This is a genomic window from Paraburkholderia sp. Ac-20347, assembly GCF_017104805.1.
GTDB lineage: Bacteria > Pseudomonadota > Gammaproteobacteria > Burkholderiales > Burkholderiaceae > Paraburkholderia > Paraburkholderia tropica.
On sequence record NZ_JAAGPN010000028.1, the window covers coordinates 1 to 52,565 of the forward strand.

A 52,565-nucleotide genomic window follows, 5' to 3' on the forward strand; every position below is an offset into this window, starting at 1 on the left:
CGCCGTTCGCCGTCGTGACCGACGAAAAAACCGGCCACAAATACCCGATTGCCGATTACGAACTCACGCCGAATATCGCCATCGTCGATGCGGATCTCGTCATGCACATGCCGCGCGATCTCACGGCATATGGTGGCATTGATGCAGTCACGCATGCGCTCGAAGCATATGTCTCCGTGATGGCGAACGAGTATTCGAACGCGCAGGCGTTGCAGGCGCTGAAATTGTTGAAGGTGTATTTGCCGTCCGCTTACGCGCGCGGCGCGGGCGATCCGGTTGCGCGCGAGCAGGTTCACAACGGCGCGACGCTCGCGGGTATCGCGTTTGCGAATGCGTTCCTCGGTGTGTGCCACTCGATGGCACACAAAATCGGCGCGGAATTCGGTCTTGCGCACGGCCTCGCGAATGCGTTGCTGATCGCGAACGTGATTCGCTACAACGCGAACGATGTGCCGTCGAAACAGGCTGCATTCAGTCAATACGATCGCCCCGTCGCGCGCTGCCGTTACGCGGAAATCGCGGATGCGCTTGCGCTCGGCGGTGTGTCGGTGGATGAGAAGGTCGAGGCGCTGGTGGCGTGGATCGAGGAACTCAAGCAGTGGCTCAACATTCCCGCATCGATTCAGGCGGCGGGTGTGCCCGAAGCGCGATTTCACGCGTGTCTCGACGCGCTTGCTGAAAATGCATTCGACGATCAATGCACGGGTGCGAATCCGCGCTATCCGTTGATTGCCGAAATCCGCCAAGTGTTGCTCGACAGCTATTACGGGCGGCCTTATGTCGACAGAGTCGACGATATCACTGAATTCGACGTCATTGCCGAATTCGGCGGATTGTGAGCGTTGCCGCCGGCATCTTCGTCTGCGCTGACGCGGCGCGCGGCCTATTGAGCCCCTACTCTTTCGCCCTGTTGAGATCGCCCGCGTTCGTCGCGCCAGGGCGATCCTGTCAATCTACGTATCGCTTCTGGAAGTCGTTCGTATGCTGAGAAGTCTTAAGGTCATGACCCAGTTGATCATCGGCTATTCTGTGGTCATTTCGCTGATGTTCTGCTTGAGTGGATTGGCGCTATTCACGTTGCGCAGCGCCAATCAGCATCTCACGGTATTGCGAGAAGTAAATCTCGGCGCAATTCGGAGCACCTTGCAAATGCAGACGTGGCTCGACACATTGCGCGTGGGCGAATATCGTCTGGCCACTGCATCGGATGACACCACACTGGCGGACGGCCGGCGATTGATCGATTCGGCGATACACGGGTTTCGCATCCGGTCGGTCGAGGCATCAGGCTTGACGCAGACCGATGCACAGCGCAGCGCAATGGCAGAAATCCTCTCGATGGGCGACGAGTATCTGACTGGCGACAAACAGGTCGTGACGTTGGTTGGCAGCGGAAAGTCAGCCGAGGCGCTCCGTTTGATTGGAGGATCGCTCTCGGTATTGCGGGATAAAATGGATAAGAATATCCATTACATTGTCGATAGCAACGTCGATAAAACTCGTATCGATGCGCTTAACGCCGAGCATGACTATTCGCGATCGATCATTCTGACGATCGTTGCATTGATCCTCGCGGTCCTCGTTGCAATAGTTGCGGCGTTTGATGTTACCTATGGTTTGACCCGAATCCTCGGTGGCGAACCGCGCGATGCGATGACATTGGCAACCGAACTCGCGCAGGGAAATTTATCGGCGCGGGTCCTTGTCCGACAGGGTGATACCTCGAGCGTCTCTGCCTCACTCGCAAGAATGCGCGATCAACTTACCGCGATCGTCATGCGCATCAAAACGGTGAGCGAAGCAGTTAGCAGTGCCGCCGGCGAAATCGCAAAGCTGAATGTCGATTTAGCGCGGCGAACGGAGGAACAAGCAGCTTCCCTTGAACAAACCGCCGCAGCCATGGAGCAATTGTCGGGCACGGTCCGTCAAAGTGCGGACAATGCCGAAAGTGCGCGACGTCTAGCCGTGGCTGGTACGGATGTGGCGCAGCGTGGTGGCGGCGAAATCGAGCGTGTCGTGGAGAATATGCAAAGTATCTCGGCGAGCTCCGATAACGTCACGCAGATCATTGGCGTTATTGAAAGTATTTCATTCCAGACCAACATCCTCGCGCTGAATGCCGCTGTGGAGGCGGCACGGGCCGGACCTCAAGGTCGTGGATTCTCTGTCGTCGCAGCAGAAGTACGTGTTTTGGCACAACGAAGCTCGGCCGCAGCACTTGAGATCAAGGCCTTAATTACGGAATCGGGCGAACGTGTGCGCTCTGGTGCCAAGCTGGTTCAAGATGCGGGCAACACGATAAAAGAAGTGGTCCGCTCGGCAGGCACGACTACCGCATTGATGAACGACATCGCAGCCGGAGCAGAAGAGCAGAGTACGGGCATGAGTCAGATCAACACGGCAATCAATCAGATGGATCAGATCACGCAGCACAATGCATCGCTCGTCGAAGACGCCGCTCGCGCTGCTCGATCACTCGCCGACCAGGCCCACGAACTCGTTGACGCAGTTTCTCAATTCAAGTTGCACTGATGAGCTGGCTAAGGTTTTCGCGCGAACAATAGTAAGCTCGCTCGCCATGAGCCAGTTTACGTTCCTCTGTGACTGAACACAGCTGCGGACTGGCGCGCAATGAGCCAGCAACGTATGTAACCGGTGAATCGCCCAATCTCAACGGCGCCTGCTCGCCAGCGAAAGCAGTGCGCTGGCTGCAGACCGCCGAGGGCCTGAAATCCCGCCTGAACGGCATGCTGATCGACCGCTACGAAGCCAATGAGAAGAGCGGCTATCCCACGCTCTGCAAGGGACGGTTTGTCGTCGAAGGCGAAGCCTGTTACGCGATCGAAGAACCTACCAGCCTGAACACGCCCGAGCGACTGCCGAAGTTGATCGAGATGGGCGTATGGGCCGTAAAAATCGAAGGACGACAACGCAGTTCTGCGTACGTCGAACAGGTCACTCGCGCCTGGCGCAAGGCCATCGACCACTCTCTCAGCGACCCGCAGCGGTTCCGTATTCATCCCGAATGGTATATGGACCTTGGGCGCCCTGCACCGCCGGTGGAAATAAGCGAGTGCCGCGCGCGTCGCACGGCGGGTAAATCTTGAAGATATCGCGTGGACCAGTTCAATATGATTGGCCTCGGACGACGCTGCTTGCCTTCTACGAGCGCATGGCGGCGATGCCCATCAACATCGTCTATCTCTGCGAAGTCGTGTGTTCGCGCCGTCACGAAATGCGCTTGCCGGACTGGCTGGAACTGGCCAGTATGTTGGCCGATGCCGGCAAGGAAGTCGTCCTGAGCACGCAGACCCTGCTGGAATCCGGTAGGACATGAAGGTCCTTGCCGACATTGCGGAAAACGGCCGTTTCGAATTCGAAGCGAACGATATAGGAGCAGTACAGCGCGTGCCGGCGCCAGGCACTGGGTGGTGCCGAACGAAATGCATCAGTTCGATTTACGCCTATCGCAGCACGAGCGGCCGGCAGGCATGGAGTCCGAGGTATCGCCTATGGACGGCTGCCATTGGCCTATCCTGATGGCATGATGCTGGCGACGCGTGAGACGCAACCTCTATTCGTGTTGAACGTAATTTCCACGCAGAGCGCCAACATCCATACGCTGATCGACGAGGTGGGCGTAATGAAGGAGATGGGTGTGGATATCGTGCGCATCAGTCCACAGGAGCAGCACACCGAAGAACTCGTGTCGCTTTTTTATCGCGTGATTCGTGCACCGTCCGGGTCTCGTGTTCGACTTCAGCTGCATTGGCGGCGTAAGCCCAAACAGCGGCTGACACCCGCCGCATAGTCTCGACATCAGACTCGCCTGGACTACCGGGTCACGACCGCTAGAACAAGCATCCGGTAAAGTTTTACCGGATGCCACGCTCTACAAACTGCGTTCGTTAGAAGCTAACGCAAATCCCAGCCATACCAACAAACTGCCCCGGCCCCGACGACGGTGTCGAGTCTTGCGAATCCCCGACCGATGCAACTGCGGAAACTATATTGCCGGCGCCACTTGAGCCCAGCGTTTTCCCCGAGGCATGCTGGTATCCCTCTGCAGCGTACAGTGTCGTTCGACGCGAGAGATGATAGGACTCCCGGAAGACAATCTGGTGATACTTCGCCGGATCGCTAATACCATTCGCCTTAGACGCGTAAGTATACGAATACGATCCCGCAACATCGAATGTCGAGCTAAATTTGTATGCCAGAAGCGCAGCGTACGTATTGAATACCGCAGTCGTCGTAAATACTGAATGCGCGTCCGGCGTATACCTTACATTCGAATAGTTCAATCCGGCAGTGAGACTGCCGAAATTATAATTTCCCGCGAGAGATGTGTAGCGAACCGACTTGGACGACAGGTATCCCGCGTTCACCGCGGAAGTCAAGTAACTAGCAGAACTCGCCGAATCAAAACCGGTCTCGGTCGTTTCCGCGTTGCTAATCTGTAGATAGCCAGCGGCAAGACTTAAAGGTCCATTGTTGTATCTTAGTGCCCCGCTGAAAGTCTGACCGCGCCCCATCGAGCCCGCAATGTTACTGAATGCGTACATCACGCTTGCCTGGATACCTCGCCACACAGGAGAGGTGTAATTGAGCGAGTTGTTTGCCCGAATCACAATATCAAGGCCATCGATGTCCCCAGGGTGCGCGCCCACCGCCCCCGTTTCCCAAGCAGCGGATGCCAAGGGACCTACGAATTGATAGTAAGGCGTATATTGACGACCCGCCGTTAGCGTCCCGTAGCTGGCACTCTTTAATCCGAAGAATGCTTGCCGATTGAAAATGAGTCCGGACGCCCCCAGTGCTCCATTATTTGGATCGAACCCATTTTGAAGATCAAATATTACATTGAGCCCACCACCAAGATCTTCTGATCCACGAATCCCCCATTTCGAATTATAGAGATTTCCCTGACGAAGATATAAATTGGAGTGCCCTTTCTGGTTACTGGAATATGTCAAAGCGTCGTCGATCTGCCCGTACATCGTCACGCTGTTCTGAGCGTGCGCGCTTCCCACGAAGCTGCCTGAACCAATAATGATGACAGCACCCATTACGTGCACACGAAGCAATCTTGAGTTCATCTTAGTCCCTTTCTCTATAGGCCATCTTGAAGATGGCTAAAAATATTTTTATTAATTATTAGTAGCAAAACATATAGTTCGGACAACTACTAATTTGGCCGATTGAAAATTCTTTTCCAGGAGATTGACGTCGAGTGTTCAACCAGTACCCAGATGACGGTCGTCACCTGGGTATCTCAAGACAAATTATCGAGCTGCCGCCGGCGAACTGAGCGGCGAAGTCGCACCATCATTCGTAGTGGCCGTGGAAGTTACGTTGGCAATCCTCAAGCTCGCCGGCACCGACGTCGAGTAATGGAACGCTCCAATCCCGCTTTCGTCGACCGGAACCATCTCAAAGCCGAGATAGTTTTCCGATTCATCCATGCTCGGCTTACTATTCGAGAAGAACTCGACGCGATAGACCGTACCGGCCTCCCCTTTGACCTCGCCGGTCACTGACAACTCATTGTTGTGACGGCTGACATGTTCGATCACGGGCGGCTGCTGATTCTTGTTTGGCGTCGGTTCACACCCAACCGATTGCCCGTCAATCGCGCAAATCTTTTCGAGGTTCGTCGTGTCGTTGCTGACGCCGCCGCCCCGGTTTCCGATGAATGCAGCGTGTTCAAGTCCCGGAACGTTATAGACAATTGCGCCGGCATATCCAGGCAAACAGCTACCACCGGCAAAGCATCTCTTGATGTCTTTTCCGTTGCCAATCATGATATTTTCCGAGATCCTGTCGATCGCGGGGCCTGTAATTCGATTGATACCGAATGTACCGTCTTTGCCCGGCTCACCCTGCGGACGAACGGACACGGCAACCCGGTTGCCGATCATCCTGTTGCCGGACACGATATTTCCGGTGCCACTGAGCGTGACTGCTGAGGATAGGTTATTGAAGGTATTCGCGGCGATATAATTGCGATTCCCCCAGTTCAGCTGAACACCGTCTGAGTAATTCTGAAAGTGGTTGTGAATGACCTCGTTGTCATTTCCCCACAGCATCTCGAGCCCCTGAGACGGCTCCTGGTTCGTCGTTTCGTCGGTCGTAACCAGGTTATCCGCAATCAGGTTGAACGAAGCTCCGCGCGTCGCCTCCATACCATCACCATTATTGATGAACTGGTTTCGGATGATCTTGTTGCGCTGTGTCGTCGTTGCCGTAGAATTTCCCTTGCCGTCGTCTCCGGTCATCATTAACCCGGCGCCACCGTGATTAGCAACGATTCTGCTGTCCTCGATCACATTATTGCTCGCCCGGTTAATCAGGATACCAATACAAAAATTCCGGATTTCCAGACCCTGCAATGTGACGTCGTGCGTGTCTCGCAACACCAGCCCCGGAAGACTTGTTGTGCGAACGTTTGCTCCGTACTGACCAGGAACCGCACCCGGACATGCTTTAGGATCTCCCGGCTTGATATAGGCCGATCCGTCGATCGCGACGTATTCACCTTTTCTCAACCAGTTCAAGTTAATAATGTCGACCGGCCCTTTAATCGGCGGGAGCTCGGTTCGCGGCTTTATAACGAGATCGGACGAATTCTTCAGATCAATTTCAATTCGATAGTGACCAGGGTTTTCGTTATTTTTTGTCAACGCCCATCGGAGCGTTCCTTCACTTCCATCGTCGACTGATGAAACAACCTTGAGGATTTCCGGTCCCGGGGTGGCAGTTTCGGCTGCAACGGCGAACAACGGAAGTGCCAAAGACACAAGGATAGAAAGTTTCGACTTGAACATAGGTTACCTGGTGTTTATCGAATTGGAGGAAAGCGGAGGTGCGAATAGATGTCTTGCCCTGGAGCAACCAGGAAGGTTTCAACGAGGCACATCTATCCGAATTCACCGATATATCCGGGCTGCCGCATGCGCGGAGTGCACGTTCCACCCACTCCGACGTAGTGGTATGAAAGAGATGTGCTGGGGTAAGGAGAGAATTCCGTGTAAACCTTATAGATACCAACCTCGAAATCTACTGGCATCTTCACACCAGCGTAAACGCAATGAATAAATCGTTCGCGTTGTTTATCAGAAAGTATCACCTGATTCTCCACAAGATGGCGCTCAATACACCGCTTCTGAATATAGACCTTTAGCCGATTTTCATGAATTACCGTTTCGCTATGGGCTTTAAACAAAACGATATGTCGACATTTCCTTCAGGCCTGTATCGGCTATGAGGATGGACGTTAAAGTCCCACTGCCACCTAACCACCCCGAGCGTCCACATAACACAAACCCAAATTTAGACAATGCGTCAATTGCGCACGCGAACTTCTTACAAAGTAATTTTCGAAAATTTGATTTTATAAAGGATAAATTTACGCCCTCGACATCTTGAAAGATTTTTCAAAAAGATCGGGCGACTCACCTTTTCAGCCACTGAATATTTATTCTCAACCCACGCACAAAGAACAGAAAATGGCATCACGCCACAATGAATACTCCAAACCCGTCTTCAGTGAAGATTAATCCCACGATACCAATCCATTCGACCTAGAACCTCCATCAACTCCGCTGCATATGACGAGCTCTTCATCTTGACCACAGAAGGACAAAAAACGTCACTCGCAGAGTCCAACTCGTAAGTCTTGCAATTTTTCCATCTATCCGAATTAACCTCCGAATCGGGCATCAAGCTAATTCCGAATAAACCTGAATCGATCCAGCTGAGTATTACATTTGGTTGCGAAGCCGACATTTGTACATATGGGGTAATCCCAATTTTTCGCAGCTTGTGTTGTATCAACTCAAATGTTCCCTCACCTTCTGAACGTCTAATAAGGAAAAGGGGAAAGCGGCCTAGCTGCGGCAGTGTCATCGGACGATCAGGGATATCTTTGGTGTATTTTTGATTGATTACCGCCACCCCTCGCACTGGACGCAGATTTATACAATCATAGTCACCCGGATAAAGAGGCTTTTGAATCAATGCGACGTCCAGTGAATTTGCTACAAGGAGCGACTCCAGATAGCTGGAATCCGACACGCAGATTGAAAAGTTAATATTTGGAAGTTTTTGATTCAGCTCCATTATTAGCGGCTGAAAAAACTGAATGTATAAGGGAGAAATACCAACTCGAATCGTCTTTGCGCTTCTCTCCGAGATAGGTTTCACTTCAGTGATGACTTCCGTGGCGACGTTCTCGACGCCTCGCAGGATTTCTCGAGCGCATTTATACAAATGAGCGCCGGCCCTGGTCGGCTCGATATGGCGCACTCCCCGGGTAAATAATATTGCACCGATTTCGTCTTCCAGCTCCTGGAGTCGCCTACTAATTGCCGGCTGAGCAACATCTAGCGCACGAGCAGCACCAGAAACGCTGCCATGCTCGATAAGCGAGCAGAAATATCGCAAACGCTTTATGTCCATTTACTCCCTACTCCCTTTGCAACCGGATCGTCTATGTGATGCAGCTGGAACGCGGCAAGTCTGTCCAGCACTGGCATGCTGGATCACGTAGTTCGCTTGCGCGCGTAGTCGAATCTCGCAATCGCTGATGAGCCAAGAATGCCGCAGACAGTTTCTTATTTAGAAAATATAATAATTAACCATAGACGATATTCTATTGCCTACATTTAATAAAACCCCAACACTGAAACTTAAATAAGCTACTCAACGCCCGATCTTCACGCCTTTAATCTCAGGTAGAAATATATATGGGTCGACCGAAAAAATTTTGTCAAACTTTGGCAAGCGTGGATCTGGCGGCTCAAACTGAATGAAACGACGATGACATAAGGTCGCATTGCGCGACCCCGGGATGTACTTCAGGCACGTTAAGCCGCAATTCAAACGAGTCGACAATTCGACGCGAAACATTGGCCGCTGGCGAAAACAGCAAAGACCTGCAACTGAATCTCGAGCAAGCGACGAAGACGCGAGTGCGTGCTCGACTACTCGCTCAGTCTGCGCTTCAGCGCAGCGCTATCAAAATCACGTCTCGATAGCAAAACCAGCAAAACATTGCGCACTTCGTTGACTCCGAAACGCAATTTCCGCGCTCCCCCACCCTTTGCCGCCCCCGATCGTGCCCCAAAAAATATCTTTGACAAACGCTCTTACGATATATATCTTAAGACATGTTTTAAGACACTCAAATGTTAAGGAGGCCCTATGCGCCACCACCATCACCTGTCCGGACATCACGGACACCACGGCCGTCGAGGCCGTCACGGCCAGCCGGAGCGCGATTTCGCCGACCGCCGCCAGGACGGTTTCGGCCCCGCCGAACGTCATGAACGTAACGAACGCAACGAGCAACGCAGCGAACGCGCCGAGCGCGCCTTCGGCTTCGGCCGCGGCGACATGAACACCGCCCGCTTCGCGATGCGCCACCCTCTGCACGCGCTGCGCCACGCCATGGGCCGCCATCGCGGCGGCGAAGGCCCCGGCGATTTCAGCGAAGGCTTTGGCCGCGGCGGCGGCGGTTTCGGCAACTTCGGTGACGGCGACGGTTTCGGCCGCGGCCGCAAGTTCAGCTCGGAAGATCTGCAACTGATGCTGCTCGTGCTGCTCGCCGAGCGCCCGAGCCACGGCTACGAGCTGATCAAGGCGCTCGACGCGCGCTCGAACGGCTTCTACAGCCCGAGCCCGGGCATGGTCTATCCGGCGCTCACGTATCTGGAAGAACTCGGCTACGTCAGCGTGACGCTCGAAGGCAATCGCAAGCGCTACGAGCTGTCCGACGAAGGCCGCCAGTATCTGGACGCCAATCGCGAACGCGCCGACCTGATCCTCGCCAAGCTCACGCACTTCGGCCGCAAGATGGAAGTCATGCGCCGCGCGCTCGCGGGCGAAGACCCGTCGGACGGCACCGGCTGGGTGCGCGAGCTGATCGACGCGCGCCGTGCGCTCAAGCGCGCGCTGCTGCGCCGCACGGACGTCGCGCCCGACGAGCAGCGCCGCATCGCGGCCATCCTCGCGCGCGCCACTCAGGAAATCGAAGGCGGCAGCAACGGCGGTGGAGAGAACAGCGGCGCCTGATCACCGGCGCAGCGCCCTTCATCCCTCGTCGATCGACCGCCCCAACCACGGAGTCAAAGATGCAGAATCAAAGCAACCTCGAAGTCGTCCGCGTGCGACATCCGCTCAAGTTCCGCCTGCTGCGCGTCGTGCGCGTCGAGGCGCTGTCGTCCGCACTCGTGCGCGTCACGCTCACGGGCGATCTCAGCGACTTCGTGTCGGCGTCGTTCGACGATCACGTGAAGGTGTTCTTCCCGCCCGAGGGCGCGAGCCAGCCGGTTCTGCCGAGTCTCGGCCCGGACGGCATCGTGTTTCCCGAAGGCGTCGAGCGTCCCGCCGCGCGCGATTACACGCCGCGCCGTTTCGACCCCGTCGCCAACGAACTCGACATCGAGTTCGCGCTGCACGAAGCCGGTCCCGCTACGGCGTGGGCGGCGCAGGCGCAGCCCGGCCAGTATCTCGGCGTGGGCGGCCCGCGCGGTTCGATGGTGATCCCCACGGGCTTCGACTGGCACTTGCTGATCGGCGATGAAACCGCGCTGCCCGCGATCCAGCGCCGCCTGAGCGAGCTGCCCGCCGGCGCGCGCGTGGCCGTGGTCGCCGAAGTGGCGAACCGCGCGGCGCGCATCGAGCTGCCGACCGCCGCCGATCTCTACGCGATCTGGTGCTACCGTGAGGAATCCGAATCGGAGAACCCGCTCGTCGACGCAGTCGGCGAAGTCTGGCTGCCGCCCGGCGACGGCTTCGTGTGGGCAGCCGGCGAAGCCTCGGTGATTCGCGCCGTGCGTGCGAAACTGTGCAACGAGCGCGGCGTCGACAAGAAGCGCATTCGCGCGTCGGCGTACTGGCGCCGCGGCGCGCAGGCCGCGCACGAAACGATCGACGATTGATTCAGCGCCGACCCGCGGTCGGCGATCGCTGAAACCCGCACGTACGGCCCCGCCTTTTCGCGGGGCCGTACGTGCTTGAACAAGGTCCCGAATGACCCACACACTCAATCCGCTGCGCGAACGCACGCTGCTCTGGCTGCTGGCGCTCACGCAGTTCACCGTCATCATGGACTTCATGGTGATGATGCCGCTCGGCCCGCAGATCATGCACGCGTTCGCGATCACGCCCGCGATGTTCGCGACGGCCGTGTCGGCGTACTCGCTGTGTTCCGGTTTGTCCGGGCTGTTCGCGGCGACCTATATCGATCGCTTCGACCGGCGTCGTCTGCTGCAGGTCGCCTATGCGCTGTTCGCGCTGTCGAATCTCGCCTGCGCGTTCGCGACCAACTTCCATCTGCTGCTGCTCGCGCGCGCGTTCGCCGGTCTCACGGGCGGCGTTCTCGGCTCGATCGTGATGGCGATCGTCAGCGACGTGATCCCCATCCAGCGCCGCGGCGCCGCGACCGGCGTCATCATGACGGGCTTCTCGATGGCCGCGATCGCGGGCGTGCCGGCGGGCATCGTGCTCGGCGCGCACTTCGGCTGGAGCGCGCCGTTCCTGCTGCTCGTCGCGCTCTCCGCCGTGATCTGGGTCGCGGGCTCGCGCGTGATTCCGCCGCTCACCGAGCACGTCGACCGCGACACGCCGCTCGCCGACATCGTGCCGCGGCTGTGGCAACTGCTCACGCTGCCGCGTCACATGAAGGCGTTCGCGCTCACCTTCACGATGATGTGCGCGCACATGCTGGTGATCCCGTTCATTTCGCCGATGCTGGTCGCCAACTACGGCGTCGCGCCCGAGCAGCTCTCGTGGCTCTACGTGGCGGGCGGCGCGTCGACCTTCCTGACCGCGCGCGCGGTGGGCCGTCTCGCGGATCGTTACGGCAAGCGCCGCGTGTTCCGCATCATGGCGCTCGTGTCGATCGCGCCGGTGCTGTTCGTCACGCATCTGCCGGTGCTGCCGTTCATCGCAATGGTCGGCTTCTTCGCGGTGTTCATGATCGCGCTGTCGAGCCGCATGGTGCCGATGCAGGCGCTGCTCACGACGATTCCCGAGCCCGCGCGGCGCGGCGCGTTCCTGAGCGCGAACAACGCGGTGCAGGCGCTGGGCACGGGCATCGGCGCGTGGGTCGGCGGGCTGCTGCTGCAAAACGGTCCGCATGGGACGATCGTCGGCTTCGGCTACAACGGCTGGCTCGCGGCGGCGCTCGCCGTGGTGGCCGTGCTGTGGGTCGGCCAGGTGCGCGGTTTCGGCGATGAAGCCGCAAATCGCGCTCCGGACGCGGGCGCGGCGGCCAAAGCCTGATCGGGCCTTTTCGACATGCGCGAAGCGCATAAAAAAACGCGCGCCGGACTCGAGGTCCGCCGCGCGTTTTTTACGTCCCGAACAAGGCGCCGATGAAAGCGCCCGCGAACCCGCCCCTCAACCCGCGCGCGTCGTCCGGCGCGCACGCACGGCTTGCGCCAGCGCGTCGAGCACGGGCTCGGTCTGCGCCCAGCTGATGCACGCGTCGGTGATCGACACGCCGCGCTTGAGCGGCACGCCCGGCTGCTGGTCCTGACGCCCTTCTTCCAGATGGCTCTCGATCATCACGCCGACGATGCGCGCATCGCCGCCCTTCAACTGCTCGCCGATATCGCGCGCCACGTCGATCTGACGCTGATGCTGCTTGCTCGAATTCGCGTGCGAGCAGTCGATCATCACCTGCTCGCGCAGCCCCGCCTTCGCGAGCGACGCGCAGCACGCAGCCACCGACGCCGCGTCGTAATTCGGCCCGCTCTTGCCGCCGCGCAGAATCACGTGGCACGCGTCGTTGCCGCGCGTTTCGAAGATCGCGGCCATGCCCATCTTCGTCATGCCCATGAACGCGTGGCTCGCGCTCGCGGCCACGATCGCGTCCGCCGCGACCTGCACGCCGCCATCCGTGCCGTTCTTGAAGCCGATCGGGCACGACAGCCCCGACGCCAGTTGCCGATGGCTCTGGCTCTCGGTCGTGCGCGCGCCGATCGCGCCCCACGCCACCAGATCGGCGATGTATTGCGGGCTCAGCAGATCGAGGAATTCGGTGCCGGTCGGCAGGCCGAGCGCGTTGATGTCGAGTAGCAACTCGCGCGCCTTGCGCAGCCCTTCGTTGATGCGGAAGCTGCCGTCGAGACGCGGATCGTTGATATAGCCCTTCCAGCCCACCGTCGTGCGCGGCTTCTCGAAGTAGACGCGCATCACGATCAGCAGGTCGTCGCTCAGCGTGTCGGCCTTCGCCTTGAGCAGCTTCGCGTACTCGATGGCCTGGTCGTGGTCGTGGATCGAGCACGGCCCGACCACGATCACGAGGCGGTCGTCGCGCTGCGCGAGCACCTCGGCGATCTGCGCGCGGCTCGTTTCGACGAGCGTCTGCGTGTCCTGCGGCACCGGCAGCTCGTCGAGCAGCAGCGCGGGCGAGATGAGCGGACGCACGGCGCCGATGCGCACGTCGTCGATGCGGGTGGTGTCCTGGGTGGCGTCGGCAAAGCCGACTTCCTGGTCGTGCTGCGGGTTGTCGATACGGCTCAAGGTGCTCTCCAGTCTCATGCAACGCCTGCGCTTTTTATGCAGATTTCATGCAGATGATGCGGACGCGGTGCACGCGTCTCGCGGGGGACAAGCCGGGATTATCGCATCTGCCGCACTTTGGCCGTAAACGAAACGAGGCGGCTCGCGGCCGCCTCGTGGTGGATTTGCGTCACAGCGACGCGCGCGCCGGCTCAGTTCGCCGTGCCGCCCATCGGGTAGCCCTTGCCCGCCAGCCGCTTCGCGATGCGCACGAGCGCGAGCCACTGCTGGGCGATCAGGCCTTCGCCGTAGTTCACGTCCTTGCCGTGCGGCGCGGGCAACTGGTCGCGGATGCCCGTGGGTTCCGGCGCCTTGTTCCAGGACGCCGTGCGGAACATCACGTCCCACCACGGAAACAGCACGCCGAAGTTGCAGCCGTAGCGCGTGCCTTCGTGGCCGTAACCGATTGCGTGATGGCGGCGATGGAACGCCGGGCTCACGAGAATGCGCTCCAGCACCCAGCCGTAGTCGAGCCGCGCGTTCACGTGCTGCACGGCCTGCAGGAAGTTGCTCACCGCGATCAACACGACGAACTGCGCGGGCGGCACGCCGATAAACAGCGAAATCGCCGCGAAAAACGCCGCCTGCACGATGTCGTCGAGGAAGTGATTGCGGTCGTCGCACCAGAGCGACATCTGCTGCTGGCTATGGTGCACCGCGTGCAACTCCCACCACACGCCGAAACGATGCTGCCAGCGGTGATACCAGTAGCCCGCGAAATCGAGCACGACCAGATAGACCAGGAACGAGACGTACGGCTTGTCGGTGACGCCGGGCCACAGGCTGTCCACGTCGATGTTCGGAATGTTGTGGATCGCCATCTCGCTCTGCAGATGGTTGAACAGCGGCGTGAGCATGAAGAAGAACGCCATGTTCAGAATGCCGAGCTTCGCGATCCACGTGTACCAGACGTCGGCGCGCAGCGCCTTGCGGTCCTGCCACGATTCGGCCGGGCGCAGCGCTTCAAGCGGACGCAGCAGCACGTAAGTCAGCGCGATTTCGAGCACGCCGACGATCACCCAGTAGAGCGCGTCGTAGGTGTCCTCGTCGTAGCCCATCAGGCCGACCTTGTAGAAGATCGGCTGCACGACGTCGACGTAGACGAGCGTCTGCAGCCACGAAACGAGGTTGTCGGCCTGCGAAAGCAGCGTGTCAAGCATCGGGACTCCCGCTCGTCAATCCGGATTCGGCGCGTAGAACGGCGCGCTGTTGGCGAAATAGATGCCGTGCGGCGAGCGGCCCACGGCGATCGTGTCGATCAGCTTGCGCGTCGTGAGGTCGATGATGCCCACGTGCTTCGCGAAGCGGAACGTAACCCACAGATAGCGTTTGTCGGCGGAAAGTTCCATGTCGTCGGGACCGGGGCGCAGGCCCGTGATGTCGGCGACCTTGGTGAGCGTCGTGTAATCGAGAATGCTGATGGTGCTTTCCACGCGATTCGACACGGCGATGTGCTTGCCGTCGTCGAGATTGCGGAAGTTGTGCGCGCCGCGCCCGGTCTGGATCTTTTTCACCAGCGTGCGGTTGTGCCAGTCCACCACGGCGACGTCGTCCTCGCCCGTCATGCCGACCAGCAGGTACTTGTCGCCGGGCGTCATCCACAGACCCGCGGGCGTGTTGCCGATGTGCAGCTTCCACAGCACGGTTTGCGTCGGCAGGTCGATGGCCGCCACTTCGCCGGTGTCCTGCAGCGTCACGAACGCGGTCTTGTTATCCGACGCGAAGGTGATGTGGCTCGGCGTCTTCGCGAGCGGAATGCGCTTGACGAGCGTGACGTCATGGCCGTTGTAGCTGTAGATGTCCACGCGGTCCAGACGCAGGCCGGCCGTCACGAACCACTTGTGGTCGGGCGAGAAACCGAGCTGGTACGGATCTTCGATCCCTTCGACGCGGCGCTGCACCTTGCCGCTGTGCGGGTCGAGGAACAGCAGGTCGTTCGAAACGGAATCGGCGACGATCAGCGACTGACCGTCGGGCGTGATCATCAGGTGATGCGGTTCCTTGCCGGTCGGCTCGGTGCCCACGACGGTGCGGCTCGCTTCGTCGATCAGCGAAAGCTGCGCCTCGCCGGAGTCGAGCACGATGACCTTGTCGTTCGGATTGACGTTGGCGTCAGCGTGGGCCAGCGCGCTGCACGCGAGACCACCCGCGAGGAGCGCCGCTGCGGCGCGTTTGCGGGTCAGGGAGAAAATCGGGAAATGGGACATTTCGTAAGGGCGTCAGGCCGGGGAATTGCCGGGAAAAGCGGCCGGGAAAAGCGCGCGGGGCCGGTTTATGCTGAGATAGGTGCTGGTGCGCCGCAACGCGGTCGAAAGCCAGATGAAACCTCAACGAAACCGGGCAGCGAATCGCGCGCCGCGGATCATCTGCTTAACGCGTGAGCGATGCATTCCGATGACGTGCGCGGCACATTCTGACGCGCTTTTCTGCTGATTTCCGACAAATTTTGAGCCGCGGCGTGCGCGAGGCGCGTATGTTCCGGCCCCGCAACCGCGACGAGGCGCCCATGCAGCATCGCACCCGCGACGACGACGTGCGCGACGTGCCCGACGGTCTCTCCGCGGGCACGGTGCGCAAGGTACGCGAGGCGCTCGAAGGGCGCCGGCGCGGCGCCGCGCTGCTGCTGCCGCTCGCGGGTCCGGCCGTGATCGTCTCGGTCGCGTACATGGACCCCGGCAACTTCGCGACCAACATCCAGGCGGGCGCGCGCTACGGTTACGCGCTGCTGTGGGTCGTGCTGCTCGCCAACGCGGTCGCGATGCTGTTCCAGGCGTTGTCGGCGAAACTCGGCATCGTCACCGGCCGCAATCTCGCCGAGCTGTGCCGCGAACGCCTGCCCGCGCCGCTCGTCTGGTGCATGTGGATCGTGAGCGAGATCGCCGCCATGGCCACCGATCTCGCCGAATTCCTCGGCGGCGCGATCGGCCTCGCGCTGCTGTTCCATCTGCCGCTGATCGCGGGCATGGCCGTCACGGCGCTCGTCACCTACGGGCTGCTGTTCTTCGAGCGCGCGGGTTTCCGGCCGCTCGAACTCGTGATCGGCGCGCTCGTCGGCCTGATCGGGCTCTGCTATCTGCTCGAACTCTTCATCGTGCCGGTCACGTGGACGGGCGTGCTGCGCGGCACTTTCACGGCGCGCCTGCCCGACGCGCAGGCGGTCACGATCGCGGTCGGCATCGTCGGCGCGACGGTCATGCCGCACGCGCTCTTCCTGCATTCCGGGCTCACCCAGGCGCGCGTGCAGCCGCGCAACGACGCCGAATGCGCGCGTCTGCTGCGCTTTTCGAACGTCGAGGTGGTCATCGCGCTGGCGTTCGCGGGCCTCATCAACATGGCGATGGTGATCATGGCGTCGGCGTCGTTTCATCAAGGTCACGCCGATGTCGCCGAAATCGAGACCGCGTGGCACACGCTCGCGCCGCTCTTCGGCGTGGCCGCGGCGGGCATCTTTCTGGCTTCGTTGATCGCCTCGGGCATTTCGAGCTCGGTGGTCGGCACGCTCGCGGGACAGATGATCATGCAGGGCTTCGTCGGCTTCCAGATTCCGCTCTGGCTGCGCCGGCTCGTGACGATGGCGCCGAGCTTCGCGGTCGTGGGCCTTGGCGTGAACGCCACCGATGCGCTGGTCGCGAGCCAGGTCGTGCTGAGTCTCGCGCTGCCGTTTCCGATGGCCGCGCTGGTGGTGTTCACGTGCCGACGCGACATCATGGGCGCTTACGCGAATCGCGCGTGGGTGGCGTGGCTCGCGGTGCTCGGCGCGCTGGCCGTGCTCGCGCTCAACGCGCTGCTGCTCGTGCAGGCGCTGGGCGTGAGCGTGCCCGGGCTCGGTTGATGCTGCGCTTTGAGACACGCTGTGGGCCACGCTTTGAGCCACGCCGTGAGCCGCGCAATAAAAACCCTGCCCGATGCGGGGCTAAATGCAGCAGACACCGCCGTTCGCGAGCGCGCGCTAACCAACGTTAGCAACGCTTCAGCGCGAAGCGAGCAACGCACGGCACGCGATCCCATCGATTCGCGATCGATTCGCGCAAGATGGCGCGTGGACGTGCGCGAACCGTTCATCGGCCCGTTCGCGTCGGCAGAGACGAAACGAAGTGAATCGGCGTGATGCGTGCAAACTCGCTCAAAACCATGCACCATTACCGTTTTCAACGCTCCGGCCCCCGCGCCGGCTGCACACTTCGCAACCTAGCGCCACACATCGCCACAAGCGAGCGACCTGCCATGACGAATCAGCCTGCCCAAGCCGCGCCCGAACAGCCCGTCGACATGATCATCTTCGGCGGCGGAGGCGACCTGGCCGCGCGCAAACTGCTCCCCGCGCTCTACATGGCGCACCTGCACGGCAACCTGCCCGCCGAGACGCGCATCATCGCCGTCGGCCGCAAGAACTGGACCATCGACGACTATCGCAAGTTCATGGAAGAGCAGTCGCGTCCGTTCATCGACGCCAAGGCCTTCGACCCGCAAGCGTGGGACCGTTATCTGAGCCTGTTCCAGTACGTGATCATCGACGTGAACGATCCCGCCGATTACGCGCATCTGAAGCAGGCGTCGCGCGAGCACGCGCTGCGCGTGTTCTATCTTTCGACGTCGCCCGAACTCTTCACGACGATCTGCGACAACCTGTCGGCCGGCGGTCTGCTCGACAGCCAGTCGCGCGTCGTGCTCGAAAAACCGCTCGGCCACGACCTCGCTTCGGCGCAGGAGATCAACGAGTCGGTGGGCCGTCACTTCGCGGAATCGCAGATCTACCGCATCGACCATTATCTCGGCAAGGAAACGGTGCAGAACCTGATGGTGCTGCGCTTCGGCAATCCGATCTTCGGACCGCTGTGGCAAGCGCCGTATATCCGCAGCGTGCAGATCACGGTGGCGGAAACCGTGGGCGTGGGCAGCCGCGCGGGCTTCTACGATCACACGGGCGCGCTGCGCGACATGGTGCAGAACCACCTGCTGCAACTGCTGTGCATCGTGGCGATGGAGCCGCCCGTTTCGCTCGATCCGGACGCGGTGCGCGACGAAAAGCTCAAGGTGCTGCGCTCGCTGCGCCCGATGTCGCTCGCCGATATCGCGCGTGACACGGTGCGCGGCCAGTACGCGGCGGGCGCCGTCGACGGCCAGCCCGTGAAGGGCTATCTGGAAGAAGACAACGTGCCGGCCGACAGCAAGGCCGAAACCTTCGTGGCGATCCGCGCGCACATCAACAACTGGCGCTGGGCCAACGTGCCGTTCTTCCTGCGCACGGGCAAGCGCCTGCAAAAGCGCCAGTCGGAAATCGTGATCGAATTCGCGGACCTGCCGTTCTCGATCTTCCCGAGCGGCCCGCGCAATTACGGCAATCGTCTCGTGATCCAGTTGCAGCCGGAAGAATCGATCCAGTTGCAGATGCTCGCGAAGGAACCGGGCAGCGGCATGAACATGCTGCCGGTGAATCTGAATCTGGATTTGCAGCAGGCGATTCCGGAGCGCCGCGCGGAAGCGTACGAGCGTCTGCTGATCGACGTGATTCGCGGCCGTCTCACGCACTTCATGCGTCGCGACGAACTCGAAGCCGCATGGACGTGGGTCGAGCCGATTCTCGACGGCTGGAAGGAACTGAACGACCGACCGCGCACGTACACGGCGGGCACGTTTGGACCAGCGGCTTCGTCGGCGCTGCTCGCGCGCGAAAACATGTCGTGGGCCGAAGAGGCTTGATGACCTCGCTTTGAGATTCGAGGCATGAAAAAACGCCGCGCTTCATGCGCGGCGTTTTTGTTGGTATTTGCCGATGTATCCGCTCTCGCGGCGATACATTCAACGCGGCAACGCTGGCAACGCAAACAACGATTCGCGCGGACGATCAGCGCCGATCGTCGCCCGGCGACGCGTTCTCCGCGCCCGCGCGCTCGGGATGAAACAGATCGAGACCGGCGAACACCACCACGCCGCTCAGCGCCATCATCGGCACCGAATGGCGGCCCAGAAAGAGAATCAACGCGGCCAGCCACGTCGAAATACAAAAAGCGCCGATGCGCCGCATGATGCCACTCCATTCACTACCCGCGCCGTTCGCCCTGAATCGAGGGAACGCGCGCGTGCTGCAGTTTCCTGCCGTTGTCTGCGCTTATCTGTTGATCGATGGCGGCTAGCCGAGCGTCGCGCGTGCCGTGCGCAAACGGCTCACTGTGTCGACGAACGCCTCGCCGCCCAGCGTGCGCTTGATGCGCCCCGTGACCGTTGCGCTCGCGTGATGCAGCGCCTCGCGAATGGCCTGCGCCTGCGCCGTGGGCACGATGGCCACTTCACGCTGATCGCCTTCGGTGCGCTGGCGCTCGACATAGCCGCGCGCCTCCAGACCGTCGATGACGCGCGTGGCCGTGGGCCGTGCGATCGAGAGCATGTCCGAAAGCTCATGCTGCAGAGAGCCCGGCCGTTCCAGCACCGCGCGCAGCATGAAACCCTGAGGCGGCGTGAGGCCGAAAGGCTCGAAAGCTTCGGACCACTCGCGTTCGAGGCGACGGGCCAACGCCGACGTGTTGAAGTAAAGACACTGATCGAACATGGCCACAGGATAACCGTTTGTCGTTAGCCATGCAATCAATCGCATGCGATCCGGGCCTTTTTTAAGGCACTTTCGAATTCGTCCGATGCAAGTTTGCGCGGACTCCAGCGTGCTCAATCCGCGAAGGAAAGCGCGCGCGAATGCGCCTTCGCGACCTGCTGCAACGCGCGCCGCAACGCACTGTGACGGCGCAACAACTCTTCCATCACCGCGATCGACACCGTGCCCGCCGCGCCTTCGCCGAGCAGTTGCGCCTTGAGCGCGCCATATGCGCCCTCCATCGACTGCGAGAGATTTTCGATCAGCGCACTGTCCTCGCCCGGCGATCGCGGACGACTTTCGGTGTCCTGACCGGCGTGATCGACGGCCTCGATCGCGTCGAGCAGCGCGAGCGAACGGCGCTCGAACTGCGCGTAACTCGTGGCGACGCCCGCGTCGGGCAGCACGTTCGCGAGCGCCGCGGCCTGCATGGCCTGCTCCGCCGCGCTTTCGTGATAACGCAGCTCGCGCAGCGACTCGGCGAGCGCCGCCGCCGTGGCCGGCACCATCTCCTGCCGATTCATTCGCTGTACGAACTTCTGCGCTGTGTTGAACAGCCGCGAGGTCGCGCTCTGCTCATGCGCGAGCGCGTGAGCGTCGGCGCCCGCGAGCGTCATGCGCACCATGCGCCGCACGATCGCGCCGATGCGCTTGACTTCGTGGCGCAATGCGTCGGCGGCGAGTTCGGGCACGACGGCCACGGTGTCGTCGAGAAATTGCGGGGCGCCCTCGTCGCCCTCGCGCGCGCGAAAACGGCTCTGCAGCCAGCGCGTGAGCCGCCCCGCCAGCGGCACCATGATGACGAGGCCCAGCACGTTAAACGCCGTGTGAAAGAGCGCGAGCGCGATGGCCGGATCGTGCGGCAAATGCAGCCAGTCGCCCACGCGCACGATGAAGCCGATCATCCACGGCAGCAGCGCGGTGGCGACGAGCCCCGTGACCACGTTGAAGATCACCTGCGCGACCGCCGCGCGCCGCGCGTTGGGCGTCGCGCCCACGGCCGCCAGCAGCGCGGTGGCCGTAGTGCCGATGTTCGCGCCGATGATCACGGCCGCGCCGCCCTGCGTGCTCAGCATGCCGCCTTGCGCGGCCGCGAGCGTGATGGTCATGGTCGCCGACGACGACTGCACAAGCAACGTGATGACGAGGCCCGCGAACACCTGCATCAGCACCTCGACGAGCCCTTCGCCCTGCGGCAACCGGTACTGCGCGACGAGGCCGGTGAACGCGCCCTGCAGCGTGGCGATGCCGATAAACAGAATGCCGAAGCCCGCCAGCGCATCGCCGAGCGCGCCGCGCCGCTGCCCCACGCCCGTCAGCCGCAGCGCGATGCCGATGCCGACGAGCGGCAGCGCGAGCGCGTCGATCTTCATCTTCAGGCCGAGCAGCGAGACGATCCAGCCGGTGGTCGTCATGCCGAGATTGGCGCCGAACAGCACCCAGAGCGCGCCGCCGAGATCGAGCAGGCCCGCGTTCACGAAGCCGATCACCGCGACCGTCACCGCGCTCGACGACTGCACCAGCGCCGTGACCAGCACGCCCGACGCGAGGCCCGCCGCGGGCGTGCGCGTCGCGCGGCTCAGGATCACTTCGAGCGCCGGCCCGGCCGCGAGCTTCAGGCCGTTGGTCATCATCGTGATGCCGAGCAGAAACAGGCCGATGCCGCCGATCAGCACGCCCAGCGATTCGACGAGGCCGCTCATGCGCGCGCGCCTGCGCGCCCGCGCGATCCGGTATCGAACATGAGGCAACGCATAAGAGCCTTTGCGCTTTGCACGGAATGGACCGGCTCATGGTACGCGACCCGCTTCGAGCATGACCGCAAAGTGAACGGTCATGCGCATGCCACACCTGCGTTCCGGTTATCGCCCCATAAAAAACGAACGACCGGACGAATTTCTCCGCAATCCGTTATGATGCAGAGGATTCGACATCGCCCGCCTGCTTGACACAACACACACGGAGACATCGATGCAGATGCGTTGTTATTGCGTGACCGGTCACGGTCAACCGCTCGAACTCGTCCAGCGCGACACGCCGCAACCCAAAGGCACGGAAGTGCTCGTGCGCGTGAAGGCCGCCGGTCTGTGCCATTCCGACCTGCATATCTGGGAGGGCTACTACGACCTCGGCGGCGGCAAGAAGCTGTCGCTCGCCGATCGCGGCATCAAGCTGCCGCTCACGCTCAGCCATGAAATCTGCGGGGAAATCGTCGCGGCCGGCCCCGATGCCGGCGACGTGAAAACCGGCACGGTGGCCGTGGTGCATCCGTGGATCGGCTGCGGCGTCTGCGCGGTCTGCCAGCGCGGCGAGGAAAATATCTGCACGAAGCCGCAATCGCTCGGCGTGATGCGCGACGGCGGTTTCGCCGACTACGTAATCGTGCCGCATCCGCGCTATCTGGTCGATCTCGGCGGCCTCGATCCGGTGAAGGCCGCGCCGCTCGCCTGCGCGGGCGTGACCACGTATTCGGCGGTGAAGAAGTTCGGCGAGCGCATTCACGACGACGCGGTCGTGATCATCGGCGCGGGCGGGCTCGGCATGATGGCGATCGAAGTGCTCAAGGCGCTCGGCGCGAAAGGCGCGATTGTCGTCGACGTGGACGCCGCCAAGCGCGAAGCCGCGCTCAAGGCGGGCGCGCTGGCCGCCATCGACGCGCGTGCGCCCGACGCGGCGAAGCAGATCATCGAAGCCACGGGCGGCGGCGCGCGCGCCGTGCTCGATCTCGTCGGCGCGACGCCCACGGTGAAGCTCGCGCTCGATTCGTGCGCGCGCGGCGGCCATGTGGTGGTGGTCGGCCTGATGGGCGGCGACATCACGCTCTCGCTGCCGATCATTCCGATGCGCCCGCTCAAGATCGAAGGCAGCTATGTGGGCACGCTGCCCGAATTGCGCGAACTCGTCACGCTCATGCGCGACGGCAAGATGCAGCCTTCGGCGGTGTCGCCGCGTCCGCTCGGCGAAGTGAACGACGCGCTCGAAGCGCTCGCGCACGGCAAGGTGGTGGGCCGTCAGGTGCTGGTGCCTTAAACGGTGTCTTAAGGCGTCTGCATTTCGATCGACGATAAAAAAGGCGAGCGCAACACGCTCGCCTTTTTTCACATCACGCCAATTACTTCGGATGCCTGATCAACGCGCCGCGTCGCCCATGCGGTATTCGTGGCTCGCTTCGTCGAGCTGCTGCTTGAGCGCGGGGTCGAGCACGAGATCGGCGGCGGCAATCGACGCATCCAGTTGCTCGGGCCGGCTCGCGCCGATCAGCGCCGACGTCACCTGCGGATTCGCCAGCACCCACGCGACGGACGCCGTCGTGAGCGACTGGCCGCCCTGCTCCACGATCGCGCGCAGTTTCTCGATGCTCGCGAACTCGCGCTCGTGCCAGTAGCGGTCCTGATACATCGACCCGGCCACGCCGACGCTCTGCGTGAAGCGGCCTTCGGACGGCGCACTGCCCTGCTGGTACTTGCCGGTCAGCAGCCCGCCCGCCAGCGGGTTGTACGGAATCACCGCGAGCCCTTCTTCGTTCGCGAGCGGCAGCAGTTCGCGCTCGATCTGGCGGAACAGCAGGTTGTAGCGCGGCTGCACCGACACGAAGCGCGCGCAGCGCAGGAAATCGGCGCGGCCGAGCGCGCGCGCGAGGCGATACGCCAGAAAATTCGACACGCCGATGTAGCGCGCCTTGCCCGAACGCACGATCGTGTCGAGCGCTTCGATCGTTTCGTCGAGCGGCGTGTTCGCGTCGTCGGAGTGGAGCTGGTAGAGATCGACGTAATCGGTGCCGAGGCGGCGCAGCGAGGCGTCGATGGCATCGAGCAGATGCTTGCGCGACGCGCCCTGATCCCACGGCGACGGCCCGACCTTGCCGACCGCCTTGGTCGCGAGGATGAAGCGCTCGCGGCGTCCCTTCTCCGCGTTGAGCCAGCGCCCGACGATCTCCTCGGTGCGGCCCGCGCGCGATTCGCCGCCGCCGAGCGGGTAGACGTCGGCGGTGTCGATGAAATTGATGCCCGCGTCGGCGGCCTTGTCGAGAATGCGGCGGGACACGTCCTCTTCGGTCTGCAAACCGAAGGTCATGGTCCCGAGGCAAAGACGCGAAACGGTGAGGCCGGTCTGGCCGAAACGGCGGTATTGCATCGATGTCTCCTGTGGAAGCGGCGCGCAAGCGGCAAATGTCCGCGCGATCCCGAAGAGCATAGCGCGCCTTTGCAGCGGACGCTGAACACGTCCTCGACGCCTTACGAACCTGCAAGCGACCTTGCCGGATTTTTCCATTCCTTCCCAGGCTTTCGCAATGAAGGTCCGATCGCCCGAAAAACCGCAGTCTGTGCGCTCTTATCGCCACGTTGCGCGAGCCGCACATGGCTTAAGCTCATACGGTCCTTTATTTCGCCCAGCACCACCGTGACCACGACGACGACCGCCGCGCCTCTTCGCCCCGATTGCCTGCAAGAGGCGAGCGCCCTGTGCGCGCAAGGCCGTTTCGCGGATGCCTTTGCCGTGATCGGGCCCTTCGTCGGCTCGCAGCCGTCCGCCGACGACGCCGCGCGCGTCGACGTGCTCAATTTCGCCGCGCTCTGCGCGATGGGATCGGGCCAGGCCAACGCCGCCGAAGCGCTCTGGCAGCGCTGTATCGACGCACAGCCGCAACACGTCGAGGCCTACAACGGGCTCGCCGCGATGCTCACGGCGCTCGGCAAGCTGCCCGCCGCGGAAGCGGTCTGGCGCAAGCTGCTCGTGCTGACGCCCGCGCACGCCGACGCCTGGAGCAATCTCGGCACCGTGCTGCATCGGCTCGGACGCCAGCCGGAAGCCGAAGAGGCCTACCGCGCGGCGCTCGCGCACAACCCCGCGCACGCCGACGCGCATTACAACCTCGGCCTCGCGCTGCACACGACGGGACGTCTCGACGAAGCCGAAGCAGCCTATCGCGCGGCGGTGGCGGCCAATCCGCAAGGCGCGCGCGCGCATAACAATCTCGGCAATCTGCTGCGCGAGTGCGGACGTCTCGCCGATGCCGAAGAAGCGTTTCGCCAAGCGCTGCTCGTGCAGCCGCAGTATCCCGAGGCGCTCAACAACTACGGCGCGCTGCTCAAGACGCTCGGCCGACTCGGCGAAGCGGAAATGGTCTGCCGCCGCGCGGTCCAGATTCGTCCCGATTACGTCGAGGCGGTCATCAACCTCGGCTGCGTGCTCGTCGACCTCAAGCGTCTGCCCGACGCCGAACAACTGTTCCGGCAAGCGCTCACGCTGCGCCCCGATCACGCGGAGGCGCACTACAACCTCGGCGTCGTGCTGCGGCAACTCGAACGCTATCCGGAAGCAGAAACCGCCTATCGCCATGCGCTGCGCCTCGCGCCCACGCACACGGAAACGCTCAACAATCTTGGCGGCGTGCTCGTCGCGCTCGACCGGCTGCAGGAAGCGCTCGCGATCTTCCAGGAAGCGCTCACCTGCAATCCCGACTTCGCGCTCACGCATTTCAATCTCGGCAGCACGCACAAGGAACTCGGCGCGCTCGACGAAGCGGAAGCGGCCTATCGCCGCGCGTTCGAACTGAATCCCGCGTATGGCGACGCGCAGTTCCGCCTCGCCACGCTGCTCATCGCGATGGGGCGTTACGAGGAAGGCTGGCGCCTCTACGAACGACGCTACGACAACACGGGATTCGTGCACTATCACTCGCGCGACATGCTCGACTGCCTGCACTGGCAAGGCGAGCCGATCGCGGGCAAGACGCTGCTGCTGTGGCAGGAAGACGGACTCGGCGACATGCTGCAGTTCGCGCGTTACGCGCGTCTGCTGAAGGCGCAAGGCGCGGCGCACGTGACGTTCGCGTGCGTGAACACGCTGCATCGCGTGCTCGCGGGCGTGGAAGGCATCGACATGGTGATCGATCATCCCGAGGCCGTTTCGCGCGCGTCGCAGTTCGACTATTGGGTCAGCCCGCTGAGCTTGCCGATGCATCTGGGCACGACGCTGGAGACCACGCCTGCGCCCACGCATTTCCCGCCCAACGCAGCGCTTCTCGAACACTGGGCCACGCGCCTCGACACGCTGGCGCCGGGCACGCGCGTGGGTCTCGTGTGGCGCGGCAACCCGAAGCACCACAACGATCACCATCGCTCGATTCCGTCGCTGGCCGCGCTCGCGCCGCTCTGGCGCGTGCCGGGTCTGCGCTTCGTGAGCCTGCAAAAAGGCGCGGGCGAAGACGAAGCGCTGCGCGCGCCGCAGCATCAGCCGATTCTGCCGCTGGGCAGCGAAGTCACGGATTTCGTCGATACGGCTGCGATCATCGCGCAGCTCGATCTCGTGATCTGCGTGGATACGTCGACGGCGCATCTGGCCGCCTCGCTCGGCAAGCCGTGCTGGATCATGCTGCCGCGTCGCGATCTGGACTGGCGCTGGCTGTACGAGCGTGAGGATTCGCCGTGGTATCCGCAGAACGTGCGGCTGTTCCGGCAAGGCAATTACGAAACGTGGGGCGCGGTCATCGAGCGGGTGCGCGAAGCCTGCGCGCTGGCGTTCGCCGGTCAGGTCGAAGCAGAAGCGGCGAAATAAACGATCAAAGCGAGCCGATCGCAAAGCGCGGACGACGGTCCGCGCTAGTCCCAGAAGTTGCGGAACGCGACGGCGACGATCACCGGCACGCACATCACGAGCGGGATCGCGAAGTACGGAATTTCCATATCGACGATCCAGCTGCGGATCAGCCAGCCCACGCCGATTGCCAGCGTGAGCACGCCGACGAGCGCGGTCAGCGTATTGAGCAGCCAGGTCGGCGGACGCTTGCGCCTGGGTTCCTGCGCGGAAGACGGTTTCATCGGGCTAGAGAGAGCGGAGCGTCCCGACGGGACGCCGATTCACTTATTTTACTCTCGATGGATCGCCGCAACGGAAGCGGAAAGCGATGCGCACGAAAGCGGGCATTACGGGCGTAATGTGCGGACGCAATAAGCGGACGTAATACCCGCAAGGGAAGCGCGGAACGGAAAGCACCGCATGCAAAACCGGCGCTACAAAAGAAAAAGCCCACCTAGGTTGGCGGGCTGAATCCATATCAGGAGGAGACATGGAGGAGACAGGTCAACTATAGGGGTTTTCCCCTAAACTTTGCAAGCGTTTTTTTGGGCATTTCAATAACTTTCTGCAGATTCAGCTTTCGTTTAATTCAGACGTTATTTAACGTCTTTGTCATGAGCGTGCATTACGTCCCACGTAATCGCCACGCCGCCGCCCGCGCCCTATCCTCGTTCGCATCGCCTCAATCAATGCACAACTGAGCGCACCCCGCGAGGATCGCCATGACCGCTTACGCCATTGCCCATCTGCACCGCTGCGAAGTTTGCGCGGAGATCGTCGAATATCTGGAGAAGATCGACGCCACGCTCGCGCCGTTCGGCGGCCGCTTCCTTATTCACGGCGGACGCGTCGAGCGGCTCGAAGGCGCATTCAAGGGCGACCTCATCATGATCGAATTCGACGATCGCGAGCATGCGCGCGCCTGGTATCGCTCGCCGGCCTATCAGGCGATCCTGCCGTTGCGCACGCAACACGCGAGCGGCGACGTGCTGCTGATCGATCAGGTCGCACAGCCGCATCGCGCCACCGACGTGCTGGCGAAACGCGGATAACCACGCATAGCCTGCATCACGCGCCGCGCCGCATAAAACCCAAATGTTGTGCAAATGCGACTCGATGGACCGCGCAATCCGCCATATCGGCGTGCAATACCCGGCGCAAGTATTGACGGTGCATGACTTGCGCCGATTTATTTCAATTTTTTGAATCTATTCTTCCAGTTTACGGAAGAGTCCTTGCGGACTGTCCGTCACCTTTCATCAAAGCTCGCTTCCTATACTCGCTCCCGTCTCAACCCGGCGTTTCTACAGGACTGGAGTCTCACAGTGAAAAAAATCTCTATCGCCGCCGCGTGCGTTACCGCATTCGCCGCAGCGTCCGCCCACGCTCAAAGCTCGGTTACCCTTTACGGCCTCGTCGATGCCGGCATCGCCTACACGAACAATGTCGGCGGCAGCGGCCGCGTGGCGCTCGCGAGCGGCAACATCAGCGGCAGCCGCTTCGGCCTCAAGGGCGCCGAAGATCTCGGCAGCGGTCTGAAGGCGATCTTCCTGCTCGAAAACGGCTTCAGCGTCAACAACGGCCAGCTCGGCCAGAACAGCCGCATGTTCGGCCGCCAGGCGTATGTCGGCTTGAGCAGCAACACGTTCGGTACGCTCACGATGGGCCGCCAGTACGACGACGTCGTCGACTTCGTTTCGCCGCTCTCGGCCACGGCCGGCACGTTCGGCGACTCGGGCTTCGCGCACCCGTACGACAACGACAATCTCCAGCACAGCGTCCGCTTCAACAACTCGGTCAAGTACACGAGCCTGAACTACGGCGGCTTCAAGTTCGGCGGCATGTACGCGTTCAGCAACAGCACCGACTTCGCCGTGAGCCGCGCATACAGCGCCGCCGCGAGCTACAGCTTCGGTTCGTTGACGGCCGCCGCGGGCTACCTGCAGACCAACGGTTCGGGCGCGAAGACGGTGTCGGGCACGACCAGCTCGTTCACGAACACGGCCGGCGCGGTCGATCAGGCCGAAGTCAAGGGCAGCCTCACGTCCGACGTGCAGCGCACCGTGGCCGCCGGCCTGAACTACGGTTTCGGCCCGGCCGTCGTGGGCTTCGTGTACTCGCACAGCCAGTATCAAGGCACCAGCGCGTTCGGCCTGAGCAACGGCTCGGTGCGCTTCGACAACTACGAAGTCAACGGCATGTACAACTTCACGCCCGCCTTCAAGGCCGGTCTGTCGTACGCGTACACCGACGCGCATCTGAGCGGCGCAACCTCGTATGGCGCCGATCCGAAGTGGAGCCAGGTGAACGCGATCGCACGCTACTCGCTGTCCAAGCGCACGGAGCTGTACGCCGAAGCGATGTTCCAGCACGCCACGGGCAACAAGAACGTCGCGGTGATGTACAACGCGGGCGGCTCGTCGTCGACGGGCAATCAGGTGATGGGCGCGGTCGGCATGCTGACGCGCTTCTAAAGCGCGCTGATTCGCGCAATCCATTTAGCGCAATCCGATTCGCGCGAATCGGCGATACGAAAAGCCCGTCTCCGGACGGGCTTTTTTTCGTCCTGCGTTTTGCATCCGGTGCAATACAACCACTCGAAAGTATCGAGAAAGTTTTGTCGGCGATTAGAAAGAATTAACTCGCACAGCTTTCAACTTTTACGCATTTCGCATTCGCTCAATAACGTTTGCAAAAGAAAATTCATCGCGCGCAAACGTTTTCACCCGTTTCACAATTCTTTCTTCTCCTTACCGGAAACTGTGCGCCGATCCATTCTCGGGAGTGCAAGCGCACATGACTCGACGCTCTTTCGCCGTCACCCCGGCGACCGCGATTTCCGTTGTGCTCGCAACCATGGCGCTCGCTGCGTGCGGGCCGGGCGATAACGCGTCGTCATCGGCACCGCAGCAGAGCGCGCCGAATCTCACCGCGAATACCACGGATACCGCTGCAGCCACGGCCGCTTACGCCAACGCGGGCAATACCGCCAACGCCGCCAGCGACACGCTCGCCGCCGCGCCCGCCAGTTACGCGAGCGATCCCGTGCAAAGCGCGCAGGCGAGTCTCGCGGCGGACAGCGAGCAGATCGCGCCCGTCATGAGCTACGCGCCCGGCGACGAGCCGCCGCAAACGAACAGCACCACCGCCGGCAACGATTCCCGCAGCACCGTAACGACGAGCCAGTAATACACCGTTGTGTGCTTATGCACACCTAATTCCATCCGCAAGCAGAAAGGTGAACAACAATGACGTCAACCAGCCGTCGCCGTTTCCTGCAAACCGTCGCTTCATCGGGCGCAGCCGCCGCCGCGATGACCGTGCTTCCCGAATCGATCCGTAACGCGCTCGCGATCCCCGCGTTCTCGCGCACGGGTTCGATCCGCGACGTCGAGCACATCGTCGTGTTCATGCAGGAGAACCGCTCGTTCGACCACTACTTCGGCCATCTGCGCGGCGTGCGCGGCTATAACGACCGCCTGCCGATTCCGCTGCCGGGCGGCCAGCCGGTCTGGTATCAGCCGTCGAAGGAAGACGCCACGAAGCCGGTGCTGCCGTTCCACCTCAACACGCAGACCACCAGCGCGCAATGCGTGGGCGACCTCGATCACTCGTGGTATCCGACGCAATACGCGATCAACAACGGTCGGCACAATCAGTGGCCGCAGTACAAGACCGACATGACGATGGGCTATTACATGCGCGCGGACATTCCGTTCCACTACGCGCTGGCCGATGCGTTCACTGTCTGCGATAACTACTTCTGCTCGCTGCCCGGCCCGACGCACCCGAACCGTTCCTATCTAATGACCGGCATGGTCGATCCGACCGGCACGATGGGCGGCCCGCTGCTCGACAACAACGATTACGTGGACGGCGACGTGCCGCCCGCGTATCAACTGCTGTCGTGGACGACCTATCCCGAGCGCCTGCAGGCCGCCGGCGTTTCGTGGCAGATCTATCAGCAAGGCACGAACGGCAGCGATCCGCTGAACGGCAATTACGGCACCAACATCCTGCAGAACTTCACGAACTTCATCAACGCGCAACCGGGCTCGGCGCTCTATCAGCGCGCGCAGACCGCGCGCACGATCGCCGATCTCAAGCAGGACGTGCTCGCGAACCAGTTGCCGCAAGTGTCGTGGCTGCTGCCGCCCGCCGCGTTCTCGGAGCATCCGAAATACACGCCCGCCTACGGCGCGGAATACACCTCGCAGATTCTCGACGCGCTGACCTCGAATCCCGAAGTGTGGAGCAAGACCGTCCTCTTCATCATGTACGACGAGAACGACGGCTTCTTCGATCACGTCGTGCCGCCGCAGCCGCCCACGACCTCGTCGCAGGGCAAGTCGACGGTCAGCGTCGAAGGCGAAATCCATAACGTCGTCAATCCGGCGCGCGGCGGCTCGTACACCGCCGACGGCCTGCCCTACGGGCTCGGACCGCGCGTGCCGATGACCATCGTCTCGCCGTGGAGCAAGGGCGGCTTCGTCTGCTCGCAGGTGTTCGATCACACCTCGGTGATCCGCTTCATCGAAGAACGCTTCGGCGTGCAGGAGCCGAACATCACGGCATGGCGTCGCGCGGTTTGCGGCGACCTCACCACGGCGTTCGATTTCCGCACGCCCGATGCGTCGATGCCCGCGCTGCCCGACACCAGCAACTACATGTCGATGGCCGACAACCAGTGCTCGGCCAACGCCGCGCCCACGGTGCCCGCCACGCCTGGCCCGATCGATGCGCAGGAACCCGGCGTGCGTTACGCGCGTGCGCTGCCCTACGAGCTGCACGTGAACGCACACGTCGATCCGACGAAGAACGCGCTCTCGATCACGTTCGCGAACAAGGGCCGCCAGGGCGCGCACTTCTACGTGTACGGCACGAACCGCACGGACGGTCCGTGGCGCTACACGGTGGAAGCGGGCAAGTCGATCGACGACACCTGGGATCTGAGCGCGACCAACGGCGTCTACGCGTTCGAAGTGCACGGTCCGAACGGCTTCGTGCGCCGTTTCTCGGGCACGGTCGCGGCCACGCAAACGTCACAGCAAGGCAAGCACGGCGGCACGCCGCAACCCGAAGTCACGGCGCAATACGACGTGGCCAACGGCAACCTGTTCCTCAAGTTCACGAACACGGGCGGCGGCCTCGCGCGCCTCACGGTCACCGACAACGCCTACGGCGCGCGCGAGCGCCTGATCGTGGTGCCCGCGGGCGCGCGCATCGAGGAACCGTGGGTGCTGGCGTCGAGCCATCACTGGTATGACCTCACGGTCACGAATCGCGACGACACCAGCTTCGCGCGCCGCTACGCCGGTCACGTCGAAACCGGCAAGCCGAGCATCAGCGATCCGGCCGCCGTCGCACCGATCACGCAGATCAGCTAAACCCCCGCCTCGCAGCGGGCGCTCACCCGCCCGCTTCTCAACTCCGCTCCGCTCTCCTTGCACGGCGCCGTCGGGCGCCGTGTGCTTTGGCGCATCCGCCGCCATCGATCCCCGCATTGCGCGCCGCGTGCAGCCGTCATGTGCACAAAAGCGCAGCCCAGGCAAGTCGCTCCCGCCCGATTCAACACCTTTCAGACACCTTTATGCATTTTGTTGTAGATGCGAATCATTTCTATTACGATCTGGCCGACTCTTTCACTGCACTTTCATCGCCCTTGCATGCGATGACACGCGTACATCGTCCAGCCGGGGGCGCCCGGTCATCCGACTCATCAGAATAATATGAAGAATACTGCTGCCGCGCGCCGATCCGGCCCTGCCTTCGCCTCCCGACCCGTCATGGGCGCACGCACCTCGCTGAGCGCCGCGCTGCTCGTCAGCGCGGGCGTGACGCTCTCCACGCTGTCGACGGCCGGCTGGGCCCAGGCGATCGCGCAAACGGAGACCAACCCGGCAACCCAAAGCGATAACACCGGCGACGCGGCACCCAGTGCCGCCGCCGACGGCAAGGCGCTGCCCACCGTCAAGGTGAACGCCGCGCGCGACAGCGAAACGGCCTCGCCCAAGCGCGTGACGGCCGGCGCGCTCGGCAATCGCCGCCAGGTGGACACGCCGTTCTCGACCGATGTGGTGACGACGGAACGCGGCAAGGATCTGCTCGCCAACACGGCCAACGATCTCTTCAAATACGATCCGGCGGTGACCGTCGTCGGCGACAACACGACCGGCGAGAATTCCGCCTTCGCGATTCGCGGCCTCGCGGTCGACATGCTCAACGGCGTGAAAGTCGACGGCCAGAATTTCCCTTCCTGGGACACCGAACTATCGCTCGAACAGTTCGAGCAGGTGGAAGTGCTCAAGGGGCTTTCGGGCTTCATGTACGGCTTCAGCACGCCCGGCGGCATCGTCAATTACGTGCTCAAGCGCCCCACCGACGATCCGTACCGCAGCTTCTCGATCGGCTATCAATCGGCGGGCGTGTTCAGCGAGAAGATCGATCTGGGCGGGCGTTTCGGCAACGACAAGCGCTTCGGTTATCGCCTGAATCTCGTCAACGAAGACGGCAACACCGCCGAAGCGAACGGCCACGTGCGCCGCCAGGTGGCGTCGCTCGCGCTCGACTTCCGCATCACGCCCGATCTCACGTGGACGGCCGACGCGTTCTACCAGAAGCGCAAGACCAACGGCACGCTGTTCGGCATCTACGTGGGCAGCGGCCTCGGCATTCCCGATGCGGGCAAGGTCACGCGCGATCTCACGCAGCCGCAGAACTTCTACGAAACCGAGATCGCTTCGTTCGGCACGGGCCTCGACTACCGGATTTCCGACACGTGGCGCGCGAGCCTGAAATACCGCTTCGCGAAGGAAAACCGCACCAACTCGGACAGCCTGCTCTACGTCTACAACGCGGCGGGCGATTATCAGAACACGCTGTATGCAGCGTTGACGCGTTATTTCTATCAGAACGTCGACGCGATGGTGCAAGGCAAGTTCAACACGGGACCGTTCAAGCACGACGTGGTGATCGGCGCGAGCTACCAGACCCAGCAAAGCGAATACGACGACAGCGAAGGCTGGAACGATGGCTATAGCCTCGGCACCGGCAATCTGTACCAGAGCACGCTGCTCACGAACGACGCGGTGCACATCGGCGAAAATCTGTTCCGCCACGAACGCACCACGCAGACCGCGCTCTACGCGAGCGACACGGTGCAGATCACGCCGCGTCTTTCGGCGCTGCTCGGCCTGCGTTATACGCAGTTCCGCGACCGCGTCTATAACGTCGATCAGTCGGTGCAGGCCGATTACAGCGCGAATCCGGTCACGCCCACCGGCGCGCTGATGTTCAAGCTCGATCCCGACACCACGGTCTATGCGAGCTACGTGGAAGCGCTGCAGCAAGGCGGCGCGTCGAGCAACACGAACGTGAACTATCCGCAGACCTTTGGGCCGCTCAAGAGCAAGCAATACGAAGTGGGCCTCAAGGCCGATCATCGCAACTGGGGCGCGAATCTCGCGCTGTTCCGCATCGATCAGGGTTACGAGTACACCAACTCGGCGAACGTCTTCACGCAGAGCGGCACGAAGCGTTATCAGGGCATCGACGCGAGCGGCTGGCTGCAGCTCGCCGCCGACTGGCGTCTGATGGGCGGCGTGATGTGGCTGAACGCGAAGGCCGTCGACGTCGACGATGCAAGCGTGGACGGCAAGCGCATCTATGGCGCGCCGCGCTTCACGGTCACCGGCCGCGTGGAATACAACCCGTCGTATCTGCGCGCGCTGACCGTCGCGTTCGGCGGCAAGTATGTCGGCAACATGGCGGTCGATGCGGCCAACACGCAGTTCGTGCCGGCGTACACCACGTGGGACCTGAGCGCGAAATACGAAACCCAGGTCGCGGGCAAGGACGTGACGCTGCGCGCGGGCGTGAACAATCTGTTCAACCGCCGCTACTGGACCGCCGCGTGGGGCTATTACGTGATGCCGTCGGCCACGCGCACCTTCGTTGCGAACGCCACGCTCGAATTCTGATGCGGGACGTATAAACGCGCGCTGGCGCAATGCGCTTCAGCCCCTGAAACACGGGGCTATCCACAAGGCCCTTCGCATTTGCCGAAGGGCTTTGTGCTTTTGTGCCACATGACGGCAGTCCGGAGGCCGCCTGCAAGCCTTGCGAAGCGGTGGCACAATGAGCGGTCTCGCGGCCCACGCGACGCGCGTTGCCGAGCGCGTCGCGGGCTCCTCTCACCGTTGCATCGTTGCAAAGGATCGCCCCATCATGAGTTCCAGCGTGAAGCCCTATCCGGATACCCAGATCTACGTCGACGGCGCGTGGCGCGCCGGCGCGAAGACGATCGCCGTGATCGACCCGGCCACCGAAGCGGAAATCGGCCGCCTGAGCCTCGCGAGCGAGCAGGACCTGTCGGACGCAGCCGACGCCTCGGCGCGCGCGTTCAACGCATGGCGCAAGGTCTCGCCGCTCGAGCGCAGCAAGCTTATGCGCCGCGCCGCCGACCTGCTGCGCGAACGCGCAGGCGACATCGCCGCGATCATGACGCGCGAACAAGGCAAGCCGCTCGGCGAAGCCAAGGCTGAAACGCTCGCGGGCGCCGACGTGATCGACTGGTTCGCCGAAGAAGGCCGCCGCACTTATGGCCGCGTGGTGCCCTCGCGCACCGACGCCGTCCGCCAGATCGTCACGCGCGAACCGGTTGGCCCGGTCGCCTGCTTCACGCCCTGGAATTTCCCGCTCAATCAAGCCGTGCGCAAGGTCTCGGCCGCGCTCGCTTCGGGTTGTACCGTCGTGCTCAAGGGACCGGAAGAAACGCCGGCCAGCTGCGCGGCGCTCGTGCAGGTGTTCATCGACGCGGGCCTGCCGCAAGGCGCGCTGAATCTGGTGTTCGGCGTGCCCTCGGAAGTGTCGTCGTATCTGATCGCGCATCCGGCGATCCGCAAGATCTCGTTCACGGGCTCGACGCCGGTGGGCAAGCTGCTGGCCTCGAAGGCCGGCGAGCACATGAAGCGCGCGACGATGGAACTCGGCGGCCACGCCCCCGCCATCGTGTTCGCCGACGCCGACGTGCCGCGCGCCGCGAAGCTGCTCGCGAGCGCGAAGATCCGCAACGCGGGTCAGGTCTGCATTTCGCCCACGCGCTTCATGGTCGAAGACGCCGCGTACGACGAGTTCGTCGAGCACTTCGTGGCCACCATCAAGACCGTGAAGGTCGGCAACGGCCTGCAGGAAGGCGTGCAAATGGGCCCGCTCGCCAACGACCGCCGCCTCGCCGCCATGGAACGACTCGTGGCCGACGCGCGCGAACACGGCGCGAAGGTGCTCACGGGCGGCGAACGCGTGGGCCGCGAAGGCTACTTCTTCGCGCCGACCGTGCTGACCGACGTGCCGCTCTCCGCGCGCATCATGAACGAAGAGCCGTTCGGCCCGCTCGCGCCGATCACGCGCTTCTCGCGTTACGAAGACGCGATCGCCGAAGCGAATCGTCTGCCGTACGGTCTCGCCGCGTATGCGTACACGCGTTCGGCCGCGACCTCGGCGGCGCTCTCGGAAGACGTGGAAACCGGCATGCTGTCGATCAATCACCACGGCCTCGCGCTGCCCGAAGTGCCGTTCGGCGGCGTGAAGGATTCGGGCTATGGTTCGGAAGGCGGTACGGAAGCGATGGAAGCGTATCTGGTCACGAAGTTCGTCACCGAACATCGTTGATCGAGTGAAACGCCGCGGCGCTGTCAATGCGCCGCGGCGTTTTTTATCGGCGAATTATTCAGGATTCCGTAGAACTTCGCGGATGGCGCGGAAGGCCGTCCGCCAGCTTCACCCAGGCAAGCTGCTGCGACACCCACGAATGCCGGTCGGGGGGCGCGGCATCGGGCTGATCGAGCGTGCCGGTCGCTACGTCGATCTCGTCTGCGAAGGCGGCGCTGTGGTAGGTGATCGGCGTGCCGCAGTCGGCGCAAAAGCCGCGCTCGACCTTGGGGCTCGACGCGTAGCGCTTCAGATTGCCCGCCGTCACGCGAAACGCCGTGCGCGCCACACTCAGCCACGCCACGAAGGGCGCGCCCGAAGCACGGCGGCAATCCACGCAATGACACGCCGTGTTGCCGATCGCCCCGCCCGCGATCTCGTAGCGGATCTTCCCGCATAGACAGCCGCCTGTCAGCTTCAGCATCGCTCGCTCCTGTTGGGTTTCGTGCGCCCGACGCCTGCGCCGCCCGATCGCCGCGAAAAAAAACCGCGAAAAAAACTTCTGCATCGTATGGAATAGACCGCGTGTTCGCCGTGTTGACGCCAGTAACAGCCCTTATTGGCCATCGACAGGACCGATCATGCCTCATCGTACCTCCACGCGGCGCAGGAGCGCGCCATGAGCCAGAACGCCATCTGCATGCCGTGCCGGCTCGCGGCCATCGCGGCGGTCGTCGTCGGCGCCGCCGGCGCGTTCGCCTGGACCGCCGGCTGGCTCACGCCCAAACGCGTGAACGCGCCGCACATCATCAACACTTTCGAGTCGAACTATGGCGTGCATGCGGGCTTCCGGCGCAATCACGCCAAGGGCCTCTGCCTCGAAGGCGAATTCGAAAGCAACGGCAACGGCGCACGCGTTTCGCGCGCGGCCGTGTTCGCGCCCGGCGAGACGCCGGTGATCGGCCGCTTCGCCATTCCTGGCAGCAATCCGTCCGCGCCCGACGCAAGCACGCCGGTACGCAGCATGGCGCTGCTGTTCCAGTTGAAGGACGGCGAGCAATGGCGCACGGGCATGAATTCGACGCCTGTTTTTGTGGTTCGGACACCGAATCAGTTCTATCAGCAACTGGTGGCCTCGAAACCCGACCCGGCCACCGGCAAGCCCGATCCCGCGAAACTCAACGCGTTCTTTAACGCGAATCCGGAGACGCTGCCGTTCCGGCAATGGTTGAAGTCGCATCCACCTTCGTCGAGTTTCGCCAACACCGGTTTCTACGGTATCAACGCGTTCCTCGCCACGGATGCCGAAGACAACACGCGCCCGATTCGCTGGCAGACCGTGCCCGAGATCGCCTACACGCCGCAAAGCGCCGCGCAGAAGAACGATCCGGATTTTCTCGCCGACGATCTCGAAGCACGCCTCGCGCAAGGTCCGCTGCTTTGGCGTCTCGTGCTGACGGTCGGCCAGCCCGGCGATCCGACCAACGACGCCACGCAGCAATGGCCCGCCGACCGCGAGCAGATCGACGCGGGCACGCTGGTGTTGCGCCGCGCGACGCCGCAGCGCGAAGGCGCTTGCCGCGACGTGAACTACGACCCGACGATTCTGCCCGACGGCCTGAAACCGTCCGACGATCCGCTGCTCGCGGCACGCTCGGCCGCCTATGCCGTTTCGTTCAACCGCCGCACGCGCGAAGAAGCCGCGCAATCGCACGAACCGCACGGAGACACTCAGCCATGAAAACCGGCACCCATTTCAGCGGCCTCGCGCGGCTGATTCACTGGTCGATGGCCGTGTTGATCATCGCGATGCTGTTCGTGGGCGTCGGCATGGTCGCGACCGTTTCGCGCCTGCACGAGACGCTGATCGCGCTGCACCGGCCGCTCGGGATTGCGCTGCTGCTGCTCGTGATCGTACGCGTGGCCGTGCGCCTCACGCGCGGCGCGCCCGCCCTGCCCGCCGATATTCCCGCGTGGCAGCGCAGCGCGGCGCATGCTTCGCATCTCGTGCTGTATGCGTTGATGATCGCGATGCCGCTGATCGGCTGGTCGATGTTGTCGGCGGGCGGCTATCCGGTCGTGCTCGCAAGCGGCGTGCAATTGCCGCCGATCGTGCCGCACAACGTCACGCTCTATGCCTGGTTGCGCGCGGCGCATACGTGGCTCGCGTTCGCGCTGTTCGCGACGGTGTTGATGCATCTCGCGGCCGCGCTGTTCCATGCGCTGATCCGCCGTGACGGCGTGCTCGCGAGCATGACACGCGGCGCTGCACGAGGCTGACGCGGCGCACGCGGAAATCAAAGCGCGATTCAAACGGGCGCGTCCTGGCTCGCAACGGGCTGCACGGGCGGCCCCATGAACTCCTCGCGCAAGGCCTCGCGCGCGCTTTTCCTGCGCACCCACAGCGCCGTGAGGATCGGCACGAGAATCGCCGTGACGAGGCACGACGTGGCGACCATCGCGGTGGCGGCCGGCACGAGCGGCTTGAAGCGAGGAATCATCTCGCCGATGATCGCGGGATTCGCCACCGCCGCGCCCGCCGTCGACGACGCCGCGAGTCCTGCCGCGCCATTGCCGCCCGCGAGCAGACGATCCGCGAGAATCAGCGGAATGCCGGTCACGACAATCACGCCGAGACCCAGCATCACGCCCGCGAATCCGCTGGTGGCGATCACGTTGAGGTCGATGCCGTTGCCGAGCGCGAAGCCGAAAAACGGGATCAGCGGATGCACGCAACGTCCGAACAGATCGCGCAGATCGTGATCGAGATTGCCGAGCACGAAGCCGACGAGAAACGGCAGCACCGCGCCCGCGAACAGACGCGGCTCGAAGAAGGCCACGCCCGTCGCGCCCAGAATGAGCATGCTGACGAGCGGCCCCGATTCGATCGACATCAGCACGAATGCGCCCGCCTCTTCCTTGGTGCCGTATTGCTGCATGACGGCGGCGTAGAGGCCGCCGTTGGTCATGTCCATCGAGGTGGTGATGGCGAGCACCGAAAGCCCCGCGAACAGGCCGGCCTTGACGCCGTCGGCGGGCAGATAGCGCGCCGCGACCAGCGTGGCGATCCACGCAACCGCGGTTTTCGTCGCGAGCAAGGTGCCGGATTTGCGCAGCACCGCGCCGGTCGCGCGCAGATCGATGGTCGCGCCCATACAGAAGAACCAGACCGCGAGGATCGGCACGGTCCCGGCGATCAGCCCATTGGTGAACGAACCGAAGTACTTGCCCGCGCCGGGCGCGAACGTGTGCACGCAGGCGCCGAGCAGCAAGGGCACCAGCATCAAGCCGCCAGGCACGCGGTCGATGGCCTTCTTCAGCTTCATGCCTCCTCCTGGATGTCTCATCCACGCCGGATCGGCACGCACGCGCATGGCGTCCGGGTTCTAGTCGCGACTCCCTGACGAAAAAATATAGCAGCCTGAAAGGCGCGCGAATTCGATTTTTAATCGTTGCCCGCTCATCGTTTACCCCGCAAATTCAGGGCGATTTCCCACTATCTGGGGTTTGATGTGGCGTGAATCGTTTCGCGGCGCGCACGCGCCGCCGGTGAATCCGGTTGCGCGGCGGCACAGGGAGAAGGACGGCGCGAGCGCGCCGCCCGGTTCAACTTTTGAGCGGGCTTTGCGGACCGCTGCGCCAGCCCAGACCCAGGCTCTTCTGCAAGGAGACGAAGTCCTTGAGCAACTGCGCCTGGGCGGACACCACGTCCTGCTGCGCCGCAAATTCGGCGCGCTGCGTATCGAGCAGATCGACGAGGCTCGACGCGCCCGCACGATAACGCTGACGCATCAGCGTGGCCGAGCGTTCCGCCGATGCCTGCACCTTCTGCAGCGTCACCACGTGCTCGCGCTGATAGCCGTAGCGCGAGAGCGCGCCATTGGCGTCCTGCAACGCGGCGAGCACCGTTTTTTCGTAACGCGCTTCAGCTTCGTCGCGCGAGGCTTCTGCGCCACGCACGGCACCGGCCGTGCGGCCGAAATCAAACAGATTCCATTGCAGATACGGCGCGCCCACCCAGCTGAAATTGCGCTTGCGCATCAGATGGCCCGGGTCGGCGGCCGTGAAGCCGAGGTCGCCGAACAGCGTGAGCTTCGGGAAGTAATCGGCCACGTGCTGGCCAATCTGCGCATTGCTCGACGCAAGCCTGCGCTCCGCCGCGCGAATGTCGGGGCGCTGCGCGAGCACGGTTGCGGGGTCGCTGACCGTGACGGTGGCGGGCAGCGTCGGCAACGGGCTCGGCGCGGCCAGTTCCGCATCGAGCGCGCCGGGCGCCTTGCCCGTGAGCACCGCGAGCTGATCGAGCGACATCTCCACTTGCGCGGCGAGCGGCGCAAGCGTCGAGCGCGTGTTTTCGACCTGTGTAGTCAGACGCTCGACGTCCACCTCGGCGGCCGTGCCGCCCGCGCGGCGCTGCTCGGTCAGCGTAAGCGACTGCTGCTGAATCTCCGCCGTGCGCTGCGCGAGCGCGAAACGCTGCTGCTCGTCGCGCAGATCGATATAGGCCTGCGCCACTTCGGCCGCTAGCGACACCTGCGTGTCGGCGAGATCGGCGGACACGGCGTCGGCTTCGTCGGTGGCCGCTTCGACCGCGCGGCGCGTGCCGCCGAACAGGTCAATTTCCCACGACGCGTCGAAGCCCGCCGTGTAGAACTGCAGCGGCCCGCGGCCCGAACCCGAACTGCCCGACGACTGCGAGAGCGTGCTGAGATCGGGCTCGCGCATGCGCGGCGCGGCGACCGCGGCCGACACCTTCGGCAATTCGGCCGCGCGCTGTTGCTGCAGTTGCGCACGCGATTCGCGCAGCCGCGCCTGCGCGACGCGCACATCGGGATTGTGTTCGAGCGCGGCCGCGATCAGCGCGTTCAGTTGCGGATCGTCGAGTGCGGTCCACCAGTCGCTTGGCGCGCGCGCCGTCATCACGCCCTTCGCGGGCGTACGCACGAAGTTCGCGGCGCTCGCGGCTTCGGGCGCGACCGCGGGCGCGCCGTGATAGTCGGGGCCCACGGTGCAGGCCGACAGCACGCACGCCACCGCGAGCAGCGTGAGGCGCGTGAGAGGCAGTGCCCGAGGAAAGCGGTAAGAACGAATTGCCGTCATGAGTTGAATATTGAAGCGTCAGTGGCCGGCGGACGGCGGCTTCGCGCCGGGCTGCGGTTTCTTGAGCATGAGCGCGAGCGGCACGCACGCCGCGAGCGCAATACCGAGCACCCAGAATGTTTCGGAGTACGTAATCACCATCGATTGCTGCTGGATCTGCGAAGCGATCTGGGCAAGCGAGATCATCTTCGAATAGGCCATGTCGCCGTTCTGCGCAAACCAGCTGGCCGCGCCGTTCGCGAGATGCTCCTGACCAATCAGCGAATTGGCGCTGATCGACTCGCGCAGCATGGCCGTGTGGAAAGTCTCGCGGCGATCGATCAGCGTGCCGATGATCGCGAGCCCCACCGAGCCGCCGAGATTACGCGCCATGTTGTAGAGACCCGCCGCATCGCCGGAATCCTCGCGCGCGACCGCCGCCATCGAGGCCTGATTCAGCGGCATCATCGCGAGCATCTGCGCCACGCCGCGAATCAGCTGCGACCACACGAAATCGTGGCCGACGCTCTGCGCGGTCAGCGAAATATCGAGCATGCAACTCAGCGTGAACAGCAGCAGGCCGCTCACCACCAGCACACGGAAATCGACCTTCGAAAGCAGACGCGGCAGGATCGGCATCACGAGGAAGGCCGGCAGCCCGGACAGCAGCATGATCGCGCCCGATTGCTCCGCGTTGTAACCGGCGACGAGGCTCAGAAACTGCGGCAGCAGATACGAAATGCCATAGAGGCCCGCGCCCACCGCCGACACGATGACGATCACGCTCGCGTAGCGCGGATTGCGCATGAGCGAGAGCCGCAAGATGGGCTTCTTCGCGACGAACTGCGAGATCGCGATCAGCACCATGCCCGCGAGCGACACGCAGGTCAGCGTGACGATCATGCTCGATTCGAACCAGCGCTCGCGCTGACCTTCTTCGAGCACGACCGTGAGCGTGCTCAGGCCGACCGCGAGGCCGACGATGCCCAGCCAGTCGGCCTTGAAAAAGGCCTCCCAGTGCGGGCGATCGGCGGGCAGGCCCACGATCAGCAGCGTAATCAGCGCGATACACACGGGCAGGTTGATGAAGAAGCACCAGCTCCAGCTGATGTTCTCCGCGAGCCAGCCGCCCACCACGGGCCCGAGCAACGGCCCGAGCAGCACGATGAGCCCGAACACCGTCATGCCCACGGGTAGCTGCGAAAGCGGCAGCCGCGTGCGGATGATGGTCTGCGCCGTGGGGATCATCGCGCCGCCGGTGAAGCCCTGGCCGATGCGGCCTGCGATCATCACCGCGAGCGTGCTCGACCAGCCGCACATCATCGAGAAGCCGATGAAGAGCGCGGCATTCGCCAGCAGAAAATTTCGGAGTCCGAACACGCGCGTGAGCCACGCGGCAAGCGGAATCATCACGATCTCGGACATCAGATAGCCCGTGGAAATCCACGTGCCTTCGGTACCGGTCGCGCCGATTTCGCCCTGAATCTGCGGCAGCGCCGAGTTCGTGATGGAGATGTCGAGCGTGGCCATCAACGCGCCCAGCGCGCCGGCGGCCACCGCGATCCAGTCGGCGACGCCCGCGCGCTGCTCGCCGTGCGGCTGCGGCGCAGCGGATGCTTGCGCGGCGTTGGGTACGTCAGCCACGATGGTTCTCTGCGTCGATGCGGCGATCGTCGTCGCGCGCCGAACGCGTATCGACGTCGACGTTCACGGACATGCCCGGCAGCAGCACCGAGCGCGTTTCCGGCCCGACGTCGAGACGGATGCGCACCGGCACGCGCTGCACGATCTTCGTGAAGTTGCCGGTGGCGTTTTCCGGCGGCAGCAGCGCGAACTGCGCGCCCGTGCCCGGCGCAAAGCTGTCGACCACGCCGTGCAGTGTGTGACCCGACAAGGCGTCGACGCGCATTTCCACGGGTTGTCCCACGCGCATGCGGCCGATCTGCGTTTCCTTGAAATTCGCCGTGAGATAAGTCTGCTGGACCGGCACCACAGTCAGCATGCGCGTGCCCGGCTGCACGTACTGGCCCACGCGAACGGTGCGATCGCCGACGCGACCGGACAGCGCAGCCTTCACGACCGTGTTGTCGAGATCGAGCTGCGATTGCGCCGCGCTCGCGCGCGCCGCTTCGAGCTGGGCGCGCGCCAGCGCGAGTTGCGCCGTGAGCGCGGCGATCTGCGAACGCGCCGACTCGACCGACGCCGAATCCGCCGCAAGCGTCGCCTGCGCCTGATCGCGCGTGCTCTTGAGTTCGGTGAGACGCTCGACCGTTTCCGCGCCCGTGGCCGCCAGCGGCGCGTAACGCGCGACTTCGTCCTGCGCGTGACGCAAGCTCACGCGCGCCACTTCCTGCTGCGCCTGGGTCTGCGCAATGTTCGCGCGCTGCTGCACGAGTTGCGCCTCGGCGTGCTGAATGTCGGCCTGGCGCGCGTCGACGGTGGCGTTGGCCTGATCGAGCGCGACCTGATACTGGCGCGCGTCGAGTTTCACCAGCGGATCGCCGGCCTTCACGGTCTGGTTGTCGGCGACGTAGACGTCGGTGATATAGCCGCTGACTTTCGGCGCGACGGTCACGCTGTCGGCTTGAAGATAGGCGTCGTCGGTGCTCTCGATGAAGCGGCCGACCAGCCACCAGTGACCGAGCCACGTCGCGCCCGCGAGCAGCGCCACGATGCCGAGGCCGATCATGACGACGCGCTTGTTACCCGTCTTTTTGCCGGTCTCGTCGCCGCTCTTGTTATCGGCGGTTTGAATATCGCGTTTATCGGGCGAATTGGTGTCGCTCGACGCATCTCGTCCGGGCGCACCCGCAGTCGTTGACATGTTTTTATCGGTCTCAATTTATTCCAGTTGGCAAAATTATTCCACCCGGCAAAATTGTGTCAAGTGATATATTTCGAAAAACCAGATCGCTACCCCATTCACATGAACGACACGAAACCGCTACGGCGCCCCAAAGCGGGCGGCTACGCCCGTGGCGACGAAACGCGCCGCAAGATTATCGAAGCGGCCATCAGCCTGTTTGGCAAGCACGGTTTCGAAGGCGCCTCCACCCGCGATATCGCCGCGCGCGCGGGCGTCAACGCGCCGGCCCTGCAGTACTACTTCGAGAGCAAGGAAGGGCTGTACTGCGCATGCGCCGAATCCCTCGCCGATGAGTCGTGGCAATCCTTCGAGCCCGCCGTGCTGCGCGCACGCGCCGTGCTCGAACGCAACGGCGACACCGCCGACCTGATCGACGCGTTCCTCGACATTCAGCGCGCCGTCGCCGATCGCACCTTCGTCAAGCGCAGCGACCCCGACCAGCGGCTTTTTTTCGCGCGCGAACAAGGCGGCGGCGAGCCGGAATCGGGCTCCGAAGTCCTGCGCCAGCGCGTGCGCGCGCCGCTCAACGAGGTGAACATCACGCTGCTCGCGCGCATCAGCGGCATGAGCCCGGACGATCCGCTCACCGTCATGCGGATGCTCAGCCTTTACGGCCAGTTTCTGCTGTTCTACATCGCGCGCCGCGTGACGCTGTCGACGCTGAAATGGGACGATATCGACGCTGAAAAGGCCGAGTTTCTGAAAGCGAATATCGCCGATCAAACCCGCGTGCTGCTCGAGCACTGGAGCCGTCAGGGCGGCACGAACTAAGACATGGCGCTTCGCGTTTCCTCACGGAAACGCGAACGACACTTCGACGCGCATCGGAAACCCGCGCGCGGGCGAGTTTTCCTGATTTCCGATTCGAAACACGCTGCCATGCAGCGTTTCGCGTGCTACCGTTAAAGACTCTTTCATCCCAGCCTCGCGCGCGATCGCCATGTCCCCAACTACCGCTGTCGTCAGCATTCTCGCCGCCCTTCTGCTGGGCGCCATGAGCCCCGGCCCCAGTTTCGTGATGGTCGCGCGCAACGCCATCGGCCTGTCGCGCCGCGACGGCATGGCCACCGCGCTCGGCATGGGCATCGGCGCCATCTGCTTCGCGGGCATTGCGCTCGCCGGCCTCTATACGCTGCTTGCCACCGTCGCATGGCTCTACGCGGGCCTGAAAATCGCCGGCGGTCTCTATCTGCTCTACATCGCCGTACGCATCTGGCGCGGCGCGGGCCAGCCGATCACGATGAATCGCGACATCGCGGGTGGCACGCGTCCCGGCAAATCGTTCTGGATGGGGCTCACGACGCAACTGAGCAACCCGAAAACCGCCGTGGCCTACGGCAGCATCTTCGTGGCGCTGCTGCCGCAGCATCCGCCGCTCTGGTGCTATTTCGCCCTGCCGCCGCTCGTCTTCGCGATCGAAACCGGCTGGTACACCGTGGTCGCGATCTGCTTTTCGAGCCAGCGTCCGCGCGATCTGTATCTGCGCGCGAAAGGCGGCATCGACCGGCTCGCAGCCGGTGCGATCGCCGCGCTCGGCCTGCGCCTGATCCTCAGCGCGGGACGTCGCGGAATCTGAAACATCGAATGCGCGACGCGCGCCCTGTGCTCAGTAATCAGCAATCGGCCCACATGCGCAGCAGGTTGTGATAACAGCCGGTGAGTTGCACGAGCGATTCGTCGCTGGCGTTCTGCATCGTGAGCCGCTGGATCGCGACGTCCATATCGAGCAGCAGCGCGCGTTGCGCGTCCTCGCGCACGAGGCTTTCGATCCAGAAGAACGACGCGATGCGTTCGCCGCGCGTCACCGGCTCGACCTTGTGCACGCTCGAACCCGGATACAGGATCATGTGCCCCGCGGGCAGCTTCACGCGCTGCTCGCCATAGGTGTCGCGAATCACGAGTTCTCCGCCGTCGTAGCTCGCCGGATCGGCGAGAAACAGCGTTGCGGACAGATCGGTCCGCACCCGCTCGCGTGACGCGCGAATACCGCGCACCGCGTTATCGATATGGAATCCGAATGATTCGCCAATTCCATAACTATTGAACAGCGGCGGATAAATACGCTTCGGCAGCGCCGCCGACATGAACACCGCATCCTTCGCGAGGCGATCGATAATCTCGTCGCCGATCTCGCGCGCGAGCGGATCGTCGCCGCCAAGCTGGCGATTATGTTTGACGCGCTGCGATTGCGCGCCCGCTGTCGCCTTGCCGTCGACCCATTGCGCCGCGCGCAGCCGCTCGACCAGCACCTTCGATTCCTGCGGGCTGAATACGCCCGGAATTTCCACGATCATCGTTTCACTCTGTGCATCGTCATGAATGGGCGAGCGGCGGCGGCGCTTGCGATGCGCCGCCCTGCCGCTCGCGAAAACCGCCTAGAAGCGCACGTCCGCCGACAGCAGCACCGTGCGTCCGGCACCCGGCACGCCATACAGCTGGAAGCCGTCGAGCGACGCCCCGACCGCCGAGTAGTAGAACGTGTTGAACAGGTTCTGCACGTTGAGGCTCAGCGCGAGATTCTTGTTGACCTCATAGCGCGCCGCGAGCGAATGCAGCCAGAATGCAGGCGCTTTTTCTGCGTCGTACACATAGGCGGGATGTTTGCCGCTCGCGCCGCTCACCGTGCTGCTGTTGTTGTTCTGGCCGCCGACGTATTCGTTGTCGGTATAACGGCGCGTGCCGACGTACTGCACGCCATAGCTCACCGAGAACTTCGGCGTGACCGCATACGAGGTCCAGAGATTGAACGTCGCGTTCGGCACGTTGGCCGGGCGCTGGCCTTCGTTGATGCCCTTCGTGATGCGCCCGCGCATCGCCGCGAAGATTCCCGCGAACGCCGACCACTTTTCGGTGATGTTGCCCGACACGCCCAGCTCGATACCGTCGACGCGTTTGGGCGGCAACTCGCGCACGACGCTCGACGTCGTGTCGCCGTAGTCCCACGAATCGCTGAGTTCGGTGCGGAACAGCGCACTCGTGATCGACAGACGCCGGTCGAGCAGATCCCACTTGGTGCCCAGCTCCCAGGTCTGCGCCACGGCCGGTTTGAGGTTCGCCGTGGCCGCCGAGGTCGCGCCGTAAATCGTGTTGTTGGTCGTCGCGCCCACCGCCGAAGGCTGCGCCGCACGCCCGTAGGTCGCGTAGATGCTGCCGAACGGCAGCGGCTTGTACGTGATGCCGATGCGGCCGCTGAACGCGCCGTCACTCGTCGTCAGCACCGAGTGCGCGTTGGCCGCGCCGCTCACCTGCTTGACCCAGAAGCGGTCGTAGCGCGCCGCGCCCTCGACGATCCACTTCGGCGTGATCGTGACCGTATCGCGGATATACACGCCCGCATCGTTGACCGCCGCGTAATCGCCGGTCGTGCCTTCCATCGTGTTCACGCCGCCCATGCTCGTGCCATAGGCGTTCGTGAGGTCCATCACCGGATTCGTCGATGGCGCGACCACGCTGCGCGGCAGATCGCCATAACGTTCGTGATAGAACTCCGCGCCGACGACGACATCGTGATGCAGCCCCGCCGTATCGAACGACGTGTTCACGTTGGTCTCGTTGGCGAGAATGTCGTAGCGCTTCGACGTGCCGTAGTTATTGCCGCGCAGCACCGCGAGCGGCGAGAGATTCGGGTCCGCCGCCGCGCCGCTGTACGAGAGCACGCCCGAGGCGCTCGTCACGAGCGAGCCCGAGCCCACGTAGCCGTACGACGTGCCGCTCGTCGAATTGAAACGCGCGGGCGCGAGCACGGTGGTGCGATCGGTCTGCTCCCAGCGCGTCACGTTCGAGATGCGCAGGTTGTCGTTGAAGTCGTGCTCGATCTTCACGCTCGCGCGGTTGGTGGTCGAGTGATCCTTGTAGAGATTCGGGTCGCCATACCAGCCATTGCGCGGCACGCCGGGCATGCGCTGGCCGCCCGTGCCGCGCTCGATCGGCACGCCGGTGTCCGGCACGTTGTTGTCCTGCTGATGGAAATAGTCGAGCGTCACGCGCGTGGGCGTGCCGAGCCCCATCGCGAGCGAACCGGCCACGCCCCAGCGGTCGTCGTGCACGTTGGCGCGACCGTCCACGTCCTGCGTGTGGCGCATGAGATTCAGACGCAGCGCCGAATGCTCGCCGATCTGCTTGTTGAGGTCGGCGGTCACGCGGCGATAGCGCGCCGAGCCGAGCGTGGTCGCGAGGTGATACGCGTCGTCGAGATGCGCTTCTTTCGTGACGAGATTGACGCTGCCGCCCGGCGCGGCCACGCCCGACTCGATCGTGCCGGTGCCCTTGAACACTTCGACGCGATCCACGTCGAAGGTGTCCGAGCGGCTCGCGAGGCCCGCGTCGCGCAGGCCGTCGATCGTGATGCTCTGCTCGCCCGAAAAGCCGCGAATCGTGAACATGTCGCCCCAGCCGAGATTGCCCTCGCCCGAGGTGAACGTGATGCCCGGCACGTTCTTGAGAATGTCCTGAAGACTTTGCGCCTGCTGCTCGTCCAGCACGCGTTTGGGCACGATCGAGATGCTCTGCGCGATGTCGAGCAGCGGCGCCGTGAACTGATCCGACTCCACGTATTTCGTCTGATACGGCGAGTTCTTGCCGCTCACGTTCACGGCGGGCAGCGTCGCGCCGGCAGTTTGCGTGGCGCCGGTTGCGTCCGTTGCTTGCGCGGATTGTGCTGCTTGTGCTGCTTGTGTCGTTTGCGCCGTTTGTGTGGATTGCGCCGACGTTTGCGCGTGCGCCGCCGTCAGCGCGACGCAACCGAACGTCGCGCCGAACAGATTGATCAGCAAGCCCGACGGACGGCCTCGCGTTCCCCGATTCAACTGCATGTTGTATTCACCCCAGTTTCCTGTTTTGCTGGATTGCCTGCCGGCATCGCATCGCGAATAAGAATGATTGCGATTTGCAATGGTAAGAATTCAGGCATCAAGAAAACGTTAAGATCGGGTTTCCGATCGGAAACCGTGCAGAAACAAGGGCTTTCCGGTACGAAAAAATATTTCGCTTCGGAAACTTGACAATCTATCTTCCAGTAGATAAATTAACACCCATGGACACGCAATCAACCGTACGCGAGCAGCTTCTGGATCACGCCATCACGTTGATGATGCTGCGGGGTTACAACGGCTTCAGCTATCGCGACCTGTCGGAACTGGTCGGCGTGAAAACATCGAGCATCCACTACTACTTCCCGTCGAAGGACGACCTGGTGCTCGAAGCGGTCAAGCAGTACAGCGAAGAAGTCGTGCGTGCATTGCAGTCGATCGACCCGGCGTTGCCGGCGAACGAAAAGCTCAGCCTGTACACGCGTTTCTTCGGCAAAACCTTGGGCGACGGCAATCAGATCTGTCTGTGCGGCATGCTCGCCGCCGACATCGAGACGCTGCCGGAAACCGTGCGTGAAGCGGTGCAGGCGTTCTTCCGCACCAACGAAGCCTGGCTGGCCAAGGTGCTGGCGCAAGGCGTCGAGGAAGGCACGCTGGTCGCGAGAGGCAAGCCCGAAAGCGCGGCGCGCACGCTGTTCGCGGCGCTGCAAGGCAGCGTGATCGCGAGCCGGCTGTTTCACACCAAGTCGCGTCTGGAAGACGTGGAAGCCATGTGGCGAGTCGCGGCCTGAGAGGCATAGCAACGCGGCCACAGGCAAGGATTGCAGTACCGGGGCGGTTCACCGCCCCATTGCTGGACCCTGCTATCTATCTAGTGATAGATAGCATTACGAGAATCACGATGACGATCACGCGTACGCCACGAATGACCGTTATCGTCGTAGTACAACGGTGGCACAACCGGTCGCGAAGATCGCCTTCGATCTGGACGACTAACGAATCAACCTTGTTGCTTGACCTATCGTTACTCACACTGGAGAGTCAGTCATGTCGATCGAAAAAGTCCTCTACACCGCCGAAGCCACTGCAACCGGAGGCCGTGACGGCCGCGCCGTCGTGCCCGAGAGCAACCTCGACCTCAAGCTCACGACGCCGCGCGAACTGGGCGGTGCAGGCGGCGCCGGCACGAACCCCGAGCAACTGTTCGCAGCCGGTTACAGCGCGTGTTTCATCGGCGCAATGAAGTTCGTCGCGGCGCGCGACAAGATCGCCATTCCGGCGGACGTCTCGGTCACGGGCCGCGTCGGCATCGGCCAGATCCCGAACGGCTTCGGCATCGAAGTGGAACTGCGCGTCTCGCTGCCTGGCCTCGACCGCGAAGCCGCTCAGGCGCTGGTCGACAAGGCTCACATCGTGTGCCCGTACTCGAACGCCACGCGCGGCAACATCGACGTCACGCTGACGATCGTTTAAGGCCGCACGACGACCGGAAACGGGATCGGGAAAACAAAGGGCAACCCAAAGTTTTCCCGATTTCCGATCGGAAAATAACGGGCCGTGCCGGATCATCTGCATGATCCGGCACGGCCCGTTTGTTTCGTCATGGGTTCAGAAGTTTTCTCGATTTCCGATGGGAAACGCGCGCGGCGATCGCATGCAACAACATCGCAATGCCGCGTTTCAGCGCGCTTCGTCGAATAGCGCCGCCATCAAGCCGCTCGCGCGCTGCACGCGGGCGCAAACCGCGCGCTCCAGCACGGAGCGCCCTTCCGGCACGGCCAGCGTGAACCATGTACGCGCGCGCGTGATGCCCGTGTAGACGAGTTCGCGCGTGAGAATCGGGCTGTACGTATCAGGCAGCACGAGCGCCGCGTGCGTGAATTCCGAGCCCTGAGATTTGTGCACGGTGAGCGCGAACACGGTCTCGACGCCCTGCAGGCGGCTCGGCGACACCCACTTCACGCCGCCCGCGCCATCGCCCGACGGAAACGCCACGCGCAGCACCGGCGGCGCACCCGCTTCCACCGGCAAATCGAACGCGATGCCGATATCGCCGTTCATCAGCCCAAGCTCGTAGTCGTTATGCGTGACGAGCACGGGCCGCCCCGCATACCAGTCGCCGAGCGGATCGATCAGACCGTCTTCCTGGAGCAGCCGCGCGACGCGCCGGTTGAGCCCTTCCACGCCCCACGTGCCGCGTCGTAACGCGCAGAGCAACTGGAACTGCGTGTGCGCCTGCAAGACCGCCGACGCCCACTTCGCCAGCGCTTCCGGCGTCGCGCCTGGGTCCGGCCGCAACTCGCGCATCGTTTGCAGATAATGCCGATAGCCTCGGCGCTGCGCGGCGGGCGCGCTGCCGCCTCCCGCTTCTTCGTTCACCACGCCGTCGGTGATCAACGCGCGCAACGGCGCGTCGTCGCCCGCCGGACAGATGAGGCGCGCGAGATCCGCATAGCCGCGCGTCCAGATCTTCGCCACGCCCGTGGCATCGCCCGCGTTGACGAGTTCGGCCAGCGCGCCGATCCCGCTTTCCGATGCGAAGCGATGGCTCTCGCGCAGCATCGCCACGGCCTGATCGAGCGGCGTGCCGTGCGCGTCGAGCATGGCGGCGTCGATGCGCTCGCCCGTGGCCGCTTCGAGCCATGCGCGCGTCGCCTCGGTGTAGTGGCCGTCGCGCGCGCGCTCGCAGAGTTCGCCGAGCACCGCGCCCGCTTCGACCGAGGCCAGCTGGTCCTTGTCGCCGAGCAGGATCAGACGCGCGTTCGACGGCAATGCGTCGAGCACCGCGGCCATCATCTCCAGATCGACCATCGACGCTTCGTCGATCACGAGCACGTCGACGGGCAGCGGATTGCCCGCATCGTGACGAAAACGCCGGCTGCCGGGCCGCGTGCCGAGCACGCGATGCAGCGTGGTCACGACGGTCGGAATCGCGTTGCGCAGCGCAGCCGGATCGACGCGTTGCGCGAGCGCGTCGAACGGCAATCGCTCGACGGCGCCCGCGATCGATTCGTTCAGGCGCGCGGCGGCCTTGCCCGTCGGCGCGGCGAGGCGAATGCGCAGCGGACGTCCGCCCGCGCCGTCCGGATCGAGCGCCAGCGTCTGCAGCAGCGCCAGCAATTTGACGACCGTGGTCGTCTTGCCCGTGCCGGGTCCGCCCGTAATGATGCTGAACGCGCTGCGTGCCGCGAGCGCGCACGCGAGCTTCTGCCAGTCCGCGCCTTTTGCCGATGCCGAACGCGGCGTGAATAAAGCGTCGAGCGCCGCGCGCGCCGCCGCGGCGGGCAGCGCCGCTTCGAGACGCGGTCCACGCGCAAGCCGCGCTTCGATGCCCGCGCGCACGTCCTGCTCGTACTGCCAGTAACGGCGCAGATAGAAGCGATTGCCGGCCAGCACGAGTGGCGTGCTGTCTTGCGCGCTGATTTTC

At 63.2% G+C, this 52,565-nt stretch carries 43 protein-coding genes and 1 pseudogene; 24 read left to right on the plus strand and 20 right to left on the minus strand.

Translation table 11 applies throughout. From position 1 onward, the window contains the following. The 5 genes and pseudogenes from G3N97_RS08210 to G3N97_RS08230 form a co-directional block, all read left to right on the plus strand. Positions 1–839: iron-containing alcohol dehydrogenase (locus G3N97_RS08210; RefSeq protein WP_205992779.1), on the plus strand; the 839-nt coding region annotated here is incomplete at its 5' end. 163 nt (positions 840–1,002) lie between these two features. After that, positions 1,003–2,532, plus strand: coding sequence for a methyl-accepting chemotaxis protein (locus G3N97_RS08215; protein WP_205992780.1), 1,530 nt, complete (start codon positions 1,003–1,005; stop codon positions 2,530–2,532). 110 nt (positions 2,533–2,642) lie between these two features. After that, a pseudogene (locus tag G3N97_RS08220) lies at positions 2,643–3,107 on the plus strand (U32 family peptidase); the annotation flags it as partial. Next, the gene (locus G3N97_RS08225) at positions 3,104–3,337 is read left to right on the plus strand and encodes a hypothetical protein (RefSeq protein WP_205992782.1); all 234 of its coding nucleotides are present in this window, start codon (positions 3,104–3,106) and stop codon (positions 3,335–3,337) included. The pseudogene G3N97_RS08220 and the gene G3N97_RS08225, both read left to right, overlap by 4 nt. A gap of 189 nt (positions 3,338–3,526) precedes the next feature. Next, positions 3,527–3,811: a hypothetical protein gene (locus tag G3N97_RS08230; RefSeq protein ID WP_205992783.1), complete on the plus strand. Its 285-nt coding sequence runs from the start codon at positions 3,527–3,529 to the stop codon at positions 3,809–3,811. Between the two features lie 97 nt (positions 3,812–3,908). On the opposite strand, the gene G3N97_RS08235 is transcribed toward G3N97_RS08230, so the two are convergent. From G3N97_RS08235 to G3N97_RS08245, 3 genes are all read right to left on the minus strand, one after another. Further along, positions 3,909–5,099, minus strand: a complete 1,191-nt coding sequence (locus G3N97_RS08235; protein ID WP_241030466.1) for a porin — start codon at positions 5,097–5,099, stop codon at positions 3,909–3,911. A 186-nt stretch (positions 5,100–5,285) separates the two neighbouring features. After that, positions 5,286–6,827 (minus strand): NosD domain-containing protein, encoded by a 1,542-nt coding sequence (locus G3N97_RS08240; protein WP_205992784.1) that lies wholly within the window; start codon positions 6,825–6,827, stop codon positions 5,286–5,288. Positions 6,828–7,545: 718 nt separating this feature from the next. Next, positions 7,546–8,460: a LysR family transcriptional regulator gene (locus G3N97_RS08245; RefSeq protein WP_205992785.1), complete on the minus strand. Its 915-nt coding sequence runs from the start codon at positions 8,458–8,460 to the stop codon at positions 7,546–7,548. A gap of 957 nt (positions 8,461–9,417) precedes the next feature. Here G3N97_RS08245 and G3N97_RS08250 point away from each other — a divergent pair. The 3 genes from G3N97_RS08250 to G3N97_RS08260 all read left to right on the plus strand — a co-directional run bounded on the left by G3N97_RS08250 (position 9,418) and on the right by G3N97_RS08260 (position 12,288). After that, positions 9,418–10,074, plus strand: coding sequence for a PadR family transcriptional regulator (locus G3N97_RS08250; RefSeq protein WP_241030469.1), 657 nt, complete (start codon positions 9,418–9,420; stop codon positions 10,072–10,074). A 59-nt stretch (positions 10,075–10,133) separates the two neighbouring features. Next, positions 10,134–10,943 (plus strand): siderophore-interacting protein, encoded by an 810-nt coding sequence (locus G3N97_RS08255; RefSeq protein WP_205992787.1) that lies wholly within the window; start codon positions 10,134–10,136, stop codon positions 10,941–10,943. Between the two features lie 91 nt (positions 10,944–11,034). Next, positions 11,035–12,288 (plus strand): MFS transporter, encoded by a 1,254-nt coding sequence (locus G3N97_RS08260; protein ID WP_205992788.1) that lies wholly within the window; start codon positions 11,035–11,037, stop codon positions 12,286–12,288. Positions 12,289–12,405: 117 nt separating this feature from the next. Here G3N97_RS08260 and G3N97_RS08265 read toward each other — a convergent pair whose 3' ends face one another. The 3 genes from G3N97_RS08265 to G3N97_RS08275 form a co-directional block, all read right to left on the minus strand. Next, positions 12,406–13,533 carry a 3-deoxy-7-phosphoheptulonate synthase gene (locus G3N97_RS08265; protein ID WP_065060641.1) on the minus strand — a complete coding sequence of 376 codons (1,128 nt, stop codon included), beginning with the start codon at positions 13,531–13,533 and terminating at the stop codon, positions 12,406–12,408. Positions 13,534–13,724: 191 nt separating this feature from the next. Beyond that, positions 13,725–14,732: a sterol desaturase family protein gene (locus G3N97_RS08270; RefSeq protein WP_205992789.1), complete on the minus strand. Its 1,008-nt coding sequence runs from the start codon at positions 14,730–14,732 to the stop codon at positions 13,725–13,727. Between the two features lie 15 nt (positions 14,733–14,747). Then, a complete protein-coding gene (locus tag G3N97_RS08275; RefSeq protein ID WP_065060639.1) occupies positions 14,748–15,779 on the minus strand; it encodes a YncE family protein in 1,032 nt (343 codons plus the stop codon). Between the two features lie 299 nt (positions 15,780–16,078). Between G3N97_RS08275 and G3N97_RS08280 the strand changes: the two genes are divergently transcribed. Beyond that, on the plus strand, positions 16,079–17,404 hold the full coding sequence (locus tag G3N97_RS08280) for an Nramp family divalent metal transporter (protein WP_205992790.1): 1,326 nt from the start codon (positions 16,079–16,081) through the stop codon (positions 17,402–17,404). A 392-nt stretch (positions 17,405–17,796) separates the two neighbouring features. Beyond that, positions 17,797–19,272, plus strand: coding sequence for a glucose-6-phosphate dehydrogenase (gene zwf, locus G3N97_RS08285; RefSeq protein ID WP_065060638.1), 1,476 nt, complete (start codon positions 17,797–17,799; stop codon positions 19,270–19,272). Between the two features lie 145 nt (positions 19,273–19,417). Here zwf and G3N97_RS08290 read toward each other — a convergent pair whose 3' ends face one another. From G3N97_RS08290 to G3N97_RS08300, 3 genes are all read right to left on the minus strand, one after another. Further along, positions 19,418–19,597 (minus strand): hypothetical protein, encoded by a 180-nt coding sequence (locus tag G3N97_RS08290; protein ID WP_065060637.1) that lies wholly within the window; start codon positions 19,595–19,597, stop codon positions 19,418–19,420. Between the two features lie 105 nt (positions 19,598–19,702). Next, on the minus strand, positions 19,703–20,119 hold the full coding sequence (locus tag G3N97_RS08295) for a MarR family winged helix-turn-helix transcriptional regulator (RefSeq protein ID WP_065060636.1): 417 nt from the start codon (positions 20,117–20,119) through the stop codon (positions 19,703–19,705). Positions 20,120–20,232: 113 nt separating this feature from the next. Further along, positions 20,233–21,861 carry a Na/Pi symporter gene (locus G3N97_RS08300; RefSeq protein ID WP_205992791.1) on the minus strand — a complete coding sequence of 543 codons (1,629 nt, stop codon included), beginning with the start codon at positions 21,859–21,861 and terminating at the stop codon, positions 20,233–20,235. A 274-nt stretch (positions 21,862–22,135) separates the two neighbouring features. On the opposite strand from G3N97_RS08300, the gene G3N97_RS08305 reads away from it, so the two are divergent. Continuing rightward, positions 22,136–23,188, plus strand: coding sequence for an alcohol dehydrogenase (locus tag G3N97_RS08305; protein ID WP_205992813.1), 1,053 nt, complete (start codon positions 22,136–22,138; stop codon positions 23,186–23,188). A 99-nt stretch (positions 23,189–23,287) separates the two neighbouring features. On the opposite strand, the gene G3N97_RS08310 is transcribed toward G3N97_RS08305, so the two are convergent. Then, positions 23,288–24,292: an aldo/keto reductase gene (locus tag G3N97_RS08310; RefSeq protein WP_065060634.1), complete on the minus strand. Its 1,005-nt coding sequence runs from the start codon at positions 24,290–24,292 to the stop codon at positions 23,288–23,290. Between the two features lie 267 nt (positions 24,293–24,559). On the opposite strand from G3N97_RS08310, the gene G3N97_RS08315 reads away from it, so the two are divergent. Further along, positions 24,560–26,716 (plus strand): tetratricopeptide repeat protein, encoded by a 2,157-nt coding sequence (locus tag G3N97_RS08315; RefSeq protein WP_205992792.1) that lies wholly within the window; start codon positions 24,560–24,562, stop codon positions 26,714–26,716. Positions 26,717–26,760: 44 nt separating this feature from the next. Here the strand turns inward: G3N97_RS08315 and G3N97_RS08320 are convergent, their stop codons facing one another. Then, positions 26,761–26,979, minus strand: a complete 219-nt coding sequence (locus tag G3N97_RS08320) for a hypothetical protein (RefSeq protein ID WP_065060632.1) — start codon at positions 26,977–26,979, stop codon at positions 26,761–26,763. A gap of 480 nt (positions 26,980–27,459) precedes the next feature. Between G3N97_RS08320 and G3N97_RS08325 the strand changes: the two genes are divergently transcribed. From G3N97_RS08325 to G3N97_RS08350, 6 genes are all read left to right on the plus strand, one after another. Then, complete coding sequence (locus tag G3N97_RS08325) at positions 27,460–27,789, plus strand: DUF1330 domain-containing protein (protein ID WP_205992793.1); 330 nt, start codon at positions 27,460–27,462, stop codon at positions 27,787–27,789. A gap of 273 nt (positions 27,790–28,062) precedes the next feature. Then, positions 28,063–29,211: a porin gene (locus G3N97_RS08330; protein WP_205992794.1), complete on the plus strand. Its 1,149-nt coding sequence runs from the start codon at positions 28,063–28,065 to the stop codon at positions 29,209–29,211. A gap of 322 nt (positions 29,212–29,533) precedes the next feature. Then, positions 29,534–29,926, plus strand: coding sequence for a hypothetical protein (locus G3N97_RS08335; protein ID WP_205992795.1), 393 nt, complete (start codon positions 29,534–29,536; stop codon positions 29,924–29,926). Between the two features lie 59 nt (positions 29,927–29,985). After that, complete coding sequence (locus tag G3N97_RS08340; RefSeq protein ID WP_205992796.1) at positions 29,986–32,124, plus strand: phospholipase C, phosphocholine-specific; 2,139 nt, start codon at positions 29,986–29,988, stop codon at positions 32,122–32,124. A 399-nt stretch (positions 32,125–32,523) separates the two neighbouring features. Beyond that, positions 32,524–34,716 carry a TonB-dependent receptor gene (locus G3N97_RS08345; RefSeq protein WP_241030467.1) on the plus strand — a complete coding sequence of 731 codons (2,193 nt, stop codon included), beginning with the start codon at positions 32,524–32,526 and terminating at the stop codon, positions 34,714–34,716. Between the two features lie 247 nt (positions 34,717–34,963). Continuing rightward, positions 34,964–36,406: an NAD-dependent succinate-semialdehyde dehydrogenase gene (locus tag G3N97_RS08350; protein WP_205992798.1), complete on the plus strand. Its 1,443-nt coding sequence runs from the start codon at positions 34,964–34,966 to the stop codon at positions 36,404–36,406. 58 nt (positions 36,407–36,464) lie between these two features. Here the strand turns inward: G3N97_RS08350 and G3N97_RS08355 are convergent, their stop codons facing one another. Further along, positions 36,465–36,869 (minus strand): GFA family protein, encoded by a 405-nt coding sequence (locus tag G3N97_RS08355; protein WP_205992799.1) that lies wholly within the window; start codon positions 36,867–36,869, stop codon positions 36,465–36,467. Positions 36,870–37,064: 195 nt separating this feature from the next. On the opposite strand from G3N97_RS08355, the gene G3N97_RS08360 reads away from it, so the two are divergent. Then, positions 37,065–38,126: a catalase family peroxidase gene (locus tag G3N97_RS08360; protein ID WP_241030468.1), complete on the plus strand. Its 1,062-nt coding sequence runs from the start codon at positions 37,065–37,067 to the stop codon at positions 38,124–38,126. Further along, positions 38,123–38,665, plus strand: a complete 543-nt coding sequence (locus tag G3N97_RS08365; RefSeq protein ID WP_205992800.1) for a cytochrome b — start codon at positions 38,123–38,125, stop codon at positions 38,663–38,665. The genes G3N97_RS08360 and G3N97_RS08365 overlap by 4 nt, the downstream gene beginning before the upstream one ends. Positions 38,666–38,694: 29 nt before the next feature. On the opposite strand, the gene kdgT is transcribed toward G3N97_RS08365, so the two are convergent. The 4 genes from kdgT to G3N97_RS08385 all read right to left on the minus strand — a co-directional run bounded on the left by kdgT (position 38,695) and on the right by G3N97_RS08385 (position 44,153). Then, positions 38,695–39,711 carry a 2-keto-3-deoxygluconate transporter gene (gene kdgT, locus G3N97_RS08370; protein WP_205992801.1) on the minus strand — a complete coding sequence of 339 codons (1,017 nt, stop codon included), beginning with the start codon at positions 39,709–39,711 and terminating at the stop codon, positions 38,695–38,697. 280 nt (positions 39,712–39,991) lie between these two features. Beyond that, a complete protein-coding gene (locus tag G3N97_RS08375; protein WP_205992802.1) occupies positions 39,992–41,485 on the minus strand; it encodes an efflux transporter outer membrane subunit in 1,494 nt (497 codons plus the stop codon). Between the two features lie 18 nt (positions 41,486–41,503). After that, a complete protein-coding gene (locus G3N97_RS08380) occupies positions 41,504–43,027 on the minus strand; it encodes an MDR family MFS transporter (protein ID WP_346778033.1) in 1,524 nt (507 codons plus the stop codon). A 73-nt stretch (positions 43,028–43,100) separates the two neighbouring features. After that, positions 43,101–44,153 carry an HlyD family secretion protein gene (locus G3N97_RS08385; protein ID WP_241030471.1) on the minus strand — a complete coding sequence of 351 codons (1,053 nt, stop codon included), beginning with the start codon at positions 44,151–44,153 and terminating at the stop codon, positions 43,101–43,103. 237 nt (positions 44,154–44,390) lie between these two features. Here G3N97_RS08385 and G3N97_RS08390 point away from each other — a divergent pair, with 237 nt between their 5' ends. Then, entirely contained in the window at positions 44,391–45,101 is a 711-nt protein-coding gene (locus tag G3N97_RS08390; RefSeq protein WP_205992805.1) for a CerR family C-terminal domain-containing protein, read from the plus strand. A 21-nt stretch (positions 45,102–45,122) separates the two neighbouring features. On the opposite strand, the gene G3N97_RS08395 is transcribed toward G3N97_RS08390, so the two are convergent. After that, complete coding sequence (locus G3N97_RS08395) at positions 45,123–45,272, minus strand: hypothetical protein (RefSeq protein ID WP_205992806.1); 150 nt, start codon at positions 45,270–45,272, stop codon at positions 45,123–45,125. On the opposite strand from G3N97_RS08395, the gene G3N97_RS08400 reads away from it, so the two are divergent. After that, a complete protein-coding gene (locus tag G3N97_RS08400; protein ID WP_205992807.1) occupies positions 45,271–45,906 on the plus strand; it encodes a LysE family translocator in 636 nt (211 codons plus the stop codon). The two genes, G3N97_RS08395 and G3N97_RS08400, sit on opposite strands and share 2 nt — an antisense overlap. A 37-nt stretch (positions 45,907–45,943) precedes the next feature. Here G3N97_RS08400 and G3N97_RS08405 read toward each other — a convergent pair whose 3' ends face one another. Together G3N97_RS08405 and G3N97_RS08410 are read right to left on the minus strand one after the other, a co-directional pair. Next, on the minus strand, positions 45,944–46,624 hold the full coding sequence (locus G3N97_RS08405) for a Fe2+-dependent dioxygenase (protein ID WP_205992808.1): 681 nt from the start codon (positions 46,622–46,624) through the stop codon (positions 45,944–45,946). A gap of 81 nt (positions 46,625–46,705) precedes the next feature. After that, complete coding sequence (locus tag G3N97_RS08410; protein WP_205992809.1) at positions 46,706–49,141, minus strand: TonB-dependent siderophore receptor; 2,436 nt, start codon at positions 49,139–49,141, stop codon at positions 46,706–46,708. A 221-nt stretch (positions 49,142–49,362) separates the two neighbouring features. On the opposite strand from G3N97_RS08410, the gene G3N97_RS08415 reads away from it, so the two are divergent. Together G3N97_RS08415 and G3N97_RS08420 are read left to right on the plus strand one after the other, a co-directional pair. Further along, positions 49,363–49,929: a TetR/AcrR family transcriptional regulator gene (locus G3N97_RS08415; RefSeq protein ID WP_205992810.1), complete on the plus strand. Its 567-nt coding sequence runs from the start codon at positions 49,363–49,365 to the stop codon at positions 49,927–49,929. Between the two features lie 256 nt (positions 49,930–50,185). Continuing rightward, positions 50,186–50,611 (plus strand): organic hydroperoxide resistance protein, encoded by a 426-nt coding sequence (locus G3N97_RS08420; RefSeq protein WP_065065363.1) that lies wholly within the window; start codon positions 50,186–50,188, stop codon positions 50,609–50,611. A 207-nt stretch (positions 50,612–50,818) separates the two neighbouring features. Here the strand turns inward: G3N97_RS08420 and recD are convergent. Further along, the coding region (gene recD, locus G3N97_RS08425; protein ID WP_205992811.1) for an exodeoxyribonuclease V subunit alpha at positions 50,819–52,565 on the minus strand (1,747 nt) is incomplete at its 5' end.

What these genes read in the sequence shown, in the direction of transcription:
- G3N97_RS08215 (WP_205992780.1), top strand. Translation starts at nt 1,003, where the DNA reads ATGACCCAGTTGATCATCGGCTATTCTGTGGTCATTTCGCTGATGTTC.
- G3N97_RS08235 (WP_241030466.1), bottom strand. Translation starts at nt 5,099, where the DNA reads ATGAACTCAAGATTGCTTCGTGTGCACGTAATGGGTGCTGTCATCATT.
- G3N97_RS08240 (WP_205992784.1), bottom strand. Translation starts at nt 6,827, where the DNA reads ATGTTCAAGTCGAAACTTTCTATCCTTGTGTCTTTGGCACTTCCGTTG.
- G3N97_RS08245 (WP_205992785.1), bottom strand. Translation starts at nt 8,460, where the DNA reads ATGGACATAAAGCGTTTGCGATATTTCTGCTCGCTTATCGAGCATGGC.
- G3N97_RS08250 (WP_241030469.1), top strand. Translation starts at nt 9,418, where the DNA reads ATGCGCCACCCTCTGCACGCGCTGCGCCACGCCATGGGCCGCCATCGC.
- G3N97_RS08255 (WP_205992787.1), top strand. Translation starts at nt 10,134, where the DNA reads ATGCAGAATCAAAGCAACCTCGAAGTCGTCCGCGTGCGACATCCGCTC.
- G3N97_RS08260 (WP_205992788.1), top strand. Translation starts at nt 11,035, where the DNA reads ATGACCCACACACTCAATCCGCTGCGCGAACGCACGCTGCTCTGGCTG.
- G3N97_RS08270 (WP_205992789.1), bottom strand. Translation starts at nt 14,732, where the DNA reads ATGCTTGACACGCTGCTTTCGCAGGCCGACAACCTCGTTTCGTGGCTG.
- G3N97_RS08275 (WP_065060639.1), bottom strand. Translation starts at nt 15,779, where the DNA reads ATGTCCCATTTCCCGATTTTCTCCCTGACCCGCAAACGCGCCGCAGCG.
- G3N97_RS08280 (WP_205992790.1), top strand. Translation starts at nt 16,079, where the DNA reads ATGCAGCATCGCACCCGCGACGACGACGTGCGCGACGTGCCCGACGGT.
- zwf (WP_065060638.1), top strand. Translation starts at nt 17,797, where the DNA reads ATGACGAATCAGCCTGCCCAAGCCGCGCCCGAACAGCCCGTCGACATG.
- G3N97_RS08290 (WP_065060637.1), bottom strand. Translation starts at nt 19,597, where the DNA reads ATGCGGCGCATCGGCGCTTTTTGTATTTCGACGTGGCTGGCCGCGTTG.
- G3N97_RS08295 (WP_065060636.1), bottom strand. Translation starts at nt 20,119, where the DNA reads ATGTTCGATCAGTGTCTTTACTTCAACACGTCGGCGTTGGCCCGTCGC.
- G3N97_RS08300 (WP_205992791.1), bottom strand. Translation starts at nt 21,861, where the DNA reads ATGAGCGGCCTCGTCGAATCGCTGGGCGTGCTGATCGGCGGCATCGGC.
- G3N97_RS08305 (WP_205992813.1), top strand. Translation starts at nt 22,136, where the DNA reads ATGCGTTGTTATTGCGTGACCGGTCACGGTCAACCGCTCGAACTCGTC.
- G3N97_RS08310 (WP_065060634.1), bottom strand. Translation starts at nt 24,292, where the DNA reads ATGCAATACCGCCGTTTCGGCCAGACCGGCCTCACCGTTTCGCGTCTT.
- G3N97_RS08320 (WP_065060632.1), bottom strand. Translation starts at nt 26,979, where the DNA reads ATGAAACCGTCTTCCGCGCAGGAACCCAGGCGCAAGCGTCCGCCGACC.
- G3N97_RS08325 (WP_205992793.1), top strand. Translation starts at nt 27,460, where the DNA reads ATGACCGCTTACGCCATTGCCCATCTGCACCGCTGCGAAGTTTGCGCG.
- G3N97_RS08335 (WP_205992795.1), top strand. Translation starts at nt 29,534, where the DNA reads ATGACTCGACGCTCTTTCGCCGTCACCCCGGCGACCGCGATTTCCGTT.
- G3N97_RS08340 (WP_205992796.1), top strand. Translation starts at nt 29,986, where the DNA reads ATGACGTCAACCAGCCGTCGCCGTTTCCTGCAAACCGTCGCTTCATCG.
- G3N97_RS08345 (WP_241030467.1), top strand. Translation starts at nt 32,524, where the DNA reads ATGGGCGCACGCACCTCGCTGAGCGCCGCGCTGCTCGTCAGCGCGGGC.
- G3N97_RS08350 (WP_205992798.1), top strand. Translation starts at nt 34,964, where the DNA reads ATGAGTTCCAGCGTGAAGCCCTATCCGGATACCCAGATCTACGTCGAC.
- G3N97_RS08355 (WP_205992799.1), bottom strand. Translation starts at nt 36,869, where the DNA reads ATGCTGAAGCTGACAGGCGGCTGTCTATGCGGGAAGATCCGCTACGAG.
- G3N97_RS08360 (WP_241030468.1), top strand. Translation starts at nt 37,065, where the DNA reads ATGAGCCAGAACGCCATCTGCATGCCGTGCCGGCTCGCGGCCATCGCG.
- G3N97_RS08365 (WP_205992800.1), top strand. Translation starts at nt 38,123, where the DNA reads ATGAAAACCGGCACCCATTTCAGCGGCCTCGCGCGGCTGATTCACTGG.
- kdgT (WP_205992801.1), bottom strand. Translation starts at nt 39,711, where the DNA reads ATGAAGCTGAAGAAGGCCATCGACCGCGTGCCTGGCGGCTTGATGCTG.
- G3N97_RS08375 (WP_205992802.1), bottom strand. Translation starts at nt 41,485, where the DNA reads ATGACGGCAATTCGTTCTTACCGCTTTCCTCGGGCACTGCCTCTCACG.
- G3N97_RS08385 (WP_241030471.1), bottom strand. Translation starts at nt 44,153, where the DNA reads ATGATCGGCCTCGGCATCGTGGCGCTGCTCGCGGGCGCGACGTGGCTC.
- G3N97_RS08390 (WP_205992805.1), top strand. Translation starts at nt 44,391, where the DNA reads ATGAACGACACGAAACCGCTACGGCGCCCCAAAGCGGGCGGCTACGCC.
- G3N97_RS08400 (WP_205992807.1), top strand. Translation starts at nt 45,271, where the DNA reads ATGTCCCCAACTACCGCTGTCGTCAGCATTCTCGCCGCCCTTCTGCTG.
- G3N97_RS08395 (WP_205992806.1), bottom strand. Translation starts at nt 45,272, where the DNA reads ATGGCGATCGCGCGCGAGGCTGGGATGAAAGAGTCTTTAACGGTAGCA.
- G3N97_RS08405 (WP_205992808.1), bottom strand. Translation starts at nt 46,624, where the DNA reads ATGATCGTGGAAATTCCGGGCGTATTCAGCCCGCAGGAATCGAAGGTG.
- G3N97_RS08410 (WP_205992809.1), bottom strand. Translation starts at nt 49,141, where the DNA reads ATGCAGTTGAATCGGGGAACGCGAGGCCGTCCGTCGGGCTTGCTGATC.
- G3N97_RS08415 (WP_205992810.1), top strand. Translation starts at nt 49,363, where the DNA reads ATGGACACGCAATCAACCGTACGCGAGCAGCTTCTGGATCACGCCATC.
- G3N97_RS08420 (WP_065065363.1), top strand. Translation starts at nt 50,186, where the DNA reads ATGTCGATCGAAAAAGTCCTCTACACCGCCGAAGCCACTGCAACCGGA.